We start from the raw sequence: 57,671 nt of genomic DNA on the forward strand, positions 1-57,671 counted from the left end.
ATTTTTTTACTATGGGCGAAAAAATCAGTGTTAAGCAGCGTATAGGACCGCAAAATGGAAGGATTGTACAGGGTAAAAACGGTCGGGGATGCCATCCGTCTACAGGAAAAGGGAAGCCCGGGGTAGAAGAAAGCCCGGGGCTAATATAAGAAAACCTTTCAGGTTATTATATCTACATTCACAAGGTTTGGGTTAAGGCAGCGAGAATTGCTGTATGATCAAATTATTAAAATCATGGCATTTACATCCTGTCTAAACAAATCATTCGGGACATCGATGTAATACCCCCAAAGGGGGTTATTTATATTAGCCCCAGGTTTCTCTACCCGGGGCGGTTTTCTGGGGCGTATTCTCTACCTGGGGGCGATCTGGCATCTTCTAAGGCAGGAAGGTTTCTGGAATACCTGACCAATCTGTGTTTCCCCTCTCCTCCCGCGATTATAGCCCAAGGGTCCCCCCAAACGGGTCTTTTCACGCTTTCACTATTGACGCCCGGGGGTGACCCAATCTATCGCCTTTAGCCCCATAAATCCCAAATCCCTTCATTCCAATTCAAAATTCTTAATTCTCTCTCCCCATCAGAAACCCCTCATATCAGAGCGTAAATGTATTATATTATCGAAGATATCTTTTTTATTCCAAACCGCTTACCACCAGGAGTTACACCATGAGACGATATTTACTGTTTTTACTATGCCCACTTGTTTTCTTTAGCATCTCCTGTGAACAACCTGAAGACCCCATCGAACGTGCATCACTTGATGATTTATACCTGCATGATGAAGACAGTCGAATCGTTGCTGGTGAACCGTTTGAGGTTGTACTGGATCTGATTGGTGGTAATTACATAGAGACAATCACTGTAGAGTATGGTGACTCAAGGGATAAAAAAATTATTGATTATCTTAAAACAGATGACTGGGAGGATAAACTACTGCTACCCCTTACCTACGATTCTGCCGATACCTATAAACTCGTAATAACAGTTGAATTTCTCCGCAATGTGAAAAGAGTGGCAGAGCTTGAGTTGAAAGTTTATCCTGGTTACAGTGTTATATATAACAGCACCGAACATATTTCCGGTGATGTGCCTCAAGATACCATGTTCTACAAAACCGGCGAGAGTGTAACTGTCCTTGGTAATAGCGGCGCGCTCTCAAGAGAGGGGTTTGAGTTTATAGGATGGAGTACTGATAACGATTCCTCCTCTGCAATAGTTAAAGCTGAAGACACACTCATCATAGATGGGGAAGATATTAACCTCTATGCCCGGTGGACTAAGGTAAGCGACACCGACAACTTTACGGTAACATTTGACTATAACTACGATTCGGTAGTCACCACACAGATTGTTGCTGATGGAGCGCTCTTAGAAAAACCATCTGAGCCCCAAAAAAGAGAAGGTTATACTTTTGAAGGGTGGTACAGTGATCAGAATATGGATGAGAAGTGGGATTTTGAAGAAGGGGTGATAACCAGTGATACTAACCTTTTTGCCTACTGGAATGTTATTACTTACCAAATCTCCTACACCCTTAACGGCGGAAGCAATCACGACGATAATCCAAACTCCTACACTATAGAATCTGAAGCCATATCAATAAAAAACGCATCAAGAGAGGGTTTTAGTTTTCTTGGATGGTTTGTGGATACGGTAAGGATATCACAGATAGAGAGTGGTTCAACGGGTGATCTGACTTTGGAGGCAAAGTGGACAGAAGACCCGGTATTTTTTATTGCCTATCATGGAAACGGCAATACCGATGGCAGCGCTCCCGACACAGCTTTTTATGAAGAGGGGGCTGAGGTTACTGTGTCCGGAGCAGGTAGTCTTACCCGCACGGGTCACCAATTCATGGGCTGGAACACCGATCCGCATGGAGAGGGCGACTCCTTTGATCCCAATGACACATTTGAGATGGGAGCTGATGACCTCATATTGCATGCGCAGTGGGAGCTAAATGAATATACAGTGTCATTCTATACTGGTGAAGAAGATTTATTCAAAACACAAATCGTGCAGCACGGTAGCTATGCCAAGGAACCAAGTGAAACACCTGTAAAGGAAGGGTATCGATTTGCCGGATGGTTTGGTAATAGTGCTTTAACCAACCCCTTTGATTTTAATGAAAGGGTTATTACCAACGATAGAACTATTTACGCCAAATGGATTCCGCTTTTTTCTGTTGTGTATCATGCAAACGGAGCTGATACTGGAAAAGTCCCGCTTGATAGTAATCTATATAACGAAGGAAGAACAGTGCTTGTAAGTAATAACTCAGCATCTCTTTATAAAGAGGGTTTTAGTTTTGCCGGATGGAATACCAGCCCGGATGGTACAGGTGCTGCTCGATTACCGGGTGAAACATTTATGATGCCTTCGAGCAATATCAATCTTTATGCGATGTGGGAACTAAATCCTCCTGAAGTTATCGTTCAACCATCGGATATGACTGTAACCGCTGGTGAAGGACTCATTTTATCTGTTGAAGCACGGTGCCCCGAAACCAGTAGCTCCGAACTTAGCTATCAGTGGAAAAAAGATGGCGTCGAAATCGAAGGTGCTAATGAAGCGTATTTAACAATAGATTCAACTCTCTTTAGCCATGCAGGAACATATAGTTGTCGAATCAATAACAGAGCAGGCGGAGTCATCAGCGAAAATGCAATTGTAACAGTTATACCTCCAGGAATGGTACACATTGAATCGAAAGATAAAACATTCAGCATGGGACATATTAATGTTGCATCCCCGGTTCACCAGGTTACAATAACCTATGATTTCTGGATGGGAGAAACTCCTGTTACACAGGAAGAATTTGAAGCAGTAATGGGTTTTAATCCATCATTTTTCGAGGGCAGCCAAAAACCTGTCACATTGAATCGTTTGGAGGCTGTCCGATACTGTAATGAGTTAAGTAAACTTCATGGTTTAGACACGGTCTATATATACGATGAATTAACAAGCTGGGGTGATTTAACTATAGATTACTCGAAAAATGGTTATCGGTTACCTACTGAGGCAGAATGGGAGTTTGCAGCACGCGGAGGAACAACTACCTATTTTTTCTGGGGAACACAATCTGATACAAGTGCAGCAGGCGACTATGCATGGTATAGAGGAAACAGTAATGATAGAACACACCCTGTCCGCCAAAAACTCCCCAATGCTTTTGGCTTATACGATATTATGGGTAATGTATACGAATATTGTAATGATTATCGTGGTGAATACACCAGCGACCCGAAAGTAGATCCAAGAGGACCATCCGACGGCCTGTATTTGGTATACAGAGGCGGCGCCTATTGGCACAGGGCAGAAAATTTGTCAGTCGCAGATCGTACTTTTTCTACCAGGGTAGAGATGAAATACCTTGGCTTTAGAATTGTACTGCCAAAGCAATAGCATAAAAAGTTACCTACAGATACAGCAATACTATTACTGTATCTGTAGTCGTTATTATACCAGATGATTTTGAAGTTTTAAAACACATAGTACTGTTTTACTATTGACAGCAATGTAGTCTTTTTTTATTCCCTTACAAACACAGCCTCTACAAACTCATCTGAATCATCCTGAGTATCATTACCAAGCTGCCCTGAAGAATTTGTTCCTGTAGCCCAGACGGTGCCATCTCTCTTGATTATCACAGTGTGAGCGGCACGGCCACCTGCAGTGCTAATTCCACCACACGCAACGTATTTAACTTCACTTGCAACCGGTACTGGAGTATTTTGATTTGTTCTGTCCCCTGTTCCCAATTGTCCGGTAAAGTTATGTCCTGTTGCCAACAATGTGCCATCACTGAGAAGAAACATAGTGTGTGAAGGACCGACTGCTATCATTTCAATATTACTGTAATTTTGTATTTCGGTAAAAGCTTCTTCACCGGCACCTGCACCTGAAGATCCATTTCCAAACTGCCCAGCATCATTGACTCCTGTTCCCAAAATTATACCACCGGCTTCATTAATAATTGAATAGCCGCTGCCGCTGCCTACCGAGACTATGTTACTATCCAACAGTACCGGTGTTTCTACTTCTGAAATACTATCTAATCCCAGTTCACCACTCAAGTTTCTTCCGGCACCCCACAATGCGCCACATTCCTGAAGAATCAGAGTGTGACTATTAGAAGTTGAAACATCTGAAACATTACTCAATCCAACTACCCGCCTGAATATATCAGAATCGGTACTGGATCCAATCCCCAGTTGCCCCATATCATTTCTCCCCGTAGCCCATAGGCTCCCATCAATACTTTTCAAAAACGTTTGATACCAACCTGCATAAACAGCCTCATATTCCTGTGAAATTTCGATAAATTCTTCTACAAAGTCTACACGTCTTACACCAAGCTGACCGAAATTATTAGATCCTGTAGCCCACAACCTGCCATCTTCTGTAATAATCATGATGTGAAATGCACCCGATGCAACCTGTTTAACATTATCCCTTACCTTTCTAAAGACAAGAGATGGTTCATTATTTCCATTAACACCATCATTAAACTGACCCCGATTAGCTCCAGCAGACCATAATGAGCCATCACTGAACAATATCATGCTGTGAAATGCACCAAGAGATGCTTTTACTGGTTTTGGATTCCATAGTGCATATAAGGTATCATCAGACCTCATCAGATAGTCCGCTTCATCACCAAACGCTATATCACCCCCACCCGCCGTTTTTGACCAGCCAGCGAAGCCCCAATTGTTTTTAATAAAAGTGCATGGATTAAGTTTCTGTACCTGGCCAAAAGGTATTAATTGCTGCCCCATACTACCAGTAGCGGAATCACTGTTTTTCAGAAATGTTATGGCGTAAACTTTAGGTTCCCAAATAGCATAAAGGTTTAGTGTATCAGAAGACATAACAGCCACATCGGTTGCATTGTACTGAGGTGCACCATCAGAGCTTTTTGCCCACCCGGTGAACTCATATCCTGCTCGTCTGAATGTATTTTCAAGGTTAATAGTTTCATTATAGTTTTCATGGAAAACAGCTATAGTATCACTTCCGTCATTTTTGTGGAATATAACCGGATAAGAATTTATATCCCATACCGCATAAAGATCAATAGTACCAGGCACAACGGTAATCGTTTGCCCATCAGAATAAGCCACTGAATCACTGTCTTTTTTAAAGGACCAGCCAATAAACGTATAACCATCACGGTCGAAATCATTAAGGTGCAGCTCAATAGTATCATTTGTGACAGCTAACTGGTTTCTGATATGATCTCTTCCATTATTGGAATGGAACCTGATCGTATTGGTATCTTCACCCCAAACAGCATAGAGTTCATGATTATTTTCTAACAAGATATACTGACCACCATCTTTATATGATATAGTAGTGTCATTTGGATCCACAGACCATCCCCTGAAATAATAACCCACCCTTTCGAATGTGTTTGGAATTAGGGATGCGGCAGAGTCTGTTAATACTTCCTGGTAAGTTGATCGATTACTTCCATCGTTGGAATGAAACACGATTGTATTTTCTTCCGGAACCCAATGCCCGTAAAGTTTTATATCCGAAGTAATGAGATCATCCTCATCCCACAATTCAGTACCAGTGCTATCCTTGTACCACCCAGCAAACACATATCCCGCTAAAGAGGGTACCTCCGGAAATGAAATTGTTGAATTATAGTAAAAATCATTGACGAAACATTCATCCCCATTGTTCGGACAAAAAACAATATTGAAAATCTTCTTCTCCCATAACGCTTTCAATGTAACATCATTTGTATCCAAAATAAGAGTATCGCCAAACTCATACTCTTTTAGTTCTTCACCCAGTTCTCTGCCCCATTTATTGAATGAGTACCCATCTTTTTGGAGTCCACCAGTATTATTTTTTACAGTAACAACATCCTTTGTTCGATACAATACAGTGTCGTTTGGTACATGCCCGTAATCATGTTCTTCAGAAATGTATGTTACCTGAAAATATTTCTCCGGGGCGATTACGTTAACAATTGTACTATCAACGATGATAGTTTCATTTTTTAGATAACCTGAGATCTTTATATCATAAAATCCACTCGAATTGAATTGTTGTTCAATTTTCACTGTTTCATTTTGTTTTACCTCGGTACTAAAGTGAAAAACAGAGCTTGTATCTCCACCTGTTAGGGTAATTTTTTCAAAGAGGTGTGGCATAGTAACTTCAATGGTAAAAACTACTGTATCCCTGATTTTTATTTCATTTTCCTCATCCAGTGAAATTAACTCCAGGCTGGCAAAGTTATAATTTTCAAAAGGATCTGTTGGGCTTTGGCAACCTAAAATGGTGGTCAGTAAAAAAAAGATTAGGAATGATCTAAAAAGGGTTATCATAAAAGCCTCGTTTGTGGATGAATAGGACTATTCTGTTATAAGTGTGTCTTGCTTAATCTTTAAATACAAATAAAACAAAGATACCGTCACAGTCAATATATTTAATCTCTTTTATCTGAACTGGTGGGTAGGCAAGTCTGATTGAGCAAAGCTTTCAGGTTATCATATCTACATTCACAAGGTTGGATTAAGGCAGAGAGAATTGCTGTGTGATCAAATCATTATAATCATGGCATTTACATCCTGCCCAAACAAATCATTCGAGACATCGATTGAATACCCCCAAAGGGGGTTATTTATATTAGCCCCGGGTTTCCTACCTGGGGCGATCTGGCATCTTCTAAGGCAGGAAGGTTTCTGGAATACCTGACCAATCTGTGTTTCCCCTCTCCTCCCGCGATTACAGCCCAAGGGTCCCCCCAAACGGGTCTTCACACGCTTTCACCATTGACGCCCGGCTCCCCTCCGCAGTAGCTACTGCTACGGAGGCCGGGGGGGTGACCCAATCAATCGCCTTTAGCCCCATAAAAATCTTTTCTTTCTATCTTCAATTCTTTTATGCTTACATCCTTGCTGGATTCAAAGAATATCCCGCGCTTTCAGCGCTTATGATTTACCAAACGCAGAGTACCATTAAAGTGGAAGTATTACATAACTATACAAAAAAAGCCCAACATCCCGCTAAAGGATGTCAGGCTATTAACAAGTAGTGTCGATATCTTCTTATCTCATCACTCTAAAAGGCAGAGTTACTCTCTTTCCGCCCTGTTGCACTACGGCAAAGTACATACCGGAACCAGCATTTCTTCTCCTGAAATCCCATTTCACCATTCCATCACGGGAAAGGGTTAATCTGTCCACAACTCTTCCGGAAACATCAAAGATGCTCACTGTTTTTCCACCCAGCTCTCCAGAAAAGCTAAACGCGACTCTATCATTAATCAGCCGGGCACTGTTTTTATGGCCTGAAGTAAATGCAACAGTTCTTCTTGCACTCAGAGGGAGATATTCAGGTGGTGGAGAATAGAGGTGATCCAGATCACCTGCAAAGTGCATACTCTCTATCCAGATTTCACCTTCACTGCCATCGGGTTTTTGCACCTGAAAACGAATCGCAGTTAAGCTATCAAGTGAAAGCGGGCGATCTCCTCCCTGACGCGGGGTGAACTGCGAAACAGGCAGCTTAAATTTCTGACTTTCAGGAGTCAAATAAAGAGAATCTTCATAAAAGTTGTGATTATCAATACCCAAGGTAATAAGCTGCACCGACACTCCAATGGGTTGAGGAGAACGGGCAACCACGATAATTGTATCCAAGCCTGTTAAATCCAGGTTTCCATCAGCAGTAGTGCAGTTCCACTCAAGTGCAGCGTATGGATAAAAATGCAAACCTCCTTGATCGAGAGTATATGCCCATCTTACCCAGCTATCTCCTTCATGTTCTACCACTTCAAATTCAGGTACAACAGACGCTCCACCGGCATAAGAATCAGTATAGCTTGTCCACTCTCTACCAAAATAGGGAACAAGATCACGAGCTGCGAAATCATCCACTATAAGCCGTTCTCCATCTCTTAAATCAAGCGCCCGACTTAACCACACTCTGTCTGTAATGGTCTCAGAAAGTCCTCTTGCACTTATAGTGACATCATAGTCACCATACTCGATTACCGAACCATCGTTTGACAGTCCATACCAGTTCACCGAAAGAGTATCAGAATTTCCGCTAAAAGAGATACTGCTATTTTCATTTTCCCTGTGTTTGAGTTCCACGGTCCAGCGTGCGGGTTTGTTAAAAAGCCCCTGAATTGTAAATGCCCCCTCATTGGCATCAAAACTCCGGCCACTAAGAGTTGGGCGATCGACCCATTCAAGTGGAGTAGTAGGGTCGGGATCCTGAAGAACTTCCCACACATTGATAAATTTTCCTGATATCAGTGATGCTCCAAACCAGGCCAGAAACTGATCAAAATACATCTCATTATGAAGCGTATCTTCACCGTTTGGACATGATGCTTTTCCCCAGAAGTCTTCACCCGGGGTATAAAACTCCTCCAGCAACCGTTCACTAAAAGGCTCAGCAGCTTCAGGCCCGCCACTTCCCATCGCAGCAGTAGCCCACATACCAAGTGTCAGATGGCTGTGCTCTCTCCTGGGGCGTTGCAACGTATCATTATTGGCCAGAATAAAAGTATCCTCTTCAGGAAGCAAACTCCCATCAATCTGAAAGAAGTTAGCCTTTTCGGGCGTATCAACAAAGGCGTAGGCGTTATCTAAAAAGGCCTTTGCCCTGGGTTCACCATACCAGAGGTAATCAGTTGCAAGGCGCCAGTGAATGCGCACCGCATCCTTATAGAATCCCTGTCCTCCAAGGTAAGCGTTATATCCAAGTATACTGCCTTCTCCTGGAGGCGGTAGCGGGATAGTATCTCCATCAGGGCGGCACCAGTCTGGTACAAGGCCAAGTGCGTACCCTGGGTTACGTTCAATAACATCATAAGAGCCGTCTATAAGCGACATCCATGTGTTTCTGTGTTCCGGTTCGAATTCCGCGAAAACTCTGTAAAACGCAGGTGCAAAATAGGCTGGATTGACAAAATCTTCTCCACCCCAAAAATTACCTGGTCTCAGATATCTTCCATCCGCAATCATTGTTTCTCTTATGGTCCTGAGGATGTCCCTTGCTCTTTCTCCATAGGTTGCCCCTGAATCACTGGTAAATGGCTCCCAAATACCGTGCTCCACAAGCTGATCCGCAAAAATGAGCATTATGGCTATATCTTCTTCTGCGTCTGAAGCTGCTCCATCATTGTGTGGACCCATGGCGTCATTATTTTTACCCTCAGAGTCTCTTCGCCAGTTATAAAGGCGCCCATCCCACATAAACCTTTCACCACCATTCCAAACTTTATTAAAGTATGCCTGGTCATCACTATAGAGGGCCAGAATCATCCCGTAACCCACTCCCTCACTTACTGCATCACCTGGGAATTCAGATTTAGGCCTATGCACCATGCCCGTTGTCCAGGGATCGATATTACGCTTCTTTATCCCCTCCCAGGTCCTTTGAAGCACCTCTTCATAGTCGTGAGATACCCGGGGAAGATGTGAAGGGAGGTCTGAAAGGCTTTGTGCCTGAGTTAATAATGGGAACAAAAGTAGAAAAAACAGTTTAGAAAAACCCCTTTTTACCATTATAATAGTCTCCAAATTAAGGGTGTAGAATGAATATTTTTCAGTTAATCCAACAAAGATTAGTGAATTTAGGAATCTATACAGTTCATAAATTAACACACCGTTCTAAGTTTAACAGTCTAAAAAAGGGATAACTCAGGGTTATTTAAGAATTTATGTTTTCTAAGAACTATTTTATGGTATAATTAGCAATCTGGTGGTTTTTAAAGAAGGCGATTTGAGATGTCCTATGCTAAGCTTTTCAGTACCAAACGTATCGTTTTACTGAATTCAGTTTCTAAAGAACAGATGTTTCGACAACTTATCGAGCTTGTATTGAAAGATACCCGGGGGTTTAGTTTTGAGCAAATCTGGGAATCTGTTCTTGAGCGCGAAAATCTTATATCAACAAGAATTTCTGATACCATCGCAATCCCTCACGCACGCATCCCCGGCTTTGGTGGAACGATTGCAGCAGTGGGACTAAGCAAACGGGGTATTATCTACGACAGCATCGAAGACAGAAAGATAAAACTGTGCATTCTGATTGTCGGTGATGGCAACGAGCACCTTGAAGCACTTTCATGGACCGCTCAGCGTTTATACGACAAAGAGCGCCTGGAGAGTATCCTCAAGGCCACATCTGCCAGAAGGATCTTCTCGCTCCTTACCGGAAAGATTGAACCGGCCAAAACCTCAGCAGCAAAAGAAACTCCTTCATCACGACTGCTCCAGAAAGCCTACGCCCTCGGTGAAGATTTAGGATTATCGGGGGTTATCTATCATGCACCGTTGCCGGTGAACAAGCTTTCTTTCAGACCTGTTAGAAAACTTCCCCTATACATTGTATGCTCTGACCGTTCTCTGTTTCCCCAAAAAATCCCGGGGGTTAAGGAAATAGTTCAGATTCCCTTTAAAAACACCAACCGCTCAAGCCAGGTCGAATTGGTATTGATATTCCTTATTTCACAGGGAGTTATCAAACGAAACCAGAAAATACTCAGTGTATTGGGGAGCCCCGAGCGCGAACACCTCGACACCATTATACTCACCGATGTACGGGATTACCGGTTCTTTTTCACCATTGGCAGAAAACCCCGTCCTAAGGACCTGCAACAACAGGTATTTGCCAGAATGCTTCAGATTGCAAGTGAACTTGCTCATGAAGGGCGGGAGGGTAAACCGGTAGGAACGCTTTTTGTTCTGGGTGACTCTGAAAATGTGCTTAAATCCTGCCAGCAAATGGTGGTTAATCCCTTTGGGGGCTATAAAGAAGAAAACCGAAATGTACTTGATCCGGGCCTTGAAGCAACCATAAAGGAGTTTGCCAAACTTGATGGAGCATTTATAATTAGAGGTGATGGTATGATCATAGCTTCGGGTGCTTTTATAAAGGCAGAAAGCGGTTCCGATTTCATCCTGAAGGGATTGGGGGCACGACATACCGCGGGTGCCAATATAAGCGCATCAACGGATGCCTTATCCATCGTTCTCTCAGAATCGACCCGTCGTGTAACCGTTTTTAAAAAAGGGAAGCAGATAATGCGTTTCTAAGCACTAAATTTGTTGGCTAACTAATTGAAAAAATAGTGTTCAGAAATCATTTTATCCACTACACTCAAAATGAAAGAGAGGTCTTAGCATGAAAGCCATTGCTTATTTTAAAGAAAACGGTTTTATTCTAATGATGGTTGGTTTTGCCATTCTTATTATAGGCCTGATCACAGTGATGAGTGTTAGCCCTGCCAATGTTGCTGCCCGTTACGCAGCGATCGGTGCATCGGTACTGGGGTTTGCGATCTATATTGTCGGGAGAATCTTCGTTGCTATGAAAAAAAACCAAAAACGAAAAATCCGTAAAAACGACGAGGATGAAGCTCATTTTGAACCAAAATCTTAAAGATGGCACTTTCATTGAGCTTAAAGGACACCATTCTCCAGTAAAACAAGAGGTATGAGTTTGAAACTACAGGATCTGCTTCAGAAAAATTGTATCCTTACAGACCTTAAAAGTACCGATAAAAATGAGGTTCTCAAGCAAATGGCCCATTTTTTGGCCACCATCCATGACCTTAAAGACCCCGACGCCATAGGAAACAAGATAATTGAGCGAGAAACTGACATGTCCACCGGCATAGGATTTGGAATCGCTATCCCTCATGCCAGGCTCAGTGGCATTGACCACCCCTACATGGTTGCCGCCAGATCCAGCCAGGGTATTGATTTTAACTCCATCGATGATCAGCCGGTTCACCTCATATTTATGCTTGTATCGCCCGCCAGCACATCCAGCGAACACACTCAGATCCTCTCATCACTATCACGAATAATGTCCTATGAAGAGATACGGGAAGATTTGCTCGAAGCCGAGGGTGCAGAGGAGTTTCTGGAAATAATCACCACCGGAGAGAATAAATACGTTCAGTACTAAAACCTATATTTACTATCCTAAACAGTCTATTTCACCTCAGAAGAATTTTCAAAGAAAGAAGAGGGTTCATCTGCCCCCTTCCCTTTTGCAGTGTTGTATTCAAACTTACTTAAGCGGAAAAGAAAGTTTGGTCAGCAAGTCTTCAGGACTCACCTCCATGGGATTGTTCAGATACATCTCACAAGCTATCCCCTTAGGCCGTAAGCCTTCATTTTTCACAAATTCAGCCAGCTCGTTATACGCGGACTCAATATTTTTGTATGGCCCCTTGTAGACACAGGTGGCAGCTTTGCCACTTAATGTCATTTTCGCTTCTACTTCATTGACCCCTAAAACCTCTCTTTTCACAGGCATTCCAATTTCTATGTCCAGATTTTGCATATCCATAGTGTAGTAGATCACATAGGGTGCCCCCGCGACTTCTTCACCTGCTTTTTTCAGGGTATCCTGTATCTTACTATAAGCTGACCCAAGCACATCAGGCAGTTGCTCTGAAGAGCATTTGGTTGAAATAGAGAGGGCTGGCTGTTCCGGGATCTCTTCTACTTTAAATTCACTCACCATCGGTAACTCCTTTGTAATTAGTTTTCAGGGGCATTACCATCAAAACACTTAGGATTGAGAAATTAAAACTATATATGTAATATAATTACGTCTGAAAGAAGTGAAAGAGATGTTGGTGAGAAAAATGCGGCATTATAGAAGAATTTGTGGGTGAAAAAGTAGTTAGATGTGTATGAGTGAAAAAAAACAATGTATTAATGACCGGGAGGGTGAACGGCAGTGAGCCCTTAGAAAAACTATGGAAAAAGGGATCCGCCCCAATCACTGGCGAATGAGTGCTTTCGCCGGTCCTTCCCCAGGGGCCAATTGTCTGAGTCCTCGAGTTTTGGCCCCTCCCCGGCGAAAGTGCGAATGGGAGAGCCAGTGTGGGGCTCCAGGCGTTCTTTGCCTACTTTCTTTGGCCTTGGAAAGAAAGTAGGTCGCCGAAGGCCCTCCGAGCCGATGCCCTGAGAGGCGAGTTCTTGATTGTGACAGTGAGAAAACACTATGGTTTTTAATGATAAAACTTTCAAACACACGCTATATCACAGTTTTGGGATACATCTACTTCCATAACCAACCCACAAATTTTCCAGAATAGCCGAAAATGCTACTTGAACCAGCAACCTTTTAAACAGGCCCTGCCAGTTATATTTTCCAAAACAAGGGAACCGACCAGTTTAAATAACGAGATTATCCAAAGCAAAAAGCACGTGAGAAACCATACCGCTTTTTATGGCAGATTCATCAGGCAGAAAACGAGGGGTATGGATACCTTCCATAGTGTCACGATCCAGAGGTCTTACCCCAAGGTGGATGAAAAGACCCGGTGCACATTGCTGATACCGTGAAAAATCTTCGGCATACATCGTTGCCAGCGAACGCTCAATTACACTCTCTTTTCCAAAAAAGGAAGAGTAAATTTCCGTGGCCCTTTGTGAAAGCGCGGGGTCATTATACCCCGGTGGATATGACCTGTTAAACTCAACTTCACAATCTGCCCTGAACGCTGTGGCCGTATTTTTCAAACAGGTGGAGATTCGATCTATCAGGTACTCCATTCTGGCTGAATCATGAGAACGAAGCGTACCGGCAAAGCTGGCAGTATCGGGGATGATATTACGTTTGGTACCCGCATGAACTGACCCTATCGTTAAAACCGCAGGAGCGAAGGGCGAAAGTTCCCGGCTTATGAGGGTTTGAAGAGCCGAAATCATAGAGGCGGTACATACAATCGGGTCGATAGTTTTTTCGGGTGTTGCTCCATGCCCCCCCCTGCCCCGTACTGTAACATCAAAGGTGGTAACACCAGCATAGTCAAAGCCCTCTTTTATGCCGATAGTACCTGTTGGGTGATCTGCGCTTACATGAAGGCCAAATACTGCGTCTGCATTCCTGGGAAATACCCCCTGTTCCATTAATCCGTATGCTCCCCCGGGCTCCTGTTCCTCTGAGGGCTGAAACAGACAAAGCAGGGTTCCCTTCCAGTGCTGCCTAAAGTTTTGCAGTATATCAGCTGCTCCAAGAAGGATCGCGGTATGCATATCGTGGCCGCAGGCATGCATCACCCCCGGATTTTTTGAACAATACGGCACCTGATTTTCTTCCAAAAGGGGCAGCGCGTCCATGTCCGCTCTGAGCACCACCGTTTTACCATCCCCGTTTTCAATCTTCACCGAAACCGCTGTTTTATTCAGATGGTACCGCGGCTCAAAACCCCACTCTTTGAGAGTAGTATAAACCAGGCGGGCTGTACTGAACTCCTCACCAGACAACTCGGGGTTTTGGTGCAGCACTCTTCGGATCTTCACGATATCAGCAAAACGTCTCTCTACTTCTGCTTTTAAGTCTTCATACAACTCATTTTTGATCATAAGAGTATCTCTTCCCCGAGATGGTTTGATGAACGGATTACTCAAAATAATAGATGCCTATAAAGTATTATATGCAAATCACAGGCAAACCCCTCCATTAAGAACAATCGGCTCCGGTCATACTAAAACTAATGAGCTTTTTTAGAATAGTGCGCCCGGGTGTTTCACAGCAATTTTCTGTATTATCTGCTATTTGCTCAACCAAAACTCACATTTATCTAACTGCTGCGTATCAGGAGTAGTTAGCGAATCTCCCACCAATAAAAAAAGGCAGCACAGTTCATTACCGGGCTGCCTGAATATATTGATACCAATCTGGCTTATTTGCAAGTACTATTCCCAGAGAAAATCGTAATCATCATATTCCTGAGCATCAGAAGTTGATTCATCTTCATCTTCATGTTCCCGGGTATCAGGCATTTCATCATCCCATTCATCCTGAGCCTCCTCTTCACGGTACATATGAATCCCCGCAGGCCTTCCTTCATGTAGAGAAATGTCTTCTTTAGCGAGAAAGTAGTTGTGGACCTTAAAGAGTGGGATCTCTCTAAACTCCTTAACCCGCTCAATAGGATTATCGTAACCATCAAACCATATAGTAGAGAGCCTGAGCTGCTGAGCCTTGTCCTCTGTAACAGATTCCGGTGCCCATCCGATAGCAAGATCATAATCCTTATTAACCAGTGCCAGCTCATATTTACGTCGCCCCACACCATTAAGTACACTTCTTATACCCGAATTGGTCAGATCTGCCAAAAGTTTCTCTGCGATTTTTATTGATGCAGGATCTTCGTTGGTGTAGAGTATTCTCAGAGGTTTATCAATTGATGGCATCATTGAGCTCACCGGAGCAGATGCGACGTCAAAATCCATGGTATCAATTACAACCGACTGAATAGTTTCACCTTCGTATTTAAGAAAATCTGAAAGCAAACTTTGTGGCTGTATAACCCCTGCCACAAATCTCCTTGCAGCCAAATCCGGCAAACGGCAGGCGACGAAGTAACGATCAGAGGATAGTTTTTTAAGCTCTGAATTATCGTTTAGGTTACGTTGCACATACTCGATATCATCGGTTGAAGACAGAATCATGGCATCGAAACGACCAAGCGAGTAGGACAAAACCGGATTTTGGTCTCCGCCAAGCCGTACGACGCTGCTATCGAGGTAGGGAGTTATAAAACGGCTGTTTGGGTTTGGCTGAAGAAAAGCATCCCTTCCCTGCTGCTCCCTTATATAGTAGGGGCCAAGCATAAAAGAGCTCCAGAGTAGATTTGCACTCCTGATACGCTCAACGGCTTCTGGGTCGGGACTTTCCATTCTTAGCTGAAGAGTTAACCCATCAACGGCATAAAACCCCCGCACCACAGGCTCTTCCCCTCTGATGAAGGCTTCAACACCCTGTACATTTCTAAAAAGAGCCAGGCCTTCTGCAGGGTGATTTCTTACGAATTCGGTCCATAACTGAATGATATCCATAGCAGTGATACTCTGACCGGCACCATTAAGCAGCCGTCCGCTTAATTGTAGCTCCACTCTTCTGAAGGAAGAATCAGTAACGGTGAATAGAGCCTCTTTTTCATCGGTAGATTCAAAAGGATGGGGATTGGTCAGTTCTGAGAATGTATTGTCAAAAAAACCTCTTTGTGAATAGAAGGTCACAAAGCCACCCTTACGGGGTTGAGGCAATGGCTCAAACTCTGCACTATCAAGCATCTCGACAATCTCTTCTGAATAAATAAACTCTTCAAAGATCGACTCCTCAACAGGCCTGAACCCCAACTCTCTGTCCTCTTCATCTTCACTGATCGTTTCCACCGGCAACATTTTTATGGATACATACCCTTCACCCGAATCGATGTGAGCAGAAGTGTAGGTATAGTTTTGAAGAAAATTTTGGAATGCACTGATAAATCTATCCCGGTCACCATCACTGTGGAATCTAACAACATAGGACAGGGTATCTGCGTCTGTTTTAACCACTTCAGGTGTACGGGGAGTAGCGGAAAGCGGAGCCCTTGTCTGACCCTGGTGAGCTGACATACATGAAACCATTAAAAATGAAACAACGACTAAAAGATATACCTTTAAATGGGACATAAACACTCTATTCCTTTTAAGTTTTCGGTGAGAGATAGAAAAATAACTGCTATGTCACATTGAATTCAATAAATGTTTGTTTTAAAACAGATAACGATGTAAAATGGAGAGTTTTTTCAGGAATGAGAAGAGAATGAGGAAAGCCCTCATTCTACTGTGCACTTTGCTTACATGCATCTACTGCCTGTTGGCACTGATTTCTATAGGTCTGAAGAATTACTTTAGACTCATCCTGCTCATCACCAGAGAGGGTAGAGTAGGTATGTTCAAACTCAGCTGCTTCATTGCAAATATATTCCATATATTCACACTGATAGGTATCGGGAAGATCGTTGGTATTTATGTAAGAGGTTCTACCACCACATCCCAGACCAACCAAGAGCAGCGTAATAATAACGCCAGAAAAAACGAGAGTCGTGAGCGGTCGAATAGCATTTCTTTGCATACTAACTCCTTGATTTCAAAACCTGCATAGTTGGAGAGCTTTTAAGCCTGCTCAATGCTTTGGACTTAATCTGCCTTACGCGTTCGCGGGTGATATTAAACCTTCTCCCAATTTCATCAAGCGTGAAAGCAGCCTCATGCCCTATACCGAAATATAATTTAATGATCTCCCGTTCGCGCTCAGTAAGTGTATCAAGCATTCTTCTGATTTCTTCATTTAATGAGAGCGCCTGGATTTTATCTTCAGGACTGTTTCCTTCAAGCTGGTTGCCGAGCAGATCAAGTAGTGTAGAGCCATCATTATCCCTGACCGGAGCATCAAGAGAGATATGACGGTTTGCGATAGAGATGGTTTCCCGAACAGCAGTTTCGCTTATCGATAGCTCCCTGGCAATTTCTTCGATATCAGGTACTCTGTTAAAACGCTGTTCGAGTTCAATCTGAGTCTTATTTATCTTATGGATCGCTCCAGCCCTGTTCAGTGGAAGGCGCATAATCCTTGAATGCTCAGCCAAAGACTGTAATATAGCCTGGCGTATCCACCAAACGGCATAACTAATGAAGCGAAAATTTTTCTTTTCATCAAATCTGCGCGCAGCACGGACTAAACCCATATTACCCTCATTAATCAAATCACAGAGGGATAATCCCTGGTTCTGATAATTTCGGGCAACACTCACAACAAATCGCAAATTAGCTTTTACAAGTTGATCGAGTGCAGTCTGCTCACCTTTTTTGATTTTGGCAGCCAATTCGGCTTCCTTTTCGGAACTCAATGGCTGAAGTCTGCCTATCTCTTTTAAATAATGAGCGAGACTACTCTCTTCTGCTGTAGGAAGAATCGGTTTATTCACAGTGCATCCGGGGTTGCGGAGAACGTTACATTCTATTATACTTATTTTTGAATCATTATAATATAGGTCTTATTTGCTCTATTTCCAACAACTTTCGTGTCCAATACACCACTTGAGGACAATATTGTGCTATTACAGGCACTACAGGGGCCTTAAAGGAAGGCATTTCGAATACTTTTGGAAGATAAGTGTTTTTGGGGCACACGACCCATATTTGTTACAAGTACGCCACAGACTATACTACAACCATAAGTGGTAGAGCGATGGTGTCAAAAACTCCATCCCGAAATGATAAAATGGGCGGTCTATAGTTAGCAGCTTAAATGTGTATTCTATTATTACTTTGAAGCCGCTTTTTCATACTTTTTCTTCTCAGGATCCTCCAAACCCATGACTTCATGGTAAAAATCAACCAGTGTCAGGTATGATATTTCCTTAAACATATACCCACTTGTTCTGATTGAAAAGATTTCTTTGTTTAGTCTGGTATCATGGAGAGTAAATAGTGTTAAAGAAGGGCGACACCCCTCTTGAAGAATACAATCCCCTCTTTTTAATGTAACATGCTCAATTAGATGCTCAGAAATAACACGCTTTGTACGGCCACTACGAAGAACAATCTTCTGCTTTTCCGGTAGTAATAAAACTTGGGGCAATACTATGATTTCGCCCATAACTGTACAATATGAGAAGCAACCAAAAAGTATGGCTGCAGAAGCGATTATGACTAAAGGAACATAATCACTTCTTTCTCCTGTTATGTACTCTGGAAATACGTGCACAAGAACATAAGATGCTAACACAAATAGAGGTAACGAAAGGAATAAGGTATATGGTATACCTTTGGGGGCGGTAATAGCTACCCCCTCATCATATTGCCTGATTACGGGACGAATATTTTTCGGTATTTCAATCATCTATTCTGCCTTTCTGTTTAGATACGTTAAATACTCTTGCAGATTGTTCTCCAATTCACTGATAGGCTGAGAATTATTTCCTCTTGTGCCCCATGGTGAGTTCACCAGAAAATTAGTAACTTCATTGTCGGCTAAGGAACCGAGCCAAAAACAGAAAGGGTTTAAAACAGTGCAAAGACTATCGTTTTTTGTACACAACTCTCGAGTAGACCACAGACTTTTTCTGATCCCACCAATAGAGTACGCGTGCCAAAACTCATCCCCAAAAGACCAAAAGGCAGGTATAGTTAGCAGCTTAAATGTGTACTCTATTATTACTTTGAAGCCGCTTTTCCATACTTTTTCTTCTCAGGATCCTCCAACCCCATGACTTCATGATAAAAATCAACCAGTGTTGGATGTGAAATATCCTTAAACACATACCCCGTTGTTCTGATTGATATGATATCTTTTTTTAACCTGGTATCATGGAGTGTAAAGAGTACTAAGGAAGGGCGTCCCAAACCTTGAACGATACAATCCCCTCTTTTTAATGTAACATGTTCAATTAGATGCTCAGAAATAACCCTCTTTGTACGGCCACTACGAAGAACAATCTTCTGCTTTTCCGGTAGTAATAAAGCTTGGGGCAATACTATGATTTCGCCCATAATTGTACAATATGAGAAGTAACCAAAAAGTATGGCTGCAGAAGCTATTATGACTAAAGATACATAATCATTACTTTCTCCTGTCAAATACTCCGGAAAAATGTGCACAAGAACATAAGATGCTAACACAAATAGAGGTAACGAAAGGAACAATGTATATGGTATACCTTTGGGGGCGGTAATAGCTACCCCCTCATCATACTGCCTGATCACGGAACGGATATTCTTTGAAATTTCAATCATTTATTCTGCCTTTGTGTTTAGATACGTAATATACTCTTCCAAGTTTTTCTCCAAATCACTGATCGACTGCGACTGACTTCCTCTTGTACCCCATGGTGAATTCACCAGAAAATTAGTAACTTCATTGTCGGCTAAGGAACCCACCCAAAAAACAGAAAGGGGTTTATAACAGTGCAAAGAGTATCGTTTTTGGCACACAACTCATGAATAGACCACAGACTATTTCTGAGTTGTGTGCCACCAGTAAGCAGAGTACGTATGCCAAAAATCATCCCCAAAAGACCAAAAGGCGGTCTATAGTTAGCAGCTTAAATGTGTATTCTATTATTACTTTGAAGCCGCTTTTTCATACTTTTTCTTCTCAGGATCCTCCAACCCCATGACTTCATAATAAAAATCAACCAGTGTCAGGTATGATATTTCCTTAAACATATACCCACTTGTTCTGATTGAAAAGATTTCTTTGTTTAGTCTGGTATCATGGAGAGTAAATAGTGTTAAAGAGGGGCGGCACCCCTCTTGAAGAATACAATCCCCTCTTTTTAATGTAACATGCTCAATTAGATGCTCAGAAATAACACGCTTTGTACGGCCACTACGAAGAACAATCTTCTGCTTTTCCGGTAGTAATAAAACTTGGGGTAATACTATAATTTCACCCATAATTGTACAATGTGAGAAGTAACCAAAAAGTATTGCAGCAGAAGCTATTATGATTAAAGACACATAATCATTACTTTCTCCTGTCAAATACTCCGGAAAAATGTGCACAAGAACATAAGATGCTAACACAAATAGAGGTAACGAAAGGAACAATGTATATGGTATACCTTTGGGAGCAATAATAGCTACCCCCTCATCATACTGCCTGATCACGGAACGGATATTATTAGGAATGTCAATCATTTATTCTGCCTTTCTGTTTAGATACGTTATATACTCTTGCAGATTGTTCTCCAATTCACTGATCGGCAGCGAATTATTTCCTCTTGTACCCCATGGTGAATTCACCAGAAAATTTGTAACTTCATTATCGGCTAAAGAACCGAGCCAAAAGCTACCACCGGCCCCGATTACCATACCGGTAACTACAAGTCCCAATCCCACTGGCGCTGTAAGAGGAAAAAACATCATTACTCCACCGGCAGCGGATAAAAGATGGCCGGCAGTACTGGTTGCATGTGCCAGAGTTGCTTCAACATTACCCGACTGAAATGCTTGAGATGCCTTTTGACCTGAAAAATAGGCATCAACAACAGAGAACAAGACAACTGCATATGGATTTGCTTTTTTTGCCACTCTTCCGGCTGCTGTATATTTAAGTGAAGTTCTTTTGCACATATAAAACAGAAACGCTGAAGCTGATTTGACTGCGCCAGCATGGTCTTCTGTTGTTAGCTCACCACCTCCGAACCTCTCTCCCAAATACAAAGCAACACTCAACCCATCAAGAACAGCTCCCATCGACTCAAGTGCAAATTCCACCTTGTCGATTCTCTTCAATTTATTAAGGGTATTTCGGTCAACTTGATACCGTTCAAACAGAATACTTTCTCCCTTGTGGGCTTTATCAAACTCTGCAAGGTATTCACTTTCGCTTATAATTTCTGTAATTGGCTCAATATCAACCCCAAGCCCCTCTCTAAAGAGCCGCAAAACAAAGTTTTTCTTTGTGGCGATATCGACTTGGTGGCTTGTGACATATGTTTTGCCTATAGCAGTCACCACTTTTACATAATTTGAGGAGATATCGTGAAGCTCTTTTCCGGTTGCAATTATCCCTTTTTCACTGAGAACCGGATGATCCCCCGAAAAATGCCGGAGAAGACGATCATTTCCATCCTCAAACTCATCAAGCCGCTCTATGGATCCAAGAAGATATCCCCAGGCAGTTCCCGACTCCTCTGGTTCATATACTGCCGCAATATCCTCCTCTACCCCGTCCCAGCCCTCAGAGCACAGGCATTCGAAAACCTTATTCGCTTCACGGCTTACTTTAAGATAAGCGCCCCTGTGCGCATGAAGCCTATTTGACAACCACCCCCTGAATTGCCGGCCATCATCACGTAACCGATTGGAAAGAGAGCTGTTCCACTGGGCATTGTCTTGTCCTCCGGTAAGTGCCTGAATGACTAAACCAGCTGTTAGCTGCATCATCTGACACCTCGTCTGCTCTTCACTGCTTTCAAATGATATGGTACCATCTTCATCTTTTTCAACATTCGTATCAAATCTTACAGCCTTATAATGATCGAGCGCACCCTGAAAAGCCTTGTTGGCCCCGCATGCCTGAGAAAGAAGATCACGCACCGCAATTACAAGCGTATTCCTCTCAAGCCCCTCCGTAGCGGGATCTGCGGTGCTGGTTATATCATTTTGAAACTGCACACGTTCAGGAATCCACGTCAACCCCATAGTAGATGCTGTCCCTACCTTGTAACACCTTTTCCAGGGTTCTCTGCTAATCTCCAGTACTCTTTTCCAGGTAAGTTGAAAAGGCGATGCACCAACATAACACGAAAGGTTATCCCCATGAATACGCAATTTAAGCTCAATTTGATTATCTGCGCAGTTACCCGGCATGCGGAAATCGTTACCCCTTTGGGACATAAGATCTACCTGATGGGCTTTTCCCTGATGATCAAAATAATACTCACCATCAAGCCATCCCTCACCAGGCTTTTCTTCCCTTTCTGCGAAAACATAGACCCAACGATCTTTTAAATGCTGAATTCGCTCCTGCCGTATCTCACCCTCATGTCCCATCCGTTGAATATAGTAAGTATAGTTTTCTCTTATCGCGGCTTTAACCAGAAAGGTAAGTGGATTATATTTCTTTTTATCCCTCTTGTCCCATCTAAAAGGTGGTATTAGGACATATGAATGCCCTCCCCTTACAATATCAAGCTCATAACTTTGACCCTCTGTAAGCCCATAAAATTCCAGAGTAAGTTGCCCGTCTCCCTCAACTGTGTCATCCGACACGGTACGTTGGACGGCATAGCAGCCATCCTCTCTTTCTGTTTCATAAAGCAGATATGTATCATCCTTAGCTTGTGGATCATTCGGATCGATAGCCAATGATACCGTCAGATGAGCCACTGGTCGGTAATATTCCATCTCCTTCCATACATCCAGCTCAGACCAGGTACACTCATCCACTATACCGTCACTTTCTTTTGAAAAAGTCGGCTCAACATCAATAAGATCATGTCCCTTAGCTCTTTTCTCCTTACGAGCACAATCCTGAAAAAGAGTAACAGCTTCATGCGTTTTGTTACCAAAATCCCCATCTACCGGTCCTACTTCATCAAACCCATAATCCAACAACAACTGCTGAAGCTTTTTAACATCTTCCCCCGCAATATAGCCATCCCCATCAACTGTTCTGAAAGAATACTTTGAAACTGCCATACAATCATAATGGCCGCGCCTAAGAATTGGTCTCTCCGGTGGCATTTGAAGCACCGGGCTTTTATCAATGACATTTTCACCACGAGAATGAGATATGTTTTTTACAAAGTATTTTACAGGAGTCCGCGGATTCTCTTTGCAGGTATTATAATGTTGAAGATTAGCATACCATAAATGTTCTATCTCCAATGTGGCAACATCATCCTCAATAAACCCTTCTACCACCTGAGCAAGATCCTCCTCCCGGTCGTTGAAGATTGCAAATAACTTTCCCCGGACCTTTGCTCTTATGGTGTTTTTAAGATACTCCGTTTTTACTTCAAGAAAGCACTTTTCGTTATATTCAAACCCCTTGGGTCCCGGCTTCCACTCAGCAGAGATGAGCCGGACTTCAGGTTCATGCTCCTCCTCATCATCCCTTCCATCACCCTCTACTCCTGTAACAAATTTTGGCTCGGTCTCAGAGTCATCATTCTCTACTTTTTGTTCTTTCCTTTTTACCGGAGGCGGGGCAACACTCCAGTCAAGATCAGAATGAGTTAAGGTCATAGTGTATATTCCTGTTTAGGTAGAAGCGTTTAAGTAACTTTGCAGTTATTCAGAGATTATCACATACAGGTGTTAAATTAAGATAATTTACTGTACTAAGCATGGTAAAGTAATTGTTGCTTTTTTAATTACAGAAGATTTTGATTAACATTGAAACGAGTGGTTTTTATATCTTAAGTTGAGTTGTCCTTTTCATCTCTTTTTTTAAGGAATGCTCTGTCGGGAAAACCGCTCTGAGAGTTACATTCGGCTGACAACGTTGATGTTATTAGTCATTAACAATTCCTGTACAGGATGATAGCTACTGCGAAGATGCGTCAAAAAGTCCCTTTCGGGGCCGGGTTCAAGAGTTTTGTACAGTATGTCTGATTATTGACTCATCTAACGTACCTACTCCACTACATTTGGCAGACCGATTCTTAATCGCACAAGTGTGCTTAAGTCTTATGAGTCTTAATTTTTACTTTTCATTTGAACCCAACAACAATTCTATTTATTTTGATAAAGGCTGGATATGTGGTTACCGCCTCCTGAATGGATTTAATTAGACTGTATTACATCCTGAAGCCGACTGCACAGGTCAAAGTTAGAAATATACGTTTTAAACAGCTCAAGCAAGAGGAGTCGAGAGTAATTACCCGATAGTAAGAGGAAGTCGATACCCAATTGGTGTATATCACACATCGCACAGGGTCCGACAGCGAAGATGTGCAAAAGGAGAGGTTCTGTTTATTCTGTACAGATTTCGAAAAACGCCTTAATCTTTCATAACGCCGAAATAACAAACCACTAGTATTGAATGGCATGGTTTCGAAACATTTTCACATAAGGATCTAAGCAATGTTCTATGAGTATACAGTTCAAGATGGTGATACATTGTCCAAAATAGCTAAACGTTACTATGGAGATGTGTCATACTATAAGGATCTGGCAGAATTCAACAGAATAGCAGATCCAGATCTCATTAAAATTGGCCAAAAGATTGATTTACCACATTATTTTGCCAAGTTTGAGAAAACTGTAATCGAATGCAACAAACCTGTGATTTGTTTGAGCCCCTGCCTAGCAAAGAATGATGTAAGCAGCGAAATGCATGATATCGAACTATGGGTTAACTCCGGAGCCGATATTCGAAAGGTTAAAGGAAACGGAACCCTTGGCATAGTCCCCTCCCTTAAGAAATCACGTACGATTGAATGTAGATCAACTAATGGAGCTGCAATGAAGTGGTTGAGCTCTGGTTACCATACCGCAGAGATCTCGGGTCCAGTATTGAAATCTAATATTAGCTCCTGGGGGCACAATCCAGTAAACCTTAAGCCCTGGTTCCCTAATGATAACCCTCGTATATGCACAATTAAAGCCCGTTGTGAAAACGGTCTTGAAAAGAGCGCTGTCCTTGAGGTGTACCGGGGTAATGAAGTTTCCCACGAAATTGATTTTTCAAAATCACCTTTTTGTAAGGGTCTAAAACAGGTTTTCGATGAACTTGATGAGTTAATAAAGGAACTGACCGGACATGTAATCGAAATTCGATTCGCTGTGGGAACTATAGCCTATAAGGCGGGGTTCAAGGAAGCCCAAAGGCGCCCGGAAGTGTTCTTTGGCTATAAATTCAATGGTGGGCTAAATCCTGTTTTTTCGGTCACCTACAAATATCCTTTCGGGCTGAACAAAATAATGCCCGGGCCCCTGAAACGTTTCGGTGATAGTCTTAAGTTTTTTCTTTTTGTAGGAGGTGCCTTTAACCTAAATTTCAACTACTATCGTGACAGTATTGACAATAAAGGGGCTGAGCTCGAAGCCGAATTTAGTCTTCAATTCGGTATTGAAGGAAGCGCCTCGATAAAATTTGGAAATAGAAAAATCCTTGACGCCAAACTTCAGGGTGACTCCGGAGTAGGAAGTAATTTTGGACCTGTTGTTGACCAGAAGGGGCTTGGAATAACAACCAATATGTGGTGGGATGGGATCTCAATCAAAGGCCACATTCTGGCCTTTGATGGCATGTACAAATATAAAAAGTCAATAACTCTCATAGATAAAAAAAATCTGCTTAGAAATGGTATGTTTTATTTTGTAGAATTCGATGAGGAGCCAAATTAGAATGAGAATAGATAATCAAACGATAATGCTTGGGACAGCTGTAGTAAGTGTATTGTATATCATTTTTCTGATTATGTTCAGATCAGATTTTGCCATAAATTCTGTGAGCGTTCGTATAGCCAGACCTTCCAATTTTGAAGAACTCAAAGCAACGGTTCAGGAGTTGACCATTCGTTTCACTCACTCTGGAGGTGGTTCATCATCAGGTGTTAGTACAGCACATTTCCACGGTTATGTCACCTATAAATATACCTATAATAATGTCGAACACGAACAGACAATTCATCTGCCCAGTAGCGATTCAGAAGATATAGTAAGAACAGCAAACAGTCTACAACAGATGTTTCCTGATCAAATCATTACAATCAGAAATGAACCTCTAAGTGAGGGGGCGGAGAAAATGGCCAATTTTGTGACATCAAAACTTCTCAACAGTAAAAAGGATGTTAAAACATTGGTTAACATTCACAAAAAGGAGCTCTCTGTTCTGCCTGCACCTGGTCAGAAAAATACAGTATTCGACTTGCGAGTACTGCGTTCAAACCATAATATCAGCATGCCTGCCGCTGCTATTGATGGAACTGTAAAGAGAATATACCCTGAAATCGCAAAGCTAATCCTAATATGCACAATTTTTGCCAGCATCGCACTCGCATTTAAAATAGAATCTTTCTACAAAAACATTGCTGTTACTCTTATCTGTTCGATTCCAATTATTATCGCGATCTTCTTTCTTCTGCACTCTTCAGTACTGGATCGGTTGTGGCCCAATGAAACCGTCCAGCACCCTACTGATGATGTCGCAGTGTGGGGGGCTATAGTAGAGTAGCTTAGACTAATCTTTATATATTTAGACGGGAGTCAATGTATGCAGGATCCGCATTATTTTTTTTCAATAGAACATGAGGGTTTGGCTGTTGAGTTATGGTTCAATGACATACTTTTAGACAGTGACCCTGAAGGGAAATTTAAAAACCGTCAGTTTCTGAACAATCTCTTTATACTCGATGGTGAAAACACTCTAAAACTAAAGATCAGTCTTCCAGGAACACCCCCACGCAAACCAGAAAGTTTTAATCTTAAAGCAGGATTTCATATTGTTCAGGAGGAGAGTGAGGAGCTACCAGATCCCATTGCAGAACTAAAATTCCCTGGCAATAATGTCCCTTCATTTCCTGCAGAAATTCAAACTACATTTACAGTTCAAAGCCCTTTTGGGAAATGGCTGTGGGAGGATGCCCAGGAGATCGATGTCGATGACCCACAAACAACTTCAGCAACTGTCTCACTTATTTCTTCCTTGCATAAGGCTTTGATTTCACAAGATCTTGACAAGGTAACAGACATACTCTCATCCAAAGCTTCAGAAACAGCACGCGCTTATTACATCCCCTCTGATGACCGTTTGAGTGATCAGCGTCAATTTTTCCAGGAGATCTTCAACGATTCGCAATTCAACATGGAACCCTTTAAACCTGAAAGTTTGAGGTTTACCCCAATGGCAAACAACAGGTTACTCTTTATTGAACAGAAAGATGGTTCGTCTGCTTTGGAATCAACAGAGCTTTCTGAAGGGTACTGTTTCTGTTTACCTGTTTGTCTGTGCAAAATTGATAATGAGTATATAATTATCAGGTGATAATTAGCTTTAACCAATCTCAACAAAATACAAGCATCTAATCTTTATAATAACCTGGAGCTAAACATGCTTAAAACATACTCGAATAAAACGGTATCTTTAATGAATAAGTCCTTTTGGTGCATAGTTTTTCTTGGCAGTTTCACTTTCTTTTTTCATGAAGGTCCGAGTGGTATAACTAGAGCTGAAGAGTCATCTGAGCCAATTTATTTCTTCTCCATTAATCATGAAGGGTTGGCTGTTGAGGTTTGGTTCAATGATGTACGTATTGACAGTGATCCGGATGGATATTTCCAAAATCGAAGGTTTGCCAACAACCTTTTTGTAATCAATGGTGAAAATAGGTTAAGAATAACAATAGACCTTCCCAAAGAGCAAAATAAACCTGAAAATTTAAACCTCACAGCGGGTTTTCATGTGGTATTAGAAGACGTTTTAGAATTACCAGAACCAATTGCTGAACTAAATTTTTCGGGAGAGGATGGTTCATCATTTCCCGCCGAAATAGAAACCTCATTTGAAATTCTGAGCCCCTTTGAAGAATGGTTGTGGGAGACAGCCCGGGAAATTAACATTAATGATCCGAAAATAGTTGAAGGTTCCGTATCTGTTCTTTCCTCCTTACATGACGCTATGAGTTCTCGTGACATAACTAAAGTTATGGACCTACTTTCCGTCAGAACCCGAGAAATGTCACATGCTTATTATTCTTGTGAAGAGGAAGCTATTGTTGATCAACGCACGCTTTTTCAAGATCTTTTCAATGATCCACAATTCAATTTAGAACCTCTTGAGCCCGAAAATCTCAGATTCATTCCAATGGCAAACAACCGTATGATTTATATCGAACAGAAAGATGGTTCATCGGCTCTGGAAACAAAAGAGCTTTCTGAGGGTTTCATTTTCAGTTTACCGATCTATTTATGTAAAATCGGTGAAGAGTTTATTGTGGTCAGGTGAAAAGTTTAAGTTGTTGTTAGAAAATGTCCTTTTATAACAAACACATTATTGCAAGCTGCTCAAGACAGACACGAACACCTAATCATCTTTTTTCATATCTTGTGCATGAAAAACCTGCTCACAATTCTTATACTCACCATTGACGCTAGCAGCAGGAGGATTCTCCTGCTGCACTATACAAATTAAAGACAATTAACTGTTCACCTCTGCCATCTCCATCTCCACCTTACCTTTTAAAGCAGCGAATAATCGCACCGTAATTACAATCGTATCCCTTTCAAGCGCCACCGTAGCAGATCTGCAATGCTGGTTATGTCATTTTGAAACTGTGCATACGTTCAGCAAATCACATCACCTCTAAATTAGATTTCCATACGAGCACAATCCTGAGAATGGGTTATAACCTCGCATGTTTTGTTACCAAAATCCCCATCGATCGGTCCTACTTCATCAAACCCAAAATCCAACAACAACTGCTAAAGCTTTTTAACATCTTCCCCTGCAATATAGCCATCCCCATCAACTGTTCTTAATTGATACTTGGAAACTGCAATAGATCTGTTCTCTTATTACTACAGGGTAATTAAAGGTAACAGTATGGTAAAGTCTTTATAGCATTATCTTATGGCTGCTTAAAAAAATCAAAGTGCCCTTCCAGTGCAGCGCCTAAAACAGTTCCTGATCGATAGTCGTCTGAAAAGAGCGGTGCATAAAAGGGACGCAATCCAATGATTCTGCTACTTCCGGCACTACTTTGAAATTTCATCCCTATCAAAGCACTGATAAAGGGTCCGGCTGCCGCGAATTTATGTGGGTCACTGTCGTCTTGCTCTGTTTTATAATCTGGACCATAGTGAAAACTAATACCCAATCCAGGCCCAACAACGAGTCCTATATCGTCACTGATTTGATGTGTGTACTCCACAATAAACTCAGGTTCAAACTGAAGCATATCAAATGCCGTCGCAAAAAGAATCGGTCGCATAATTGGAAGCTTGAAACCAACACTCCATGTATCGTTAAAATGCAAACGGGTATTGAACATAACATCGGCTATAGGTCCTCCCTTAACCCCTGCAGGTGAGGCCACACACATACGTGTGTCATCGTACCGTGCCCCTAACATTACATTAATACCCAACGATATCTTTGTGTTATTTTGGGCAGAAACACTGTAAAATAGAGTTAAAAGAACAAGAAGAGAGAGATAAACAGTCTTCATCAATTTATTTAGCGATTGTACCATAGCGCCTGTCTTATTCCTTTCAGCATTTTAGCAAAAACGAAATTCAAACTATACAAAGAATAAAAATAGGTTGATCTATCAACGGGTGCAAGTGCAAAATGAACGAGAGGGAGGATTCATTTCAAAGTAAATTAAAGATGAGAGCACACCACAAAAAAGGGGCAAAGCACATTGTGCTTTGCCCCTTATATTTTTATACCTAAAAAGAACTACTACATGAGACCCTGCATCAAAATAGCAGCAACGAGAGCAAGAATAGCATAGAACTCAGGAAAAGCTGCCAGGATTATAGTGTTACCAAAAACGTCGTGACCCTGACCAATAGCAGCTATACCATTAGCACAGATTTTCCCCTGAAAAGCAGCAGATGCGAATGCCGCAATCGCTACCGCTATTCCAGCACCCAGTACAATTGATCCCTGATAAAGGGTTAGATCAGGTGATACTGTGGCCTGATATATAATGAACGCAACGAAACCATACAGTCCCTGAGTCGCTGGAAGTCCGGAAAGTACAAGACCTGAACCAAAAGCTTCCGGTTTCTTTTTAAGCATACCAACAGTAGAAGATGCTCCTGTTACTATACCAATAGCTGAACCGGCACCAGACATACCAACCATAAGACCCATTCCAATCAACGCAAGTACATAGCCCATCAAAAAACCTCCTGAAGTATTGTGATATGGTTAATTACTGATCAACTTTAGCAAAAGGAATAAATGGTTTACTACCACCCTTATACCCAACTGCTCCATAAAATTCTACAAATGTTAAACGTAACGGATGAACAAATGCTCCCATAGCTGAGAGAGCAAGGTTAAGACCGTGCCCAAATACCAGAACCAGAATTGTTGCAATCAAACCCCAGGAGGCATAATTAATCTCTCCGTTATCTGTAATGAACAGAAATGCGATCTGATTGAAAGCCCCTCCAAGTAATCCTCCTGCAAGACCAAGCGCAAAAAGACGCAGATACGACAGTAGATTCTGAAGTGTTCCTGTTATTAGGTTATAAAGCTCCCAAAGTCCGGTGAGAGGCCTTAAAATAAACTTTTTCTCTATGTTATTGAAAAGAAGGATACCAATTAATCCAAATATAGTTAATCCTTGCCCTACTCTTTGGGGAACAGAAATCAAAAAGGCGCCCATCTCTACAGGCCCAACGGTAAATTCCCCTATTCCAAGACCAAGAAGATCGGCATGAGCAGACCAAACAAATGCCCCCAGCATTATTAAAATTGTACTTATTGGTTGCAATCCGGCAGCAATACCCGAATACTTAATTTTCATATAAGACTGGAGACCAATACCAAACAACAGTTGTACAGCACCAACAACCAAGGCTAAACTCATTGCAGGAAACACCTGTCCTGCAGGTCCAACCTGTGCCGAAAGTGGAGCAAAATACTGCACACCTACAGGAAATAGTGCGCTTTCTTCAATACCTGGACCACCAAAGATTGTCATACCAAAGAAGGTGTTAAGTAAAACACCACTAACAAATGTTGACAACCCAAGAAACACGCCGAGTTTCATAAATGGTTTTAGTTTAGGTTTAACTTTCATCCCTGCATAAATCGCAAGTACGGTTAAAACCATTCCATACCCAGCATCACCCAGACACAAACCAAAGAATATCGCAAAGAATGGCGCTATAAAGGGCGTTAGATCAAGCTCATTATATGTAGGTAAAGAATAAAGACCCAAAATTGGCTCAAAGAGAGTAGGAAAGGAGCGATTTCTTAACTTTACAGGAACATCCTCATCCTCCTTTGGATCCCTTATAGAAACATAAGCAGGATGTCTGTTTACATAATTTCTTAGCTCTTTTTCTTTATCACTGGGAAACCATCCGGATAAAGACAACATTCTTCCTTTAGCTTCCCTTTTAAGTGACAGCCTTGCTTTTTCAAACTGGTATTGATTGAATGTATCGACCCTGAATTTTTCCAGAAGCTCAATTCTGTTTACCATCTTTTCGATCGACTGCTCTACCCTTTTGCGTTCTTTCACTAATTTGGCTATATTTTCTTCAACCTGTTTTAATGAAAGTGCAGGAAGATGAACTTCTTCACTTTGAGGTATTTCAATAACCCCACCATTTTCAATGGCGATGAAATACACAGTAGAATCAATTCTGTTTATTTCTTCAACAGGATACTCTTTGCGATCTATCTGTTCGAATAGTTTATCTGACATGGTGTAAAACCTGATTTTTACACCAACCTCTTTCAGTTTGTTTACTTTCTGATGATCGAAATTTCCCCATGGCTCAAGAGTTTCTTTATCTTTAAGCAGATTTTCTATATCCTGCTCAATTTTTTCCTTTTGAGTCTCAAGTTCTTCAAAACGAAACAGAATTTCTTTAGCATCGCCTTCTTTTACCTGATCAACCTGAAGGTCTTTTTCTTTTTGAATTTTTTTGAGCGTATCGATAACTCTTACCGACAGATGCCCTACACCTCTTAGTTCCTGAACTTTGGGTGAATCAGATTCCTGAGCTTCGGTGATGTGAACAACACCGAGCTTACCAAGATCATCCAGAAATTTTTCCCGTTCCTTATGGTAGAGGAGCAGGTCCATTCTTTTCATTTTAACTATCATTATGCAGCCTCCGCCATGGCAATTTTGGCCTTTAGTATTTTCTGTGAAGATTTTGACAAGTTTTCATCATCTTCAAGAAAACGTTTGATTCTCCGGATAGCTTCATTGTATTCAGGAATTTGCACCTTTTCATAAAGATTAACTTTCTGAGTTGTTTTCTTTCGGGCATATTCCAAAATAGAAACCTTTTTCTTCCCAAGTTCAAGGCCAATTTTTACTTCTGCAATATTTTTGATCAGTTCAAGACCCTGAGGAACCCATGCCGCATTGCTTATTAAACTGTACCGACGAACATCAAACTCTACATCATTCAATACCGGAGTTTTAACACCCGCAATTTTCTTAATGTCGATATTAACGTCTTTAATGCTTATAAGCTCTCCTGGCATCTCATTCCAGAGTCTATACGTTTGAGAGATTGATGCAAGCATCTCCTCTACCTTCTTTTCATACTCCGCAACCTGCTCCTTGGCTTTTTTTACCTCAAGCCTTAAAGCAGACTCCTTTGCAATAAGAGTAGGAAGAGCATTTTCTCTTATCTTCAGTTCTTTATTAAGCTGTTGAAGAAAAGTCTTATTGTATTGAAATTTTAATGCCATTAATTTCTCCTTCCGAAACAGGAAGAGAACAGGTTAAGAGAGTCGCTGTTATTGCTAACAACGACTTGGTAATAATTTTATTCGGCTCCAACCCAAAATTTATCCATGATTTCCTGTTTAATACCAACTTCATCTTTTGAAAAGTATTTTCCAAAGAGTCTCCACCCGGTATCAAGCATCTCATCAATTTCTATATTGATATCGATAGCCAATAGCTCACGTGAATACTCTTTTGCAAACTTAAGTGTACGCTGATCGTATTCTGTTAGGTCAAAACCATTTTCCAGTTTTGTCCGTGCACTTGCAGCATCAGCATAAAGACGAATAGCGGTGTTCATCACCTGTGGATGATCAGAGCGAGTCTTTTTACCAATCACAAGCTGCTTAAGACGGGAGAGACTTCTGAAGGGATCGATAATAACTCGTGCGATATCAGTATCACGACGTAAATACAGCTGTCCTTCAGTGATATATCCTGTATTATCAGGAATAGCATGGGTAATATCACCACCAGAAAGTGTCGTCACTGCGATAATGGTAATCGATCCGCCATCAGGTAACTGGGCTGCCTTTTCGTAAATTCTTGCCAAATCACTGTACAGAGATCCGGGCATACTGTCTTTTGAAGGAATCTGATCCATACGGTTTGACACAATCGACAGGGCATCTGCATAGAGTGTCATATCGGTCAAAAGCACCAGTACATTTGCATTCTTTGTTGTTGCAAAGTGTTCTGCAGCACTAAGACACATATCCGGAATCAGAAGACGTTCAACCGGTGGACTCTCTGTGGTGTTAATAAAAGCGGTAATACGATCCAGTGCACCGGCATTATCAAAAAGAGTTTTGTAGTAAAGATAGTCGTCATTTGACAATCCCATACCACCCAGAATAATAGCATCAGCTTTTGCTCTGAGTGCCACATCTGCCATAACCGCATTGAAGGGCTGGTCAGGATCAGCGAAGAAAGGTATTTTCTGTCCCGAAACCAGTGTGTTGTTAAGGTCGATCCCAGCAATACCGGTAGCGATAAGCTCCGAAGGTTGTTTTCTTCTAACCGGGTTCACCGAAGGACCACCAATTTCGATCTCTTTACCCTCGATATCCGGTCCACCATCAATGGGCTCACCATAGGCATTGAAAAAACGTCCCTTCAACTCATCGGAGACTTTTAGTGTTGGTGGCTTTCCAAGGAAAACCACCTCTGCATTGGTCGCGATACCCTGAGTCCCCGGAAAAATCTGCAGAGTAATTTTATTGCCGGAAATCTTAACTACCTGCGCAGGCCTTCCGTCAACCGTCGCCATTTCGTCATTCGCAACACCTTCAGCTTCCACTGTACATGTTGCTTTCGTAACATTTTCAATATGAGTATAAATTTTCTGAAAAGCTTTTGTTTTCATCTGCTATATCCTCTTTTAGTGCCCTGTAGCATTTTTAGGCCTGGGCGATTGATTCAGATATTCTCTGAGCCAACAGATTATCCACCTGCTGTTCAAGTTCATTGAAATCATCACTCTGAAACTCTTTATAATTCATCTGACGCAGTAGGTTTATGACTCTCTTAAAATAGATACCAATTTCCTCAAAAGAATCGAAATTAAACTCTGCGTCACAAATTCCCAGCACCTTATTAACCATGTACTGCTGACGCTTCAGTGATGTTGAAGCATCAACCCGATCAAATGCATCCTGCTGTAAAATCACAAAATCGATTACTTCAGACTTATTGAACACGATATGGTATTCAAGTGGTACACCATCATCACCAAGAATATTAATCTGGTCGTTAGCTTCCTTACCTCTGAGCAAAATATCTTTAAGCTGTAATACCTTATCAACCCAACCCTGCTCAACAGTTTTGTCCAGATACTCAACAACCTCGTTATATTCAATGTACTTTGAATAACTGTCGATCGGATCAACCGCAGGATACCTCTTACTGTCTGCCCGACCCTGTGATAGGGCGTAAAAACATCTTGCCGCTTTTTTAGTAGATTCGGTCACCGGCTCTTTAAGGTTACCACCTGCAGGACTAACCGTACCAACAAAGGTTATCGATCCCGATTGCCCGTTATTGAGATAAACATACCCGGCTCTTGAATAGAAGTTTGCAATAATAGCAGGTAAATCCATAGGGAACGCATCAGGACCAGGGAGCTCTTCCATACGGTTTGACATCTCTCTTAGAGCCTGCGCCCATCTTGATGTAGAGTCAGCCAGGAGGAGCACTTTGAGCCCCATCATACGGTAGTACTCTGCGATTGTCATACCGGTATATACACTTGCTTCACGAGCTGCAACCGGCATATTGGAAGTATTACAAATAATAATAGTACGTTCAATGAGCTTACGTCCGGTACGCGGATCATCGAGTTCAGGGAACTCGGTAAAGATGTCAACCACCTCGTTAGCACGTTCACCACAGGCAACTACGATAATAAGATCCGCTTCGGCGTATTTTGAAAGAGCATGCTGAAGCACGGTCTTTCCACAACCAAACGGACCAGGAATAAACCCGGTTCCACCCTCGGTAATTGGATTCAGTGTATCAATTGCGCGGATACCGGTTTCCATTATTTTGAAAGGACGAGGTTTGTTCTTGTATCCTTTAACCTCAACCTTAACAGGCCATTTCATGGTCATGGTAAGCGTGTGTTCTGTACCATCAGAGTCCTCAACTACAGCCATAGTTTCATGAGCGGTATAATCACCCTCACCTACTATAGATTTAATTTTGTATGTGCCCTTAAAGTTGAAAGGAACCATTATTTTATGATCAATCCAGCCTTCCTTTACATTACCAATCCAGTCAGAGGCCTGTACCACATCACCCTGCTTTACCAGTGGAGTGAAATGCCACTTGGTTTCTGCGCTTAGTGCCGGAGTGTACTCTCCTCTTTTAAGGAAAACTCCCTCCATGGTATCCAGATCATTTTGCAGTCCATCGTAGTTTCTGGACAACATTCCGGGCCCCAGATTCACTTCCAGCATATGACCGGTAAACTCGACAAGACACCCTACATAGAGACCGCGGGTGCTTTCGAATACCTGAACATATGCGTTCTTGCCGCTAATTTTGATCACCTCGGCCATCAATTTGGTTCCTTTAAGATCAATATAACAGATCTCATTCTGGGCTATCGGGCCGTCAACTTCGATAGTGACCAGATTGGCGATAATTCCAGTCACTTTTCCCTTGGTGCTCATCGTTTTCCTCCACGATATATGATAATTAATTAACTCTCAATGAATAACTTTAAAATCCCGCAGGAACAGTAAAACTATTCTTAAGCTTCTCAACAAGACTGTCCAGCTTAAGCCTACCGGTTTTAACATCGAGTTTCATCCAGCGCTCAACAATCATAAGTCTGATTGTAAATGCCGCAATGGTCTCTATACCGAAATACGATAACCCCACAAGCTCTTCAGCCATATCCCATTTAAGCTGATCAATCTCTTTTTCGAAAGTAACCAGCTCTCCTTTGCTCGAAGAAAGGAGCCGCTCGATCCAGGGCAGGGCCGAGGAAAGACCAAAATCACTTGCAGAACTGCGAAGAATCGCTTCAGTAATTTCGTTTTTACCAATAATGGTTGATTTTAGTGCTCCGTCGCGACCATTACCTAACGCCTCGATGTGCCCCAGACCCTTACGACAGTTAATAGCTGAAAGGATATTACGCAGGTTCAAATCAAATATGAACCATTCTCTTACATATTCACTTTCATGAGTTAACATTTCCTCGTAAAAAAGCCAATTGAGCTGATCGGCCGGAGTCAGATCACCAAATAATTGCTTCTTCTCCTTATAGGATTTCAGGAAAACCTGCATATAGTCATCGAGGTTCTCCGGAGAGCGCAATGCTGAATTTATCTCCTCTTTTGAGTAGTTTCCCCTTGGATCAAATTCCTTCTTCTGGGAAACAAGAGCCGAGATCAGGTTTGCGTTATCGACAGGAAGCCGTAGTGCTCTCAGGACTTCAAAATCTTTGTCGTCAAGTTCTTCCATGGCCTCTTCCATAAAAGCGTTGAATGCAACTACATTCTTGCTCTCATCAACAATAAGGTCAGGAAGACCTGAAACGAAATAATAATAGTTCCTGGCCATGATTACTCCCCAAAGAGGAAAGCACGTGTTCTGGGTCTTAGATATTCCTTAAAAAATTCCTTAAAATCTTCATCGGTCAGACTAATTTTGAAAGCTCCATCTGCAGGGCCTATACGAAAACCTGATTTGATTGCCTTAGAAAATGAGATTTCAAGGCCTTTTGAGAGCAGGTCTGATGCGCTCTTTTTCAAGTTTTTCTCAAGCTCCTCTTTATTCTGCTCAGGAAGCAATACTTCAAGATCAGGGGCTTCTCCTGTGGATGTTTTCCAGTTACTTATCACCGTAGCGATATACTCTTTCAACACAGCCGGATCGGAGAGTGTTTTAGTTGTAGCCTCATCAAGCACCTTTGCATTGATGAGCGTGGCGATCTGATTTTTGATTGAAGCGATTGCCTGAGAACCGGAAAGTTTGAGTTCAGATTCGGTATTGCGCTTAAGCTCTTCGGCTTTTTTCTTTGCATCGGCAATAATCTTTTCAGCTTCTCTTTTGGCCTCTGTGACTATTCCTGAAGCCTTTTCCTCAGCTTCTTTAACAACCTGCTGGGCCTTCTCCTCACCCTTTTCTACACCTTCCTGATAAATCTTCTCGGTCAGTTCCTGGATTTTCTGTTCCATTTACATTCCCCTGACAAATTGTATATGGTGAATAATATAAGCTTCCTTCATTTGCTGTTTAAACGCATTCGAGGCCATTTTAAGCGGTTCAACACTGCCAAAAATAGAAATCTAATATACAACCTTTTATGATTCTACGCAATGAAATTAAAACCACTAAAAACAATTGTTCAATTCTTTAATAAATTTCAACTGAAATTTATTAAAAACTTTGGTAATTGAGCGGGTAGCTTCTGGTTCAAATCATCGCTTCTGGTTACAGAAAATGTTTTATTTAACGCTTTTTTTTCTTTTCCTGTATTCCCAAAAATGATTAATTTATAAAAAGCCTCACTATTTTTTTCTTTCCCAAAAAAAACAAATTAACAGTATTTTTAGCGAAAGGAGCTCATATGCCTTGCAGAAAAACTTCTCTGGCCTTCCTTTCAGTCATCTTTTTTGTTTTAATTCATTTAAGCTGCGGTCAAAACCCGGTGGATCCACCTCAGGACGCCAGCGGCTCTCTTGAGGTTCGCGCCTTAATCAACAATAATACTTCAAAGCTCGCCAAAACAGTTGCAACCACATTCAACACCATAAATGTGGTAGTAACCGGAAACGATTTCGATACACTTCGATGTACTATTTATGCAGACCCCTTTCGCCCCTCCATAACCGACACCGTGCGCGGTATTCCTCCAGGCACCAATCGTACCGTCCAGGTGTGGACTTCAAACGCCGAGGGGGAAACTATCCACATTGATTCGGAGCCACTACACACCATCCGTATCGACAGGGGGATTACTACCCGGCTTGATGTAAACCTCATTCCTGTGAAGGGTTCAATTTTTCTTCAGCTCACTGACATTCCCGGTGATGTTGACACCATCGTTGCGGTATTTGCTTCCGATGAGCGAATATGGGAAGTAAGACAGGGTGCATCAGGAAAATTTTACCTTAGCCTGGACAATATACCACACGAAACAGAAGGTTTTTTTAGTGTCATAGCTCTGGGGGCTGGCTCTACGGGGGACACCCTGTTTATTTCTGAGCAAGAGCTTTTTTTCGATGCTCGTTCAGCGCAGCAAATTCAGCTTGAGTTTTCAACTGTAACCGGCTCAATTGAACTGGTATTTGAAATAGAGCAACCCGGCTCTGTTCTCTCCTCAGGCACCTTTTCACCAATGGCCCCCGAAAGCGGTGAACTAATTATAACAGAGATTATGTATGCTGTAACCGATTCGGAATATGTAGAACTGTTCAACCCCTCTCCTGACACTCCCTTCAATGGTGATCTTATTATTCAGATCGATAAAGGTACAGAGCGGGTGTATGAAGATATAACCATTGCACCTCAATCTTACTTTGTAATTGGAGCCAGGGAGATGCCATGGGCAGACATCTGGCATGAAACCGCAAGCGCATTACGGTTAGTGAGAACCGGAAACTGGATAACTTTAAAGAAAACCGACGGGACAGTAATGGACCGGGTTGTTTTCAGCCCCCAAACAGCGGGTCTTCAGTGGCCACCGGTATCGGATAAAAAATCGATAGAGCTTAAGCGGGAGTATTATGATGTGTCTTCAAATAATCATGGGCGATACTGGAAAGTATCAACCACCCCTATTGAAGGCACAGGTATGTACGGTACTCCCGGCTACTAAGCCTGTTTGCTGGAAGTTGCTTTCGGCTTCCAGCCAATTTCCTCCCTTAAATGGAACAGGTTTTGCTCCTATAAGCGTTTAAATATTCAAAGGGAGGCTATCTATGAAACATGTTCTCATACTTTTACTTCTTCTGTGCTCACAGGCTTCTGCTATTCAGGGGTTGTTTATATCTGAATTCACTTATGAATATGGATTTTTAGGGGTGATAAGCCATATCGCTCAGTTTAGTGAAGATGGTACCGAAATAGATTACAGAGATGAAGGAGCTCAGGATATACTGTTCCCCTTTTCACGTATCCAGGTTGCAGTCAGCACGCATCCTCACCGGTTCTTTTTGCTGTACCAACCACTTGAAATCACCACTGTGGAAAATGCCCAGAGGGACCTCTTAATCGATGAAGAAGTGTTTGAAGAAAATACGCCCATACGATTTAAATACAGTTTCCCATTTTATCGTGCTGGCTACACCTATTCCTTTACCGACCCCTTCAGCAGATTTCAATTTGCCGCTGGCGGTGCGCTACAAATACGTAATGCAAATATCAGTTTTACCTCGTTGGATGGTAATCAGCTCAGAACCAACAGAGATGTTGGCCTGGTACCTCTTTTGAGAATCATCTCCTCATGGCGAATCAATCCCGATTGGTTACTGCAAACAGAGATAGATGGAATTTATGCACCGGTACGATACCTTAATTTAAGTGATACAGATGTAGAAGGAGCTTTTATTGATGCAAATCTCAGAGCTATTTACGCCGGTGCTGGATTTGTCTCAGTATATTCAAATATACGATACCTTGCAGGTGGAGCAGAGGGGACCTCTGATCCCAACGGGCCCGGGGATGGTTTTGTTCGCAACTGGCTTCAGTTTTTAACATTATCGCTGGGCCTTTCACTATCTATTTAGAGGCTTTGCTGCTCAGGGTTTAAAAGTAGTTATCCTGTGATTAGCAAAGAAAGAGAATACCTCACAATTTTAACTTGTGATTTATCGTTAATACTAGAGGGACAGTAAGAATTTTAGAGTAAAAGAGTAAAAATTTAGTAATACGGGCTTAGTACTTGCTTGTTTAATAATTCAAACAGGTACAGGGGGTGGAAGTTATGTTACAGGAAAAAGAAAAGCGACAGCAATTACTTAACTTTTTAGACAACAGGGCGTTTGATCCCATACTTGAGGCAATACCCGAGCATTACTCCAGTGATAAGGACAGAAAAATGCTTGAAGATGTACAGGAGATTACCAGATACGAAAAAGATATGTTCCATTTTCAGCTTACAACAGCTCAGCAAATAAAAGATCAGTTTATAAGAGAGATGACCCGAGACAACAGTGGCAGAATCTCAAGAGAACTTGAGGATCTTGAGTTACCCAGGTTTCAGGAGATAAAGTCACAGTTTTTAAACCTTTGTAATGAGCTTAAGATTTAGATCAAGTCTAGATCAGGACACTGAACGGTTGCTGTAATTATGACAATAGATTGCACTCGATACTCTAAATCTCTTACAAGGAAGTGTTAGTTTAGACTGGAGGTGCAAACATGGCTAAGGCTGTTTCAAAGAAAACCACAGACCATAGTGAGATAAAACAGTGGGTATTGGAACACGGTGGAAAACCGGTAAAGGTAAAGGGCACCGGTAACCAAAACGACCCCGGAGTACTACGGATAGATTTTCCGGGTGGAGCTGGAGAGGAAACATTTGAAGTTATCTCATGGGAGGATTGGTTTGAAAAGTTCGATAGTAGTGATCTTGCATTTTTATATCAGGAACGAAAAAAAAGTGGTGAAGACAGTACCTTTTTCAAACTGGTAAAACGGTAAGCTGTTCTTTATTAAAAGAGGGGTAATGTATGGCTACTGTAGAAATAAATCAAGCTCAAACAGAGGTTCTTCTGGAAGTGCTTGAAAGCACACTTTCAGAGCTAAGAATGGAGATATCACATACCGACAGTCCTTTTTACAAGGACAAATTAAGAGATAGAAAAGAGGAACTGATTGCCCTGTTAGACAAGTTTAAGGCACTAAAAGAGAAATAGCACAAAGTAGTGATTTTACGGGGAGGGGGATGTCCGGAAGTGAGGACTTCTGGTGGTGTCGCTTAGAGTTTTAAAGCGTTTTTTGGTACACTTTCCAGGTGCTTTCAATAAGGGATTGTGTATCGCTGTTAAGAGCTTTCCACCCAAGCAGTGAGGAAGCCATTTTTGATGAAGCTACCACACGGGCCGGGTCCCCGGCTCTACGCCCTACCACCCGAGCAGGTACGGCTTTTCCTGTAACCTGCCTGGCCATTTCAACCATCTCAAGTACACTAATCCCATTTTCACTACCCAGATTGATTTTGATATTGGTTGAATTTTGTGCTATATAATTAAGAGCCATTAAGTGAGCTTTAGCTAAATCGGTAACATGGATGTAATCACGAATACCCGTGCCATCGGGAGTATCGTAATCATCACCAAAAATGTCTATTCTCTCTTTTTTACCAACAGCAACTTCCATAACTGCAGGAAGCAAATTAGCAGGATTACGTTCAAGACCATATATCCTACCTTGCAAATCATATCCAGCGGCATTAAAATATCTAAGCGCAGCAAAATTGATGGGTTTTAGCCTACTGTACCAATCGAGGAAACGTTCTATTTCAAGCTTGGTAAAGCCATAGTAGTTTTCGGGTGCACAGGGATGGTTCTCATCAATAGGCAAATACTTTGGTTCACCATAAATAGCAGCAGATGATGAGAAAACAACGTTCTTTGTACCACATTCAGTACAGACATTAAGCAGATTAAGTGTTCCTGATATGTTGTTAAGAGAGTACTTCTGGGGCACAACCATGGACTCTCCGGCAGCTTTTAATGCTGCAAGATGAACGACTGCATCATATCCCGTTTGCATAACATTGAGCAGTGCAGGGTAATCAAGAATGTCACCTCGAAAAAAAGTCGCCTCAGGAAAAAGGTTTTCCTTGCACCCGGTGGAGAGGTTATCGTACACACTTACCGAGTGTCCATCATCGAGAAGGCAACGGGTCACGTGACTCCCAATATACCCAGCCCCACCAACTACAAGTACTTTCATACGTTTTTCCTATTTTTTAGATTTAAGCGCAGCCATCAGTGCAGCCCCGAACTCTGTTGAGCTTTTGGATTCCTTTTTAGTTTCTTTTTTTTGCTTCTGAAGGAATTTCTTTGTTTCCTCTGTTTCTTTTTTGTCATCAGAAACACCCATCGACAGAGATATTCTTCGGTTTTCAAGGTCAATGCCTTCAACATGAACGGTAACCGAATCACCTTCTTTTAGACTATCCCTTTTATCCGCTACTATATTCTGGAATACCAAAAGCCCTGTTACGCCTTCAAAGATATCGATAAAGTAGCCAAACTTAGCCTTTTTAGCAACGGTTCCTGCAACATCTGTACCAATAGCGATTTTCTCTTCTAAGCCATTCCATGGATCTTCACTCAAATCTTTGAGACTTAAAGAGATCGTTTTCTTACTCTCATCTATACTTAAAACGGTTACACGCACATTCTGATCCTCTTTCACCATTTCAGATGGATGGTGAACCCTTCTGCCCCAGGCCATTTCTGATACATGTACCAATCCCTCAACCCCTGGCAGCACTTCCACAAAGGCTCCAAAGTCAGCCAAACGGGTCACTTTCCCATCCAGAGTCTGTCCAATGGAGATTTTGGTAGAAATATCTGTCCAGGGATTATCAAATACCTGTTTTATTGAAAGCGATATTTTTGAGTTGCGCAGAGGAGATTTTTCCTCCACCTTCAAAATAACAAACTCAACCTCCTGGCCAATTTCAAAGGATTCTGAGAGGTTTTGAGCCCTTTCCCAGGAGACCTCCGAGATATGCACAAGGCCTTCCAAATCACCAATCTGCACAAACAGTCCAAAATCAGCGACTTTTGATATTTTCCCTTTAAGTACAGTTTTCGCCTCTGCAGCTTCTTTTAATTTTTCAAGCTCCTTTTTGAGGCCCGACTCCAACAATGGGATGCGGGTTAGAACAATGTTTCGCCCACCCTCAGTGATACGGGAGATTACAAAATCGTACGTTTTGCCCAGAAATGTATTAACATCCTGAGTGAATTTTATATCAATCTGGGAAACCGGACAGAATGCCCTGTGCCCCATCACCTTTACATTCAAACCACCTTTATTTACTCCGGTAACTTTACCCTGTACTGGAATCTTTTTGTCACAGGCATCTCTGAGTTCCTCAATATCTGCTGTGTGGGCGCTCATACTTTTGCTGATAAGTGTTTCATCACCTTTGTTGGAAACTATATAGCCCTCTACTGTATCACCCTCTTTAACACTTACCTGCTCCGCACCGCCCAATTCAGAAATTTTTATCATAGCCTCATTTTTTGCCCCTATTTCGACAAAAACATATTCAGAGCCGATTCTGCTTACTGTTCCTTTTACTTTGGATCCCGGAGAAAAACTTTTAACACTTGTGTCTGTTTTCTCTATCATTTCCATAAGCTGCTCAGATGCCTTATCAACACCCTTTTCTTCATCAAAAAAATCATCGTAATCCTTATCAAACATAGCTTTTCCTCCGGAATGTGCAAAATAACACTTCTATATAGTGTTTCAAAATAGCTAATTGGCAGTATTATATCAAAACAGATAATTATTTGTTGGGGATATCGGAAATATTTTATTCAGAGGTAATTTTCTCCGGTAACCCTGAATTAAACCAAAGCTACCGGAAATTTAACCAAATATCTGTAGTCCTATTCCATTGACCTTACTACCCTGAATCCCAACCTGTTGTCCCTGGACGAGGGGTTCATCATATATCTGAAGGTAGAGCGAATGTTATCCCTGGAATTTGAATAACTACCCCCTCTGTATGTCCGTTCTGTTCTACGCGAAGTTCTTGGGGAGAAGTGGTCGATAACCATCTCTCCACCAGCATATGAGATATAATAATTCTGACACCATTCTCCAACATTTCCGTTCATATCATAGAGACCAAAAGGATTTGCAAAGCGATGGCCTACCGGCTGGGTTCTGTTGTTACTGTTTTCTGAAAACCATACATACTTTGCAATATCTTCATCTCCCCAGAAGGTAACAGTAGCCGCTTCACCCCTGGATGCATATTCCCACTCTACTTCTGTAGGTAGTCGGTAAACATCGGTTAAATGATAGTTTATCTGCAAACCACCCACCTCAGTAACATTATCACCCACCCTGGTAAGAGAAGAATAGGTATAAAAGGTATCAAGCCCTTCAGCTTTGCTAAGCTCATTGCAATAAAGCATGGCATCATACCAGGTGACATTCTCTACCGGGTTGCTGGGAAGGTCTTTAAAAAATGAGGGATTAAAGCCCATTAGCTCCTCAAACTGCTCCTGTCTCACCGGTGTTCTGCTTATTTTGTAATCCATCAGGTTATTAACAGTGAAAACCGGCCTCTCCATTGAACCCCCATCAGCATAACCGATGGTAATAGTTTTACCTTCAGATTCAATAAGAACCATATCGGATTTGTCACCATATGCGACACATTCAACCGCCACTCCCTGTGCAAAGGGATCGTTTGTTTCGGCCTTTTCTATAAAATAACCGGCCTTTGTCACGAAAATGGTATCAGGAAAAACTAACTCTAAATTGGCTTTTCTTGGATTAGGGGGTGAGTAGACAGAGCTCTTAAAAGCTGGGGAATAATACGATCCCGATGAAATAACAGGAAGAGTGTAATTAGCTGATGCTGTTTGCAGGTGAAAAATATAGAAACCGGATGACAACACAGGTGCTTGAATGCTCTTAACACCCTTAGCCATTTCACCCCTAAACAGTTCATTAACTTTTTTGCCCCTGAGATCTAAAATTCTTAAAGTGATATTTTGTTTCTCAGAAATGCTTACATCAATGAAATTACCCTTAGTGATAGTAAAAACCGGATCTGAATACGCTCCTTTAAGACTGCGATTAACCGATGTCTCTTCAACATAGGAGAGCTGAAATTCCCCTTCTTCATTGGTTATGGCAGAGATAGTATTATTAATAAGTTGTACAGTTGCTCCAACAAGCGGCCTGCCACTATTCTTATCCATTACAGATCCCGTTATATCGACCTGCATATCTTCAGAATACAAATTACAAAAAAACAGAAGAAGTAAAACTGCTATAAAGATTAACCGATCAGCCATGATACTAACCTCCTGCATGCAGTTATGGTAGAAGTGCACCCCTAAACCGGGAGACTGCTAAAGGGCCAATCAGCCCTCTTATCAATAATTTACTAAAATTTGAGACCTTTGCATAGTATTTAGCCTCTTTTTATTTGCTCTACTGGTATGTTTTATGAAAACACACCAGTAGGGGTCTACTTTAGCGACCAAAGGAGGTTAGAAGCAAAATAGTTTGCTATTTTACTTACAGTTCATAAAGTTCGTCATCGGAAAGAATTCTGTAACCATTCTTTTCCACTATAGTTTTGGCAAACTGGTAATCCTTAACTTCAATACACAGAACCGCTTCTTTACTCGATTCAATAACAAAGCCATAGGCATCGATGATATTTACATTCACCCCGGAAAGTGTTTCTGTGAGCTGGTACAAGCTTCCGGGTGTATCGCCAAAAGATACCGCCAGGACTTTTTTCAAAGCACAGGCAAACCCTTCTTCTGATAGCAAAAGATGGGCCTTACGAGGATCGGAAACGAGGATCTTTACAATGCCATAGTTCTCCCGATCAGCTATGACAATTGCTCTCATATTAATATTATTTTCACCCAGAATACGGGTTATTCTGTTTAACCGTCCCGGTTTATTTTCCACAAAAACATTAATCTGCTCAGCCATAAAACCCTTTCCTTTGTTACTAACCATTTATCTTCATAAACAGCATTCAGGAGTCAAATCTTTCATCAAAAACACGCTTTGCTTTACCTTCAGATACGGGTAAGCCTCCAGGTTCATGTAATTCTATAACAGGATTTATAGTGATAGAGGCCTTCAGCCTTTCGCTTATTTTTCTTTTCAATGCATCCAATTGAGAAATATCACCTGTAAAAAGTTTAGAGTAAATTTCGGTTTTTAGTGTTAACCGGTCCAGTTGCCCCTGCTTTTTTACCAAAATCTGATAATTAGTACCAACTTCCGGTACACCCATTATGACCTCTTCAATCTGGGAGGGGAACACATTTACCCCATTAATTATAAGCATATCGTCAGAACGTCCCTTAATCCTTGCTATCCTTCTATGCGTTCTGCCACACTTACACATACCGCCATGAATATAGGAGAGATCACGAGTTCGGTATCGAAGAAGAGGGGTAGCTTCACGCCTCAGTGTAGTGAAAACAATTTCACCCTCCTGCTGTTCACCTAAAACTTCCATACTTAAAGGATCAATAATTTCCATAAGAAACGAATCTTCCCAAACGTGCATTCCATCCTGATAAACGCACTCAAATGCTACACCAGGCCCATTCATCTCAGAAAGGCCATAGGAGTTATACGCCTTAATTTGGAGCAGCTCCTGTACTTTCAGTCGCGTTTCTTCTGAATACGGCTCTGCACCCATAAAAGCTTTTTTAACCTTAAGCTCAGCCCTGTCTACCCCACAACATTCAAGCTGTGATGTTAAATGAAGCAGATAGCTTGGTGTTGCATGAACAACGGTTGTACCGAAATCCCGCATAAGGGACAACTGACGCCTGGTATTTCCTGAACTTGAGGGTATAACAAGAGCCCCCACTCTTTCAGCTCCATAATGAAACCCTAATCCCCCGGTAAAAAGCCCATAACTGGCCATATTCTGGAAAACATCACCCTGACCAACATCACACATAACAAAACAGCGTGCCATGAGGTCGGTCCAGGTATCTATGTCGTTTCTGGAATGATAAATAACCGTTGGTATACCTGTTGTTCCACTTGAAGTGTGAAGACGAATGCTGTCCTTGATGTCACAGGAGAGTAATCCAAAGGGGTATGCCTCTCTAAGGTCATCCTTTGTGGTATACGGGATACGTTTGATATCCTCGAGTGTTTTTATTTCACTGCCCGATTTTATGCCAACTTTCCCTAATCTGCGCCTGTAAAAAGGAGTTTTAAGTGCTCTGTCGACAGTATCCCTAAGAAGCTTTAGTTGTAGCTCTTCAAGAGCCTCTCTCTGAATAGTTTCCTTTTCTTTGTTCCAGTATTTAACATCCATCATTTGAATCCCGGTTAAAAAAATCAATTACAGCTTAAAAAAAAAGCAGTGCCGTTAATTAGACAGCACTGCGTAATACAAATCGCTAAGCGTATTTAAACTCAATATTGCTGAGTAGTGATTTCAAAGAAAGCCTGTGGATGCTCACAACACGGACACTTAGTCGGAGCTGCAAGCCCTTCATGAATGTGGCCACATTCTCTGCACTTCCACTTTACCGAGGTTTGCCTGTTAAAAAAGGCTCCCTGCTCCACCAGATCAGCCAACTGCAAGTAGCGTTCTTCATGATGTTTTTCGACAGCGGAGATCAATGAAAACTGTGTGGCGATTTTTGGAAAGCCCTCTTCCTTTGCTATACGTGCAAATTCAGGGTAGAGAATTGTATGCTCTTCATTTTCTCCTGCTGCAGCAGCTTTGAGGTTCTCAACTGTGCTCCCAATCACCCCTGCAGGATAAGTTGCTGTGATCTCAACCGCTCCACCTTCCAGCAAACGGAAAAACCGTTTAGCATGCTGACGTTCGTTTTCCGCTGTTTCGGTAAATATAGATGCTATCAGCTCATACCCCTCTTTTTTAGCCACTTTTGCGGCAAAAAGATAACGATTACGAGCCTGTGATTCCCCTGCAAATGAAGCAAGAAGATTTTTCTCGGTTTTACTTCCCTTAATAGTCATAACCCCTCCTTAGTGATAAAAAAACGGACCGGGAATCAATAAAACTAAGTTTTCTGATGTTTTATTTTCAAGTAGTACGCTCTTTTTTTTGTTATCTCCAGTGGCTTTAAACTATTTATACTATTTAAACGAATACCGGAAAGGCCGCTTTAGTTTCATTGGGTAATTACAATGTTGTAGATTTATATGTGCATGGAAGTAATTAAAACGGTTTAGCTCAAGAGATAACGAATTAAATTATGGTTGCCCCATTACAAAATAGCCTAAAACAGCAAGTTATCGTCTCTATCCGTAACTTAACTGTGAAATACGGAGAGCGAACGGTACTGAACAGGATTAACACCGCGTTTTTTGATTCCGAAATCAGGGTTATTCTTGGAACCAGTGGATGTGGTAAGACCACTCTTTTAAAATCCATAATCGGGCTGCTAAACATTCACTCCGGAACAGTAACGATTTTTGGTCATGAGCTTGGGGATCCTGAAGAAGTTGAAAGTGCTAAATTACTCAGAAAAATCGGAGTTCTCTTCCAAAACGGGGCATTGCTTGGCTCCTTGAGTGTAGAGGAAAATATTGCGTTACCGCTTCAAATGCACACATCATTGCCCGAAAAACTTATTAAGGAGATGGTTCGTTTTAAACTCTCGCAGGTAGATCTGCCCCATGCAGCCAGACTTTACCCCGGTGAGCTCTCCGGAGGGATGAGAAAAAGAGCCGCTCTTGCCAGAGCACTTATACTCGATCCACCACTTTTGTTTTGCGATGAACCCTCTGCAGGGCTTGATCCTGTTACAAGCGCCGGACTCGACGAGCTGCTTTTAAAGTTGCGCTCAACTCTTGGCATTACCATCGTTGTTGTTACTCACGAGCTATTTTCTATTGAAACTATTGCAGATAAAATTCTTTTTTTAAATGAAGGAAAAGTGCTTTTTGATGGTAAGCTGGATGATGCCCGAAAGATCACAGAAGGGCCCATCAACCGCTTTTTCTGTCGTCAGGAGTCCAACAGCAACACCAGTGAAGCAAAGAAAGAGCGATTTAACCTGGAGTATGATTCATGAGTATTTCTGTTTCCCAGAAAGCGAGACTGGGGGTGTTTGTTGTTATTGGCAGCATAGTTTTGAGCCTGCTTATAGCTGTTCCCCTTGGTTTTCGTTTCAGAGATAAGCAAAAAACATATATAGCCTATTTTAGCGGTGAAACTCTCAGCGGCCTGGAACAGGGAGCTGTGGTAAAATTCAATGGTGTACCCATCGGAAATGTTAACAGCATTGCCTACCTGCCACACGATTTAAGCAGTGTTAAGGTTACACTTAGAATCAACAGCGATTTTCCAGTGAAAGTGGACATGTACGCAACTACCGGATCTTTAGGAATAACAGGGCTTAAGTATATTGAAATTTCAGGCGGCAGCAATGAATCCGAGTTACTTAAAGAGGGAGCAGAATTACCTACCAGAGTCTCTATGATGGGATCGATAACCGGAAGAGCTGAATCGATAGCAGAGAGGATCGAATTGTTACTTGCACAGCTCAATCAATTTGCTGATCCAGACAGAGAGGATGGCATAAACAGCATTGTAGAAAACCTTAGCCATATGTCTGGTGATGCACGTGAGTTCTTTAATGATGACTTCAAAGGTTTCTTTGAAACCTTAACTCCGGGAATACAGAGAATGTCAGAATCTTCTGAAGAGGTTATTGAAAAAGTTGGTGCCATCGCCGACAACATAGAAATGATGACCAACACACTAAATGAAAGCTTTCGGGCTGAACAATTTAACTCTATACTTACAAGAGTTGATTCCACCGCAGCTTCGATGACGCAGTTAAGTGATAATCTTTCTATGATGATACTACAAACGCGGGAAGACTTTTCCGTAAGCATGGAAAACATCCGCCGGGCTTCAGAAAATGCTAACCAATTAACACGAATGCTCTCAGAAAATCCATCCCTTCTTTTGCGGGGTGAAGGCAGGGAAAGGGAGATCAGATGATAAAAAACGTATTGGCAATTGTTAGATTTGTTGTACCCTTGATAGCACTAATCCACTTAAGTTGTGCCAGGGTGCCATTAAAACATTATTATACGCTTAACTACACGCCAAACCCTATGCCGCAAAGGATTCTCCAGGAACCCTATCCTTATATAATAAGACTCCGAGAGTTTAGTATTGAAGAAGCATACAACAGGCCCCAGATAGTCTACAGGCTCAGTCCCTTTGAACTTCAATACTACGTTTACAGAGTCTGGGCTGTGAGGCCAACAAGAATGATTACCGACCTGGTTTTCAAACATCTGACAAGCACCAATCTTGTTTCATCAGTAGTGAGAAGATTTGATGAAGGCCGACGTCCTGATTATGAACTCTCTGGTATGATTGAAGCGCTTGAAGAATATGACAGTGAAGACATTAGTTTTGCCCATCTGGCATTGCGAATCGAACTCACCCGCCTCAGTGATGGAGCAAATATTTACAATCGTCACTTTGACCTACGAAAGCGAGTGTATCAGCAGGAGCCCAAATTTGTAGTCAGAGAACTCTCCTCTATTATGGAATATATAATGACACAAGCACTTCAGGACATTGATAAAAGGTTGGCCAGGGAACTTGGTTTGGATGAAGGAAAAATACAGGATATAACCGAAACTTCATCACGCTTTTAACTCAACCGGACTTGTTATGGAGATTATATGAAGAGTAACACCGTGCTGTTTTTTTCAGTTTTGCTGCTTTTAACCTTTGCTGTAACGATTTTAGCAGAACTGCCAGGTGAAGAATTAACACAAGAACATCTTGACCAAATCTTCCAGCAGCATTATACAGAGCCAACGGGTTCTTCATTACAAAAGCTGCAACCTCTCAGAGGTGACTCATGGCTCGAAGAAGCCATGAAAACCTGGGAAGCACCACCTCTATCCACTCAACAGGCTTCTGATAACACACTGATACCTTTTGGAAAAGGGGGCGTGTTTATCCCCCGTTTCACAGAAACCAGCTTTGAACCCGACCTTGAAATCTATAGCAGCGACAGGGAGTATATACTCTCAGGAGAAACCGGAAAAACGTATGCGCTCGAACCCGGTGAATACAGAGTTGTTCTTGGAAGCGGCTCTCACCGCCAAAGAATCACAAAAGATGTAACGGTTGAGGAAGACCGCACTGTGGCGCTAATGCCCAAATGGTCAGGTCTGATCATTGATGTAGTCGATGAAAACGGACAACCATTCAGAGGCGAATATGAGCTTGCCAGAATCGACCAGTTTGAACCCTATGGCAGAGGGTATGGAGCAAGCCCCGAAATGGGAGAAAGCGTGAGAACCTGGATTCTTGAACCAGGGATTTATAAGATTTTTGGTGTCGGTGAAGGATATCATACCCTTAGCAATTTTGTAACAGTCAGATTGGTACCCGGAGAATTGACCCGCTTTCTTCTTATTCAGGATAAGGCAACAAATGATATAAGAGGTGGTGGAATGGTGCAAATGGCTCAAACCAGCAGTATCACTCCCTCCTGGAGATATGGTGCAAATGTGGGGGGTAATGTTCATTTTGCCGCAGATATAAAACGAGATGTCGAGCCGTATACCAGAAACACCTCTCTTAACCTTAACCTCCTTTTTGACACATGGCTTGTGTACAGAAGAAAACCAGCCGACTGGAATACCCGTTTTAGAATTGAGCAGGGTTTTAATGTTTCTGATTGGGATATTACAGACATGACCAGTTACCCGGATAAAATGACTATTAACTCTCTTTTTATCTGGAGATTCCTGCCCTGGCTGGGCCCTTACAGCAGAATGGAGTTAGTCACAAGTTTTTTTCCTGAGCACATAAAGCGTGATGATGAAAAATGGTTTTCATTTGTTGACAGCGACAGTGTTTTTAACCCAGCCATTGGATTTGATAGTTCAAAAAGTTTTGAAGCACAACCGTCCTTTTCACCCACCACTTTTGATTTGGGAGCAGGTGTAAATGCCGATCTGGCTACTTTTAGGTATTTTGAATCAAAGTTAAGAGTAGGAGTAAGCAGCAAGTACTCAAGATATGCAGACCGTTACAGAAGATTTGAAAAAAGTAATATTAAATACAACGAAGGCGATTCTCTTGAATATGCTGAAAAAATCAGCAACAGCATAACTCTTCAGAAAGAGAAAAATGCGGACATCTTTGAATTTGGCCCACAATTCTCCCTTGGAGCAATGCTTCGTATAGGGCGTTATGCTACGGCTGAAGCAGAACTAAAGCTTTTTGCTCCTATAGCTCCGGTCCAGCGTTTCAGGAGTCCTGACTATGATTTTAGCTCTGTTTTAAGCTGGAGGCTTACCCGCTATCTGACACTTGATTACTTCTACCGCCGAACTCTCAAACAACCTGCAGATCTTGATATCCCCGATGACAATTCTTCACATGGTGTCTGGCTCAGGTTACACTTTTCAAGCAGATAGATTTGTGCACTGGTTTTATATGATACTTGCAAGAAACTCTACAGAATTAAAACCAGTACGCACATCCAAATGGTACCGACAATAGTCAACTAAAGCCCTGGTAATTCGAAGTGATTCAACAGGTGAATCAAACCCCTCTGTTGATAAGTCGATCTGTTCAAAGTACACAAGGACGGCACCGGGAAATACTGTTGTGCCATTTAAAGAACCGGCACAACCAGTACACACCATCGACCCCCGGGCAATATTCAAAACTGCAGCATCGTTCATTTTTAATGGTTTAAGGCAATACAAGCACTTTTCGGTTGCTATTTTAAATCCCAAATGCTCGGTAAACCGTGCAAAGAAATGCCAGAGCAACGGAAACACATACTTTTTATCTGTAGTGTTCAAAACATTTAAAAAGTCACTTAAAAGACCATAGGCGACCGGATTACTACCATATTGACTGCTTGATTTAAGTACAAGCTCCAAAGCCAGGTCCCGAATCACCGACTTAACGACATCTGCCCTTATTCCAGGAAAAAATTCTGCAACGGAAAGTGAACCGAGAGTATGGAGATCACGATTTTGTTTAAAATAGACCAGCGTCTCAATGATAAATCCCCTATCAAGGAAAATTGCATTCTTATCCCTACGCCTCACCCCCTTGGCTATACAATTAACAGATCCATGCTGTGGTGTGAGAACACGCAAAATGCAACTGGTTTCACGATAGGGAGTGAGAGAAAGTACTACGGCACTGCTTTTTTCAATACTCATTATCAATCACGAAAATCCAGTATCGACTCATCTTCTTCAGTGTTACGTTTAAATATGGAAGTCCAGTTCCATGCTTTAAGCCCTACAGGCTTTTGATCAATAACACTCTCTCCATTCAGCAAACCCGCTGACATGATTCTTTTTACTGCCACTTCAACCGGAATATCAAGATAGATAATGTCGTCTTCTGGATAATAAAGCAAAAAACCAGAAGTGGGATTGGGAGTAGTAGGGATAAAAACAGCAACAAGATCTTTTCCTACCAACTTAGCGAAATCAGCATTTTTACTTGAAGTCACAAAAGCGATGGTGTAGCAGTTTTCTTTTGGATACTCAATTAAGACAACTTTTTCAAAGAGTTTTTTATTCTGAAGCGACACTGCATCAACTACCTGCTGAACACCAAGATAGATCTTATTTAAAACCGGGATATTGGCCATCAGCGCATCGCCGGTATCAATTAATTTTTTCCCAAAGTAGTTTTTTGCAAGCAACCCTACGATATAGGCAAGAACTATGGTTACCGTTATCCCAAATCCGGTCCCCCATTCAACCCCAAGTACACTGGGAAGCGCAGAATCGATCCATACAAAAAGCTGAATTATTATCAACAACGTTACTAAAAGAGGGATTATGAGTAAAACACCTGCAATTACATTAGACCTGAACTGCTTTAATATCTCTTTAACTCTTAGGAAATCCATACCTGTTATTAATCCTCAACAAATTTATAAATTTTTTCATCTTCAGCCGACATCCCCAGTTTTTCCCGAGCAACCCGCTCAATATAGGCAGTGTCAGAAACAAGCTTGTCCCGTACCTCCTTTAATGAATCCAGAGATTCAATCGCTTCACTTATCTGCTCTGAGCGCCTTTTTATTTCCAGGTGTGTACGATAGACATCGATAAGCCCCTGATTACCAAAAACCAAAGCCGAGATTAGAGACAGCACAACCAAACAAACTATGAGAATAACTATATTTTTTTTCTTCATATTAATCGTATATAAGACTGACCACTTTTCTGCTGAACAAAGCCCTTAAGTTCAAGACTCAAAAGCAGATCAAATAATTCAAAATCAACACAGTCCAGCTTCTCCTTTATCTGATCAATACGCATGGGAGAAAAGGAAAGTGTATTAAGCATGGTAATTTCAGGCACACTCAACATTTCTGTGCCTGGTATAGGTTCCCGTGTTCCCTTTAAACCTGTATCAGAAAGATTTGAGACAACCGTCATGTTTTCAATTATATCATTTACACAGCACACCGGTGTAGCACCATTTTTTATCAGATTAAACGTTCCTAAACTCACAGAAGAAGTAATAGGCCCGGGTACAGAAAACACCTCTCTTCCCTGGTTTAAAGCATAATGAGCAGTGATTAATGATCCACTCTTCTTGCCAGCTTCCACCACAAGCACTCCTGCAGAAAGCCCGCTGATTATTCTGTTTCTGCGAGGAAAATTGTAGGCCTCCGGATGAGTACCCATCTGAAACTCTGAAATAAGAACCCCGTTTTCACAGATCTTATCGGAAAGATTTTTGTTGGATGATGGATAGATGATATCTACACCACATCCAAGCACCGCGATAGTTTTACCTCCTGCATTAATCGCAGCCTCATGTGCACAAGTATCTATCCCCCGAGCCATACCACTCACTACCACAAGCCCCCCTGAAACAATATCTCTGGTTAGCATTGTGGTAACCTGTCTTCCATAGGAACTTGGCACACGGGTACCTACAATTGCTAAAGCATGCTTTTTGAGCACCGAGACATCGCCCTTAATATAGAGAACCGGTGGGGGTGCGAATATCTCTTTAAGGTAATCGGGGTAAAGAGTGTCATTCAGTGTTACCACTCTCACTCCAGCCTTGTGCGCTTTTTCAAGCTGTATCTGAGCCTGTTCAAAGAGTGAGTCTTTATTAAGGGACTTAATACAACTCTTTGGAATCAACCCCTGAGAGCAGAGTGTTTCAGGGGGGACTTTAAAAACCTCTTCCGGCGTTGCGTAGTGTTTAAGCATTTCAGAAATGCGAACCGGACCAATACCTTTTGCGGCATTTAAAGCAATCCAGGCAAGTGGCATAAGCCCCTCCCGATTCTTTTAATAGTGCTACAGCTTCCAGCTCATTAAATTAATAACTGTCAAAATAATACTTGCATACAGTGCTTAATTAATAAATCGGGACCAATTTTAGGGCAAGTATCTTCGTGGTTCAATATTAGTGCCACAGTCTGCGCAATTTTTAAAGATACTAAAATAATCGATCTTTTCCATCCACATGGATAAGGTTGGTGGTTATGGACTTGAAGGAAGGAGGAAAAGATGAATTTTTTTCATCTGAACCGAAAACGTGAAAGACCAGAACAGAATAACCGTCTGATAAATGAGAAAAGTCCCTACCTTCTTCAACACGCACATAACCCGGTGGATTGGCATCCATGGGGAGAGGAGGCTTTTAGAAAAGCCAGAACTGAGAACAAACCAATTTTCCTTTCCATTGGCTATTCCACCTGCCACTGGTGCCACGTCATGGAAAAGGAGTCCTTTAATGACCCTGAAGTAGCGGACCTTATGAATGAGAGTTTTGTTTCCGTTAAAGTCGACCGTGAAGAGCGCCCTGATCTGGATGATCTGTACATGTATGTGTGTCAGATCATTACTGGTGGGGGCGGCTGGCCACTTACCGTAATGATGACACCAGATAAACTGCCCTTTTTTGCCGCAACTTACATACCACGTGAAAGCAGCGGCAATTTCATAGGACTCACTGAGCTTATCCCTCAGATTAATGAGCTGTGGAATGAGAGGAATGAGGACCTTGCCTCATCTGCACAACAGTTCGCTGTTTCATTAAAAATGTTCTCTTCAACACCGGAAGCGTCTTTTAATGATGAAGAACTACTGGAGGAGACGTTCAGTCAGCTCGAAGGCCAGTATGATAAGCACAATGGTGGCTTCGGTGATGCACCCAAATTTCCATCTCCTCAAATCCTTCTTTTTCTTCTCCGCTACTGGAAACTTAGTGGTGAACAAAAAGCGCTATCAATGGTTGAAAAAACACTTAGTGAGATGCGTAAGGGTGGAATTTACGATCAAATCGGCTATGGGTTTCATCGGTACTCAACAGATTCGTCCTGGAAAGTGCCCCATTTTGAAAAAATGCTCTATGATCAGGCGATGCTGACAATATCCTATACCGAAGCCTTTCAGGCAACAGGGAATGAGGAGTATAAAAGAACAGCAGAGCAAATAATCTCTTATGTGCTAAGGGATCTTAGAAGCCCTGAAGGAGCCTTTTACTGTGCCGAAGACTCAGATAGTGATGGCAAGGAGGGGAAATTTTACACCTGGTCCTCCAGGGAGTCTTCAGAGGTTTTAGATAAAGAAGACATAGACCTTGCGTTCAAAGCATACGGGATAAATGAACGAGGAAACGTAGAGGATACAGATCATGAATATAAAGGGTTGAACATTTTGAACAGACATAGTTCTCCCGAACATCTTTTATCTGAGTTTGATATCTCAGAAGATGAACTCAATAAAAGACTGGAAAAGATCAGAAACACGATGTTTTCCGTGCGGGTAAACAGAATACGACCCCAGAAAGATGATAAAATCCTCTCTGACTGGAATGGTTTAATGATAGCAGCCCTGGCAAAGGCTTCAAGAGCATTCTCTGAACCATCCTATCTACAGGCAGCTAAGGAAGCCTGCGATTTTATTATGAATAATATACACCGGCCTTCAGATGGCTTTCTTATGCATAGATGGAGAGAAGGTGAAGCAGCAATTGCGGGGTATGCAGATGATTACGCCTTTATGACCTGGGCTTTGCTTGAAATTTACGAGTGTGATTTTGATGCGAACTATTTTGGAAAAGCTCTGCAGCTTAACAATTACATGCTTGAGCATTTCTGGGATAGTAAAAACGGCGGTTTTTTCACCAGTCCTGATTATGGTGAACAGCTATTAATAAGAAGAAAAGAGATTTACGACGATGCTTATCCATCTGCAAACTCAATAGCCTTCCAAAACCAGCTTATAATAGGCAAAATCACAGCTAAACCTGAGTACGATGACCTTGTGGCACAAATGAAAAAGGCTTTTTCAGGTGAAATTGTCAGGGCTCCATCCCTTTTTACTTTTCTGATTATGAATTTTCAGTATCCGCGCGGCCAGGAAGTAATAATTGCCGGAAATCCAAATAACGAAGACACAAAACAAATGATCTCTGAGCTTAACCATGAATTTTTACCCTACACTGTGACCGTTCTTAAACCATCTGATCAACAATCTCCTGAGATAGTCAAATATGTCGATTTTCTTAAAGACTATAACCCAAGAGATGGCAAAACAACTGCATTTGTGTGTACAGATCATTCCTGTAAACCACCAACCACAGATGTTCAGGAAGTTCTTGGATATCTCAGAGCAGCTTAAGTGTACTGTTGAAGTTTTCGGGTAATCCCGGAAACTTCTTCCTCTTTAACAGCGGGTTTCATGAGAAGGACTTAA

48 protein-coding genes (1 of these 48 running past the window's edge) are annotated in these 57,671 nt (G+C 41.8%); 18 read left to right on the plus strand and 30 right to left on the minus strand.

The window, feature by feature from the left end; all coding sequences use genetic code 11:
* Positions 1-667 precede the first annotated feature (667 nt).
* Positions 668-3,406, plus strand: coding sequence for an InlB B-repeat-containing protein (locus QA601_05915; protein ID MDG5814602.1), 2,739 nt, complete (start codon positions 668-670; stop codon positions 3,404-3,406).
* 125 nt (positions 3,407-3,531) lie between these two features.
* On the opposite strand, the gene QA601_05920 is transcribed toward QA601_05915, so the two are convergent.
* Positions 3,532-6,348 (minus strand): InlB B-repeat-containing protein, encoded by a 2,817-nt coding sequence (locus QA601_05920; GenBank protein MDG5814603.1) that lies wholly within the window; start codon positions 6,346-6,348, stop codon positions 3,532-3,534.
* A 723-nt stretch (positions 6,349-7,071) separates the two neighbouring features.
* The gene (locus QA601_05925) at positions 7,072-9,543 is read right to left on the minus strand and encodes a glycosyl hydrolase family 8 (protein ID MDG5814604.1); all 2,472 of its coding nucleotides are present in this window, start codon (positions 9,541-9,543) and stop codon (positions 7,072-7,074) included.
* Between the two features lie 222 nt (positions 9,544-9,765).
* Here QA601_05925 and QA601_05930 point away from each other — a divergent pair, with 222 nt between their 5' ends.
* The 3 genes from QA601_05930 (at position 9,766) to QA601_05940 (ending at position 11,953) form a co-directional block, all read left to right on the plus strand.
* A complete protein-coding gene (locus QA601_05930) occupies positions 9,766-11,076 on the plus strand; it encodes a PTS sugar transporter subunit IIA (protein MDG5814605.1) in 1,311 nt (436 codons plus the stop codon).
* Between the two features lie 88 nt (positions 11,077-11,164).
* The gene (locus QA601_05935; GenBank protein MDG5814606.1) at positions 11,165-11,422 is read left to right on the plus strand and encodes a hypothetical protein; all 258 of its coding nucleotides are present in this window, start codon (positions 11,165-11,167) and stop codon (positions 11,420-11,422) included.
* Between the two features lie 54 nt (positions 11,423-11,476).
* A complete protein-coding gene (locus tag QA601_05940; GenBank protein MDG5814607.1) occupies positions 11,477-11,953 on the plus strand; it encodes a PTS sugar transporter subunit IIA in 477 nt (158 codons plus the stop codon).
* Between the two features lie 105 nt (positions 11,954-12,058).
* Here QA601_05940 and QA601_05945 read toward each other — a convergent pair whose 3' ends face one another.
* From QA601_05945 to QA601_05985, 9 genes are all read right to left on the minus strand, one after another.
* On the minus strand, positions 12,059-12,517 hold the full coding sequence (locus QA601_05945; protein MDG5814608.1) for a GyrI-like domain-containing protein: 459 nt from the start codon (positions 12,515-12,517) through the stop codon (positions 12,059-12,061).
* 659 nt (positions 12,518-13,176) lie between these two features.
* A complete protein-coding gene (locus QA601_05950) occupies positions 13,177-14,370 on the minus strand; it encodes a M20 family metallopeptidase (protein MDG5814609.1) in 1,194 nt (397 codons plus the stop codon).
* A gap of 333 nt (positions 14,371-14,703) precedes the next feature.
* Entirely contained in the window at positions 14,704-16,470 is a 1,767-nt protein-coding gene (locus tag QA601_05955; protein MDG5814610.1) for a hypothetical protein, read from the minus strand.
* A gap of 151 nt (positions 16,471-16,621) precedes the next feature.
* Complete coding sequence (locus QA601_05960) at positions 16,622-16,915, minus strand: hypothetical protein (protein MDG5814611.1); 294 nt, start codon at positions 16,913-16,915, stop codon at positions 16,622-16,624.
* Position 16,916: 1 nt separating this feature from the next.
* A complete protein-coding gene (locus QA601_05965) occupies positions 16,917-17,768 on the minus strand; it encodes an RNA polymerase sigma factor RpoD/SigA (GenBank protein MDG5814612.1) in 852 nt (283 codons plus the stop codon).
* Positions 17,769-18,106: 338 nt separating this feature from the next.
* A complete protein-coding gene (locus QA601_05970; GenBank protein MDG5814613.1) occupies positions 18,107-18,685 on the minus strand; it encodes a hypothetical protein in 579 nt (192 codons plus the stop codon).
* Between the two features lie 314 nt (positions 18,686-18,999).
* Positions 19,000-19,578, minus strand: a complete 579-nt coding sequence (locus QA601_05975) for a hypothetical protein (protein MDG5814614.1) — start codon at positions 19,576-19,578, stop codon at positions 19,000-19,002.
* Positions 19,579-19,905: 327 nt separating this feature from the next.
* A complete protein-coding gene (locus QA601_05980; protein MDG5814615.1) occupies positions 19,906-20,484 on the minus strand; it encodes a hypothetical protein in 579 nt (192 codons plus the stop codon).
* Positions 20,485-23,541 (minus strand): peptidoglycan-binding domain-containing protein, encoded by a 3,057-nt coding sequence (locus tag QA601_05985; protein MDG5814616.1) that lies wholly within the window; start codon positions 23,539-23,541, stop codon positions 20,485-20,487.
* Positions 23,542-24,381: 840 nt separating this feature from the next.
* Between QA601_05985 and QA601_05990 the strand changes: the two genes are divergently transcribed.
* From QA601_05990 to QA601_06005, 4 genes are all read left to right on the plus strand, one after another.
* Positions 24,382-25,647, plus strand: a complete 1,266-nt coding sequence (locus QA601_05990; protein MDG5814617.1) for a LysM domain-containing protein — start codon at positions 24,382-24,384, stop codon at positions 25,645-25,647.
* 1 nt (position 25,648) lies between these two features.
* On the plus strand, positions 25,649-26,476 hold the full coding sequence (locus QA601_05995; GenBank protein MDG5814618.1) for a hypothetical protein: 828 nt from the start codon (positions 25,649-25,651) through the stop codon (positions 26,474-26,476).
* Between the two features lie 39 nt (positions 26,477-26,515).
* Positions 26,516-27,286, plus strand: coding sequence for a hypothetical protein (locus QA601_06000; GenBank protein MDG5814619.1), 771 nt, complete (start codon positions 26,516-26,518; stop codon positions 27,284-27,286).
* A gap of 66 nt (positions 27,287-27,352) precedes the next feature.
* Positions 27,353-28,246 carry a hypothetical protein gene (locus QA601_06005; GenBank protein MDG5814620.1) on the plus strand — a complete coding sequence of 298 codons (894 nt, stop codon included), beginning with the start codon at positions 27,353-27,355 and terminating at the stop codon, positions 28,244-28,246.
* A 622-nt stretch (positions 28,247-28,868) separates the two neighbouring features.
* Here QA601_06005 and QA601_06010 read toward each other — a convergent pair.
* The 8 genes from QA601_06010 to QA601_06045 form a co-directional block, all read right to left on the minus strand.
* Positions 28,869-29,492, minus strand: coding sequence for a hypothetical protein (locus QA601_06010; GenBank protein MDG5814621.1), 624 nt, complete (start codon positions 29,490-29,492; stop codon positions 28,869-28,871).
* A gap of 212 nt (positions 29,493-29,704) precedes the next feature.
* Positions 29,705-30,148, minus strand: coding sequence for a hypothetical protein (locus QA601_06015; GenBank protein ID MDG5814622.1), 444 nt, complete (start codon positions 30,146-30,148; stop codon positions 29,705-29,707).
* Between the two features lie 34 nt (positions 30,149-30,182).
* Positions 30,183-32,096 carry a V-type ATPase 116kDa subunit family protein gene (locus QA601_06020; GenBank protein MDG5814623.1) on the minus strand — a complete coding sequence of 638 codons (1,914 nt, stop codon included), beginning with the start codon at positions 32,094-32,096 and terminating at the stop codon, positions 30,183-30,185.
* A complete protein-coding gene (locus tag QA601_06025) occupies positions 32,096-32,695 on the minus strand; it encodes a V-type ATP synthase subunit D (GenBank protein ID MDG5814624.1) in 600 nt (199 codons plus the stop codon). The genes QA601_06020 and QA601_06025 overlap by 1 nt, the downstream gene beginning before the upstream one ends.
* A gap of 77 nt (positions 32,696-32,772) precedes the next feature.
* Positions 32,773-34,098 carry a V-type ATP synthase subunit B gene (locus tag QA601_06030; GenBank protein MDG5814625.1) on the minus strand — a complete coding sequence of 442 codons (1,326 nt, stop codon included), beginning with the start codon at positions 34,096-34,098 and terminating at the stop codon, positions 32,773-32,775.
* 34 nt (positions 34,099-34,132) lie between these two features.
* The gene (locus QA601_06035; GenBank protein ID MDG5814626.1) at positions 34,133-35,905 is read right to left on the minus strand and encodes a V-type ATP synthase subunit A; all 1,773 of its coding nucleotides are present in this window, start codon (positions 35,903-35,905) and stop codon (positions 34,133-34,135) included.
* Between the two features lie 49 nt (positions 35,906-35,954).
* On the minus strand, positions 35,955-36,803 hold the full coding sequence (locus tag QA601_06040) for a DUF2764 family protein (GenBank protein ID MDG5814627.1): 849 nt from the start codon (positions 36,801-36,803) through the stop codon (positions 35,955-35,957).
* A gap of 2 nt (positions 36,804-36,805) precedes the next feature.
* Positions 36,806-37,420, minus strand: coding sequence for a hypothetical protein (locus QA601_06045; protein ID MDG5814628.1), 615 nt, complete (start codon positions 37,418-37,420; stop codon positions 36,806-36,808).
* A 392-nt stretch (positions 37,421-37,812) separates the two neighbouring features.
* Here QA601_06045 and QA601_06050 point away from each other — a divergent pair, with 392 nt between their 5' ends.
* From QA601_06050 to QA601_06070, 5 genes are all read left to right on the plus strand, one after another.
* Positions 37,813-39,063 (plus strand): lamin tail domain-containing protein, encoded by a 1,251-nt coding sequence (locus QA601_06050; protein ID MDG5814629.1) that lies wholly within the window; start codon positions 37,813-37,815, stop codon positions 39,061-39,063.
* A gap of 103 nt (positions 39,064-39,166) precedes the next feature.
* Positions 39,167-39,973: a hypothetical protein gene (locus tag QA601_06055; protein MDG5814630.1), complete on the plus strand. Its 807-nt coding sequence runs from the start codon at positions 39,167-39,169 to the stop codon at positions 39,971-39,973.
* 197 nt (positions 39,974-40,170) lie between these two features.
* Positions 40,171-40,497, plus strand: coding sequence for a hypothetical protein (locus QA601_06060; protein ID MDG5814631.1), 327 nt, complete (start codon positions 40,171-40,173; stop codon positions 40,495-40,497).
* Between the two features lie 110 nt (positions 40,498-40,607).
* A complete protein-coding gene (locus QA601_06065) occupies positions 40,608-40,889 on the plus strand; it encodes a hypothetical protein (GenBank protein MDG5814632.1) in 282 nt (93 codons plus the stop codon).
* A 29-nt stretch (positions 40,890-40,918) separates the two neighbouring features.
* Complete coding sequence (locus QA601_06070; GenBank protein ID MDG5814633.1) at positions 40,919-41,104, plus strand: hypothetical protein; 186 nt, start codon at positions 40,919-40,921, stop codon at positions 41,102-41,104.
* Positions 41,105-41,174: 70 nt separating this feature from the next.
* On the opposite strand, the gene galE is transcribed toward QA601_06070, so the two are convergent.
* From galE to QA601_06100, 6 genes are all read right to left on the minus strand, one after another.
* Entirely contained in the window at positions 41,175-42,146 is a 972-nt protein-coding gene (galE, locus tag QA601_06075; GenBank protein ID MDG5814634.1) for a UDP-glucose 4-epimerase GalE, read from the minus strand.
* 9 nt (positions 42,147-42,155) lie between these two features.
* Entirely contained in the window at positions 42,156-43,637 is a 1,482-nt protein-coding gene (locus QA601_06080; GenBank protein MDG5814635.1) for a S1 RNA-binding domain-containing protein, read from the minus strand.
* A 188-nt stretch (positions 43,638-43,825) separates the two neighbouring features.
* Entirely contained in the window at positions 43,826-45,250 is a 1,425-nt protein-coding gene (locus QA601_06085; GenBank protein MDG5814636.1) for an SUMF1/EgtB/PvdO family nonheme iron enzyme, read from the minus strand.
* A 226-nt stretch (positions 45,251-45,476) separates the two neighbouring features.
* A complete protein-coding gene (locus QA601_06090; protein ID MDG5814637.1) occupies positions 45,477-45,905 on the minus strand; it encodes an ACT domain-containing protein in 429 nt (142 codons plus the stop codon).
* Between the two features lie 46 nt (positions 45,906-45,951).
* Entirely contained in the window at positions 45,952-47,265 is a 1,314-nt protein-coding gene (locus tag QA601_06095) for a phenylacetate--CoA ligase (protein MDG5814638.1), read from the minus strand.
* Positions 47,266-47,363: 98 nt separating this feature from the next.
* Positions 47,364-47,936, minus strand: a complete 573-nt coding sequence (locus QA601_06100; GenBank protein MDG5814639.1) for a rubrerythrin family protein — start codon at positions 47,934-47,936, stop codon at positions 47,364-47,366.
* A 239-nt stretch (positions 47,937-48,175) separates the two neighbouring features.
* Between QA601_06100 and QA601_06105 the strand changes: the two genes are divergently transcribed.
* Genes QA601_06105 through QA601_06120 form a run of 4 tightly spaced genes read left to right on the plus strand, consistent with a single transcriptional unit; the run spans position 48,176 to position 52,385 of the window.
* The gene (locus QA601_06105; GenBank protein MDG5814640.1) at positions 48,176-48,997 is read left to right on the plus strand and encodes an ATP-binding cassette domain-containing protein; all 822 of its coding nucleotides are present in this window, start codon (positions 48,176-48,178) and stop codon (positions 48,995-48,997) included.
* Complete coding sequence (locus tag QA601_06110) at positions 48,994-49,932, plus strand: MlaD family protein (GenBank protein MDG5814641.1); 939 nt, start codon at positions 48,994-48,996, stop codon at positions 49,930-49,932. The genes QA601_06105 and QA601_06110 overlap by 4 nt, the downstream gene beginning before the upstream one ends.
* Positions 49,929-50,603 (plus strand): ABC-type transport auxiliary lipoprotein family protein, encoded by a 675-nt coding sequence (locus QA601_06115; protein MDG5814642.1) that lies wholly within the window; start codon positions 49,929-49,931, stop codon positions 50,601-50,603. The genes QA601_06110 and QA601_06115 overlap by 4 nt, the downstream gene beginning before the upstream one ends.
* A gap of 27 nt (positions 50,604-50,630) precedes the next feature.
* Positions 50,631-52,385, plus strand: a complete 1,755-nt coding sequence (locus QA601_06120; GenBank protein MDG5814643.1) for a hypothetical protein — start codon at positions 50,631-50,633, stop codon at positions 52,383-52,385.
* A gap of 15 nt (positions 52,386-52,400) precedes the next feature.
* Here the strand turns inward: QA601_06120 and recO are convergent, their stop codons facing one another.
* Genes recO through dprA form a run of 4 tightly spaced genes read right to left on the minus strand, consistent with a single transcriptional unit; the run spans position 52,401 to position 55,238 of the window.
* Positions 52,401-53,147: a DNA repair protein RecO gene (recO, locus tag QA601_06125; GenBank protein MDG5814644.1), complete on the minus strand. Its 747-nt coding sequence runs from the start codon at positions 53,145-53,147 to the stop codon at positions 52,401-52,403.
* 2 nt (positions 53,148-53,149) lie between these two features.
* A complete protein-coding gene (locus tag QA601_06130) occupies positions 53,150-53,851 on the minus strand; it encodes a DUF502 domain-containing protein (protein ID MDG5814645.1) in 702 nt (233 codons plus the stop codon).
* An 8-nt stretch (positions 53,852-53,859) separates the two neighbouring features.
* Positions 53,860-54,141 (minus strand): septum formation initiator family protein, encoded by a 282-nt coding sequence (locus QA601_06135; protein ID MDG5814646.1) that lies wholly within the window; start codon positions 54,139-54,141, stop codon positions 53,860-53,862.
* Positions 54,138-55,238 (minus strand): DNA-processing protein DprA, encoded by a 1,101-nt coding sequence (dprA, locus tag QA601_06140; protein ID MDG5814647.1) that lies wholly within the window; start codon positions 55,236-55,238, stop codon positions 54,138-54,140. Before dprA ends, QA601_06135 begins: the two co-directional genes overlap by 4 nt.
* Before the next feature lie 240 nt (positions 55,239-55,478).
* On the opposite strand from dprA, the gene QA601_06145 reads away from it, so the two are divergent.
* A complete protein-coding gene (locus QA601_06145; protein MDG5814648.1) occupies positions 55,479-57,596 on the plus strand; it encodes a thioredoxin domain-containing protein in 2,118 nt (705 codons plus the stop codon).
* A 58-nt stretch (positions 57,597-57,654) separates the two neighbouring features.
* Here QA601_06145 and QA601_06150 read toward each other — a convergent pair whose 3' ends face one another.
* Positions 57,655-57,671, minus strand: partial view of a geranylgeranylglyceryl/heptaprenylglyceryl phosphate synthase gene (locus QA601_06150; GenBank protein MDG5814649.1) — the 3' portion only. Its footprint extends 739 nt past the window's final position; only the last 17 of its 756 coding nucleotides appear in the window; the start codon falls outside the window, past its right edge; it ends in the stop codon at positions 57,655-57,657.

Source organism: Chitinispirillales bacterium ANBcel5 (assembly GCA_029688955.1).
Classification (GTDB): Bacteria; Fibrobacterota; Chitinivibrionia; order Chitinivibrionales; family Chitinispirillaceae; genus Cellulosispirillum; species Cellulosispirillum alkaliphilum.

Excerpts from the sequence above, each read along its gene's own strand:
- QA601_06050 (MDG5814629.1), top strand. The coding sequence starts at position 37,813 with ATGCCTTGCAGAAAAACTTCTCTGGCCTTCCTTTCAGTCATCTTTTTT.
- QA601_06060 (MDG5814631.1), top strand. The coding sequence starts at position 40,171 with ATGTTACAGGAAAAAGAAAAGCGACAGCAATTACTTAACTTTTTAGAC.
- QA601_06090 (MDG5814637.1), bottom strand. The coding sequence starts at position 45,905 with ATGGCTGAGCAGATTAATGTTTTTGTGGAAAATAAACCGGGACGGTTA.
- QA601_06045 (MDG5814628.1), bottom strand. The coding sequence starts at position 37,420 with ATGGAACAGAAAATCCAGGAACTGACCGAGAAGATTTATCAGGAAGGT.
- QA601_06095 (MDG5814638.1), bottom strand. The coding sequence starts at position 47,265 with ATGATGGATGTTAAATACTGGAACAAAGAAAAGGAAACTATTCAGAGA.
- QA601_05985 (MDG5814616.1), bottom strand. The coding sequence starts at position 23,541 with ATGACCTTAACTCATTCTGATCTTGACTGGAGTGTTGCCCCGCCTCCG.
- QA601_06120 (MDG5814643.1), top strand. The coding sequence starts at position 50,631 with ATGAAGAGTAACACCGTGCTGTTTTTTTCAGTTTTGCTGCTTTTAACC.
- QA601_06100 (MDG5814639.1), bottom strand. The coding sequence starts at position 47,936 with ATGACTATTAAGGGAAGTAAAACCGAGAAAAATCTTCTTGCTTCATTT.
- QA601_05990 (MDG5814617.1), top strand. The coding sequence starts at position 24,382 with ATGTTCTATGAGTATACAGTTCAAGATGGTGATACATTGTCCAAAATA.
- dprA (MDG5814647.1), bottom strand. The coding sequence starts at position 55,238 with ATGCCACTTGCCTGGATTGCTTTAAATGCCGCAAAAGGTATTGGTCCG.
- QA601_05945 (MDG5814608.1), bottom strand. The coding sequence starts at position 12,517 with ATGGTGAGTGAATTTAAAGTAGAAGAGATCCCGGAACAGCCAGCCCTC.
- QA601_06080 (MDG5814635.1), bottom strand. The coding sequence starts at position 43,637 with ATGTTTGATAAGGATTACGATGATTTTTTTGATGAAGAAAAGGGTGTT.
- QA601_06030 (MDG5814625.1), bottom strand. The coding sequence starts at position 34,098 with ATGAAAACAAAAGCTTTTCAGAAAATTTATACTCATATTGAAAATGTT.
- QA601_05935 (MDG5814606.1), top strand. The coding sequence starts at position 11,165 with ATGAAAGCCATTGCTTATTTTAAAGAAAACGGTTTTATTCTAATGATG.
- QA601_06135 (MDG5814646.1), bottom strand. The coding sequence starts at position 54,141 with ATGAAGAAAAAAAATATAGTTATTCTCATAGTTTGTTTGGTTGTGCTG.
- QA601_06025 (MDG5814624.1), bottom strand. The coding sequence starts at position 32,695 with ATGGCATTAAAATTTCAATACAATAAGACTTTTCTTCAACAGCTTAAT.
- QA601_06130 (MDG5814645.1), bottom strand. The coding sequence starts at position 53,851 with ATGGATTTCCTAAGAGTTAAAGAGATATTAAAGCAGTTCAGGTCTAAT.
- galE (MDG5814634.1), bottom strand. The coding sequence starts at position 42,146 with ATGAAAGTACTTGTAGTTGGTGGGGCTGGGTATATTGGGAGTCACGTG.
- QA601_05920 (MDG5814603.1), bottom strand. The coding sequence starts at position 6,348 with ATGATAACCCTTTTTAGATCATTCCTAATCTTTTTTTTACTGACCACC.
- QA601_06105 (MDG5814640.1), top strand. The coding sequence starts at position 48,176 with ATGGTTGCCCCATTACAAAATAGCCTAAAACAGCAAGTTATCGTCTCT.
- QA601_05960 (MDG5814611.1), bottom strand. The coding sequence starts at position 16,915 with ATGCAAAGAAATGCTATTCGACCGCTCACGACTCTCGTTTTTTCTGGC.
- QA601_05950 (MDG5814609.1), bottom strand. The coding sequence starts at position 14,370 with ATGATCAAAAATGAGTTGTATGAAGACTTAAAAGCAGAAGTAGAGAGA.
- QA601_05995 (MDG5814618.1), top strand. The coding sequence starts at position 25,649 with ATGAGAATAGATAATCAAACGATAATGCTTGGGACAGCTGTAGTAAGT.
- QA601_06115 (MDG5814642.1), top strand. The coding sequence starts at position 49,929 with ATGATAAAAAACGTATTGGCAATTGTTAGATTTGTTGTACCCTTGATA.
- QA601_05970 (MDG5814613.1), bottom strand. The coding sequence starts at position 18,685 with ATGATTGAAATACCGAAAAATATTCGTCCCGTAATCAGGCAATATGAT.
- QA601_06000 (MDG5814619.1), top strand. The coding sequence starts at position 26,516 with ATGCAGGATCCGCATTATTTTTTTTCAATAGAACATGAGGGTTTGGCT.
- QA601_06020 (MDG5814623.1), bottom strand. The coding sequence starts at position 32,096 with ATGATAGTTAAAATGAAAAGAATGGACCTGCTCCTCTACCATAAGGAA.
- QA601_06065 (MDG5814632.1), top strand. The coding sequence starts at position 40,608 with ATGGCTAAGGCTGTTTCAAAGAAAACCACAGACCATAGTGAGATAAAA.
- QA601_06055 (MDG5814630.1), top strand. The coding sequence starts at position 39,167 with ATGAAACATGTTCTCATACTTTTACTTCTTCTGTGCTCACAGGCTTCT.
- QA601_06085 (MDG5814636.1), bottom strand. The coding sequence starts at position 45,250 with ATGGCTGATCGGTTAATCTTTATAGCAGTTTTACTTCTTCTGTTTTTT.
- QA601_05980 (MDG5814615.1), bottom strand. The coding sequence starts at position 20,484 with ATGATTGACATTCCTAATAATATCCGTTCCGTGATCAGGCAGTATGAT.
- QA601_06145 (MDG5814648.1), top strand. The coding sequence starts at position 55,479 with ATGAATTTTTTTCATCTGAACCGAAAACGTGAAAGACCAGAACAGAAT.
- recO (MDG5814644.1), bottom strand. The coding sequence starts at position 53,147 with ATGAGTATTGAAAAAAGCAGTGCCGTAGTACTTTCTCTCACTCCCTAT.
- QA601_05915 (MDG5814602.1), top strand. The coding sequence starts at position 668 with ATGAGACGATATTTACTGTTTTTACTATGCCCACTTGTTTTCTTTAGC.
- QA601_06005 (MDG5814620.1), top strand. The coding sequence starts at position 27,353 with ATGCTTAAAACATACTCGAATAAAACGGTATCTTTAATGAATAAGTCC.
- QA601_05975 (MDG5814614.1), bottom strand. The coding sequence starts at position 19,578 with ATGATTGAAATTTCAAAGAATATCCGTTCCGTGATCAGGCAGTATGAT.
- QA601_05940 (MDG5814607.1), top strand. The coding sequence starts at position 11,477 with ATGAGTTTGAAACTACAGGATCTGCTTCAGAAAAATTGTATCCTTACA.
- QA601_06070 (MDG5814633.1), top strand. The coding sequence starts at position 40,919 with ATGGCTACTGTAGAAATAAATCAAGCTCAAACAGAGGTTCTTCTGGAA.
- QA601_06010 (MDG5814621.1), bottom strand. The coding sequence starts at position 29,492 with ATGGTACAATCGCTAAATAAATTGATGAAGACTGTTTATCTCTCTCTT.
- QA601_05955 (MDG5814610.1), bottom strand. The coding sequence starts at position 16,470 with ATGTCCCATTTAAAGGTATATCTTTTAGTCGTTGTTTCATTTTTAATG.
- QA601_06015 (MDG5814622.1), bottom strand. The coding sequence starts at position 30,148 with ATGGGCTATGTACTTGCGTTGATTGGAATGGGTCTTATGGTTGGTATG.
- QA601_06040 (MDG5814627.1), bottom strand. The coding sequence starts at position 36,803 with ATGGCCAGGAACTATTATTATTTCGTTTCAGGTCTTCCTGACCTTATT.
- QA601_06035 (MDG5814626.1), bottom strand. The coding sequence starts at position 35,905 with ATGAGCACCAAGGGAAAAGTGACTGGAATTATCGCCAATCTGGTCACT.
- QA601_05930 (MDG5814605.1), top strand. The coding sequence starts at position 9,766 with ATGTCCTATGCTAAGCTTTTCAGTACCAAACGTATCGTTTTACTGAAT.
- QA601_05925 (MDG5814604.1), bottom strand. The coding sequence starts at position 9,543 with ATGGTAAAAAGGGGTTTTTCTAAACTGTTTTTTCTACTTTTGTTCCCA.
- QA601_06110 (MDG5814641.1), top strand. The coding sequence starts at position 48,994 with ATGAGTATTTCTGTTTCCCAGAAAGCGAGACTGGGGGTGTTTGTTGTT.